The sequence below is a fragment of the Geminocystis sp. GBBB08 genome (assembly GCF_016743215.1).
GTDB lineage: Bacteria > Cyanobacteriota > Cyanobacteriia > Cyanobacteriales > Cyanobacteriaceae > Geminocystis.
Window position 1 is genome coordinate 1 of the sequence record NZ_VRZC01000014.1, and the last position, 41064, is coordinate 41064.

The following is a 41064-nucleotide window of genomic DNA, read 5'->3' on the forward strand; positions in this document are numbered from 1 at the left end:
AATTGTCAATTTTATAATTAAAACGGTAGAAATCTAAGCCTTTTTTAGTTAATGAAATGCGTATAACCTCTTGATTTAAATAGCTTTAGTATCCCAAACAGCAACCCTTATTAATTTTGCCAACGAAAAATAACGATTTTAATGATTGCTCCTTCAAAGTTACTGAAAATGATGTCAGCTTTAATCAGGTGAGTATTAATGAGTTGAGCATAACTAAAGTTACTTTTATATATTTTTGCTTCTCCTAGTTCTGTTTCATATAAAATACTGTTACTTAAGTCCGATTCGCTGATTAATACTTGATTTAAGTTCGCTTCGCTCAAATTTCCTCGATGTAGCTTCGTTTTAATTAACATTGCTTTTCTTAAATTAGCTAATCTTAAGTTAACACCGATTAAATTAGTATTGGTTAAATCTGCATAGTTCAAGTTAGCAAATCTGAGATTACTACCTATAAAATTCACTTCAGTTAAATTACAGTTACTTAAATTTATGGCTTCTAAGTTATAATTACTGAAATTCATCCCGGAAAGATCAATTTTGACATCATGATTAAATTGTCGCCATTGATTCCATTTTTCGACATTTTGAATTAATTTTTCCCAATATGCTTGATTATTCATCTTTTTTCTTTTCCTTACTCATTTACTTCTGAAAGACTGATTCTTCCACCAATATTGGCGATCGCCTCTAAAGCCGCTTGAGCACCTGCTTTTATATCCCTTTCAGCACCACCAAGATAAACTCTACCAAAACTACCAACTGCTTGTACGGAAAGAATATTAATTAAAGCGGATTTTTCTGCTTCATTAGCCGCTAATGCTGCGTAAGCTGCTGGTTTTACTTCTAAAACATATAAGGTTTCTCCCGCTAGTAACATTTGTCCTCGCCGATTACGATTAATAATTTGTGCTTGGTAAGGATCAATATTACGGATAATTTGACTAGAAACGACTTCCGGTTTAATGCAATCTTGTTCACTTACTCCTAAAGCATCTAAAATGGCTCTTCCTGCAGTTTTTGTTTCTCCTTGATTACTAGAGTGAATTTCTAATAACCCATAAAGACGTTCTACAAATTGAACTCCTGGACGTACCACCGCCGATTTTAACGCTATATCAGTTATTCTATTAATTTCAATACCGGGAGAAATCTCAATCCAGAGAGAAGCATCCCCGGGTAACGGTAAAAAACCTAATGCTACTGTACCAATATAGGAAGCGTGTTGAGGTTGTAATCGATCTAAGTAAACGTAGCTTCGGAGTTCAACACCCATGTTTTAAATTATTTAACTATTTGGTCAACAGTAATTAATTATCAATCATTAACCATCAATAGGCAATAGGCACTCTTGTAAGAGTTTTTAAAATTTTTTACTAATTTTAAGTGCAATAAATGGGTTTTAGCTTATATAGCAATCCTAAATGATTCGTGGCAAAATAAGGACTACAAATTTAAAGGCAAGGGGTTTAAACCCCTTGTTAAATAATAGGTAAAACATTATTTCCTATCTTTACATATTTCACAACTGATTTAGTATTGCTATAGCGCTTTTCAAATGAATAAACCACATTTTTGATTCCGCTTTTATCCCTAGGGCGTTTTCATTCTCCCATAAAAATTCTTTCATGTTGAGGTGTTAGGGTGTTGGAATGTTGGGGAATAATTTATAGTTCATACCCCAAATCACCAGTGCCAAAATAAATTATATATAAGGAATAAATTTAAACTATTGTGGTGCTAATTTTTAATGAATATAATTGAATAATCAATTTTGCTTATCGACTTAATACCTTTTGATGAAAACGAAATAATGTAGGGGTATTGGTATTAACGGGGGTAAGATTTTGATTTAAAGAAAATTGACGAAAATTGTTACCAAAACTATCTACCTGATACACCATAGACTCATTTAATTCTAACGCCGTTAACCATCCTTGTTCATGATGATAAACTCCCGTATCAATACCAATCCAACCTTCTCCTTTAGCTAATTGTCCGGGCTTAATTCCCTTAAAGGTAAAAGTAATAGTATGACCAATAATAATAATTTTATCCTGAAAATAAGGTTGATTACTTTGATGAAATTCCGTTCGAATCCAACAAAATTGATCTGAACATTGTTGCTCAATTGTAAGTTGTGGATCTACTCCAGCATGAACTAACCAATAATCTCCTAAATCATAGTATAGAGGTAGATTTTTCATCCATTCAATATGCTCAATATATGGCATTTTTTGCCCATAACTCATTACTGTGGCACTACCACCATTTTGTAACCATCCTTGTAACTTTTTGTGGTTTATTCTTTCTTCCCCTAAAGCATCGATTAACATAATTTCATGATTGCCCTGAATACAGTTATAGTTATTATTCTTAACAAATTCTACTACTTGAGCACTTTGAGGACCACGATCTATTAAATCTCCAAGAAAATATATGTCATCATCTTTATCTGGGGCAATTTTTTCAAATAATGCAGATAAAGCATCATAATGACCGTGAACATCTCCAATAACCAATCTTTTATTATTCATTCTTATATTATGCTGATTTCAGGTATAAATTAACAAATTTTATAAATTTTACAATAAGTGTAGCTTAAATTATTTTTTTTATGTCTAAGCTACATATAGCAATCCTAACTAAAAAATTAGTTTACATACTCAAATTTCAACAAGGGGCTCCCATCCCCTGCCAAACCATTAAAACTTTTGCCAAATCCGCTCTTCTCTCTTTTCTCTCTTCACTTATAATTTTATGTCGAACTGAGGTAATGTTAATTTTTGATAACAATTCTTAGAAAATAATTGAACATTTAGTATCATTATATACAGAAATCTTTTATCTTTGAGCAATTAGAGATGATCGTTTTTCGATATTTATTATATATATGTGAGATAAAGCTATGGTAACTCAATTAGCCTCAATGCCCTCTAACCTAGAATCAAAAGTACAAGACTCCATCTCTACTAACTGGAATCCTGTTTGTCATATTACCTATAATCGTGATTCTTGGGTGAAATTGTTTCAATCTCCTAGTGCCTATAGTGAAAAAGAAGCTTTATTATTGTGTGAAAAATCTGCTGGTATTTGGGTTAGTTGGGTTTCAGGTTATGGCGAAATTATTTTAGATAAAAGTGAATTTTACTGTTAAAAAGTTTTCTGATCAGTTTTATTTCTACAATTAGTTATTTGATAGAGTTCTGAGTATAATGGGAATTTGTGACTAAATATTGAAAATTAACCCCTATTTATGACAAGTATCTATACAGTAGAAATTATTAACGAAAATCAAACTTATACCATCAAAGTACCTGAAGATCAAAAAATCTTAGACGTAGCAGAAAAAGAAAATCTCAATTTACCTAATTCTTGTAATGCAGGAGTTTGTACAACTTGTGCTGCAAAAATTATTAGCGGTAAAGTCGAACAAAGTGAAGGCATGGGTTTATCTCCTGAGTTACAAGGTGAGGGTTATGCTTTGTTATGTGTTTCTTATCCTCGTTCTGATTTAAAATTAGAAACAGGAAAAGAAGATGAAGTTTACGATCGCCAATTTGGCAAAGCAAGTTAAAATTAAAGTCTGAAGTAATAAGTAATAAGTATTTTTGATTAAACTCAAGATTTATAGCTGTTTGATTCTTCTTGATTAATAATTCATGGCGATAAAACCAAGTATTCCTCCCCCTAAAACTAACCAAGCGGAATTGACTTGATAACGAAAAATTATTATTGTAGTTGCGATCGCCAAAATAAAAGTAAAAAGATCTATAAGGGATGTGCCAATTAACAGAAAAGTAACCCCTGCCATTAAGCCTAAAGAAGCGACATTAACTCCGTCTAAAAAACTACTAGCAAACTGAGAATTACGAATTTTATCTACCCAAGGATTAACCAATAACACAAAAACAAAAGAGGGCAAAAATATGCCAACAGTGGCACTAATCGCTCCTAAATTACCAGAAACAAGATAACCGACAAAAGTAGCTGTAGTAAAAATCGGTCCAGGAGTTAACTGCCCAATAGCGATGGCATCTAGCAGTTGTTGAGAAGTCAACCATTGATAATTTTCTACTAAATCCCGTTGTAAAAAAGCTAATAATACATAACCTCCACCATAAAGAACACTGCCAATTTTCAGGAAGGCAAAAAACACATTGACAGAAGAAGGGCTAAAAGTTGAAGTGATAGGCATTTGGGCAAATAATCCTGCAAAAGGCAATAATAAAGAACTTTGTATCTTATTTTTGGAAAAAGTTTTATAGATCATTACTCCTAATCCTATGATTAATAAAATAATTACCTCATCAACTCCAAAAAAGAAACCTAGGGTAGCTAAAATGCCTCCGATGATGGTGGGAGTATCTTTTATCGCTTTTTTGCCCAATTTCCACAAAGCCTGAATAATAATTGCTATAACTACGGGTTTGATGCCATATAATAACCATTCCGCCGAAGGGACATTTTGATAACGAACATATATAATCGCTAAAATCCAAACGATGGCCATAGCTGGAAAAATGAAGCAACTACCTGCTACAATTAAACCCTTCCAACCTGCCTTCTCATAACCGATATGTATAGCCAATTCCGTAGAATTAGGTCCAGGTATTAAATTTGTAACCCCTAGCAAACCTAAGAGTTTTTCACGACTAATCAACTTCCTTTTATTGACGATTTCTTCATCCATCATCGCAACATGGGCCGCAGGGCCACCAAAGGCGATCGCACCTAACTTCAAAAAGACTTTAGCAATTTCTGTTAATGATGGTTGTTGCTCATTATTCAACATATTTTTATAATTTGGTCAAGAAATATTATTTTCATAGTTTATTTTAATAAACGTTTTTTGTTAGCTTGGAAATAAATTTCCAAAAGAGATAATTACTTAAAATCCTTTAGACCAAATTGAGATCATAAATTGATCCAGTCCATGATAATGTTGAAAGTGGCAAATTTTATTATAAATTCACATTTACGAAAGTAAATTAACGATAAATCAGCATGGTTGCAGTACAAGAAAAAACAAACGTCGGTAAAATCATTCAAGTAATTGGGCCGGTGGTTGATGCTGAATTTCCTAGCGGCAGTCTTCCCCGTATTTATAACGCTATTCGTGTCGAAGGTATTAACGAAGCAGGACAAGAAGTTTCTGTTACCTGTGAAGTACAACAACTTTTAGGTGATAATCAAGTTCGTGCAGTATCCATGACTACTACTGATGGTTTAGTCAGAGGTATGGATATTGTTGATTTAGGTGTGCCTATTAGTGTACCTGTAGGCAAAGCAACTTTAGGACGTATTTTTAACGTTTTAGGTGAACCTGTTGATAATAAAGGGCCTGTCAATACAACTGAAACTTCTCCTATTCACCGTAAAGCTCCTGCTTTTACCGATTTAGATACCAAGCCTACCGTATTTGAAACCGGCATTAAAGTTGTTGACTTATTAACTCCTTATCGTCAAGGAGGTAAAATTGGTTTATTTGGTGGTGCTGGGGTTGGTAAAACCGTTATTATGATGGAATTGATCAACAACATCGCTATTCAACACGGTGGAGTATCTGTATTTGGTGGTGTAGGTGAGCGTACCCGTGAAGGTAATGACCTCTACAATGAAATGATTGAGTCGAAAGTAATCGATTCTGAAAACCCTGAAAACTCTAAAATTGCTCTTGTTTACGGGCAAATGAACGAGCCCCCCGGAGCGAGAATGCGTGTAGGTTTATCTGCATTAACGATGGCAGAATACTTCCGTGACGTAAATAAACAAGACGTATTGCTCTTTATTGACAACATTTTCCGTTTCGTTCAAGCGGGTTCTGAAGTATCTGCACTACTCGGTAGAATGCCCTCGGCGGTAGGTTATCAGCCCACCCTCGGTACTGATGTTGGAGACTTACAGGAACGTATTACCTCCACTAAAGACGGTTCTATCACCTCTATTCAAGCTGTATATGTACCTGCTGATGACTTAACCGATCCGGCTCCTGCTACTACCTTTGCTCACTTAGATGGTACTACAGTTTTATCTCGTGGTTTAGCTTCGAAAGGTATTTATCCTGCGGTTGATCCTCTTGATTCCACTAGCACTATGTTACAAGCTAACATTGTTGGTGCTGAACACTATAACACCGCTCGTGCTGTACAATCGACTTTACAACGCTATAAAGAATTACAAGATATTATTGCGATTCTTGGTTTAGATGAATTATCGGAAGAAGATCGTTTAGTAGTCGATCGCGCACGAAAAATTGAGCGTTTCTTATCTCAACCTTTCTTCGTAGCTGAAGTATTTACTGGTAGCCCGGGTAAATATGTAACTTTAGAAGACACCATTAAGGGATTCAAAAAAATTCTTTCTGGAGAATTAGACAGTTACCCAGAACAGGCTTTCTACATGGTTGGTAACATTGATGAAGCGATCGCTAAAGGCGAAAAACTTAAAGGTTAATCATTAATCAAGAATAGTTTGTAGTGAGAACTTTAGTTCTTTAATCCTATAGGGAAAACAACCCTAAAGGGTTTACTACGAACTTTTTTGAGACGAATAAAATTTTAATTATTAAACTTATACTTGAATTATGACTTTAACAGTAAGAATAATTACTCCTGATAAAACTGTGTGGGATCAAACTGCACAAGAGGTAATTTTACCTAGTGGTAGTGGACAATTGGGTATTTTAACAGATCATGCTCCTTTATTAACTAATCTTGAAATTGGTGTAGTTCGTGTACGTTCTGATAAAGAATGGAAATCTATCGCCGTTATGGGGGGTTTTGCGGAAGTAGAACAAAATGAGGTTAAAATTTTAGTTAATGGGGCACAATTAGGAGACTCCATTAATAAAGAATCCGCTCAAACTGATTTAGATGAAGCCGAAAAATCCCTCGCACAAGCAACTTTATCCGGCGATCGCCGTTTACAAATAAAAGCTACTCAAAGTGTCAAAAAAGCGAAAGCTAGATTACAAGCAGCAAGTTAGGAATGAGGAATGAGGAATGAGGAATGAGGAATTTAGCCATTGCCTATCGCCTATTGCCCAGTGCATCGTTGCCCATTCCCTGAAAAATTTAGAATTTAGAAATCAGGAATTAAAAATGAAAGGGAATAACAGCCAAAAGCGATTAAATACTTAATAAACCAGAAGGATTAACCGAAAGTAAATCACGCCTTTGTAAACCTTCTTGATGAAGAATAGCATTTGCACAGAGTAAACCACTACTAACTGCTCTTTCCATTAAACCACAAGGAAAAGGCATTTTTACCCAATCCCCAGCAAACATCAGGTTTTTAATGTCAGTTTCCGTTTCAGGGCGCATTTTAAAACTATTTGGTGGATAACCAGAAAAATTCTTCTGATTAACTAATTGTTGATGTAAAATGTTGGCATCAGCTAACTCTGGCACAATTTCGTATAATTCCTGCACAAAAGTAGCTAAAATTGCTTCTTGGGTGGGAAATTCCTTTTCTTTATAACAATAAGCGTGTAATTCGACAACGCTTCCTCCTGTTTTTTGTGCCCATGCCTTATATTCTCTTTGGATGCGATGATAAAGGGTGATACTATCGGTTAATTTATAGCCTGAAAGAGAAGCAAAATTACTATGTTGCCAATCAAAATCTTTGTCTAACCAAAAACGCCCGACGGCAAAAGGATCTGCTAATGCTAAACTGGCTACCTGAGTCTTAGTGTGAGCAAAATTTTCTCCTTCACCTTCCATCAAATTAAATAAATGTTTTAAGCCATTAACATCCGTTGCCACCACAAAGTAATCGCCTTCAATTTTCTTCGGTTTACTAACTATGTTGGTATTATCCGCCACTAATTTCACCCTATTGTCTTCAACGGCGATAACTTTGTAAGTATTAAGGTTTCTTTTTGCAGGAGGGTTGACAATTTTACCATCTTGATCATACATTGCTCCATGACAAGGACATAAAAATTTACCGTCTTCTTGCTTATTTACGATACATCCTTGATGGGTGCAACTCAAAGAAAAGGCTTTATCAGTATTTTTCACTACTGCAAATAATTCATCTCCTGCCCCATAATAGTCATAATGGTTATCTTTTAATAAAGGATTAACGTCAACCCAAAAAGGCACATTACTAATATTTTCACCTTCATAGTATTCTATTGAATTTATTTTATTACCGTCATAATGAATTTTACTAATATTAGCTTCCGTGATGACTTTTCCGCCATTATTTTTGATATTTTCAGCGATGGGATTAACTAAACTTGTACCCATATCATCTACCGTACCATTAAAAGCCAACCCTTCAGGATTACCGAAAAAATAGAAATGAAAAAACTGCATTAGTTCACCAGTACTTAATACATCAGGAGCGTTAAGAGAAGACTTAGCGAAGGGAAGAAAATATAAGTCAAATAAGCCTTGAGGAATACCTTTTTTTGCCCAATCAGAGACAGAAATTGCATCTAAATCATCATAACTATTGGGAATTTTAAAGCTAGTAATAGCATGAAAAACTCGCCAATGGGCAGGATTAGCTAGATTTATACCCCAATGAAGAGAATTTCGGGAGGATATAGCTAAATCGACTATATTCCAAGGAAAAGAAGAATGACTAGGGCGAAAATTTTCAGGTGCATATTTATCATCTTTAAACACCACCGAATAATAATCTAAAGATTGAAAATTATCCTTAATCTTAATTTCGTTAACAATGCTTTTGAGGTTATAGTATTGAGGGAAAAAACCATGAAAACCATGTTCCATTTTAAAGGAATCTTCTCCTATTTCAATATCCCAACTGGCGATTTTTCCTCCTAATTGTGGTGATTTTTCTAATAACGTCACCTCAAATCCTCGATTACTTAACTCATAAGCCGAAGCTAAACCTGCCAATCCTCCACCAATAACAACGACTTTTTTAGGTTTATTTAGTTTTCGAGGTAGGGTTAAAGTATCCCATTGATGAATTGTTGGTTGAGGTTTAACCACTCTTGAATAAACGAGAATACCGAGAATACCAGTAACGGTAAATAGTTTAAGAAGAGTGCGACGGGAGAGAAAACTATTCATGTATTGCTATTTTGGAATATATCTTGATAAATTAACATTTCTTAACTTAAATTATCATTAATTTCTCTCTTAGGATCAAGTTTATCAGGAATTAGGAATTAAGTAATAGGTAATAGGTAATAGGGAATGGGGAATAGGGAATGGGGAATAGGTAATAGGTAATAGGGAATGGGGAATGGGTAATAGGGTGATGGTGTTAAAGAAAGAAAAGTTTTATCAGCAATTATCCCACGAGAAAATAAATTTCAAAGTAATAGCTAACGTTATCTAAAGATAACTTAATTTCTGATTCCTCATTTCCTCATCTCCTCATCTTCTTCCTCCCTGTCTTGAATTAGTTTTCTTGGCATAAGATTAGATTTAAAATATTCAAGTTACAAGAAGAAAAAATTTGTTTATCCGTAAATAGTTTATGTCTCAATAAGTTGAAGCTGAAGCTATTAAATAATAAAAAAGGAAACTCATGATAATATGAGCCAATGGGTAAAACATTTTGTAAAGGAAATATGTATCTTAAATAAGATTGTAAAATTGTCCGAAAACTGTTTTCTTCTCCTAATTTTTCTTCAACTTCTGTCGCTAAATATTCTTTGATAATTTGCGGATTAATTAATAGTAGAAAAGGAAAGGCATAATATTGATCAAATTGTTGGCTATTTTGTTGAAACCATTTAGTCATTGTATCATTTTTCTTCATCTTTTCTAACAATTCGATCGCATGATAACAAGCCATAGTTAAATGATGATTATAACTATCACTTTGACTAATATATCTTAATTTTGAGAGTAAATATTGATTGATTTCTTGTTGTAAATTTAACTCATAAGTTTCTTTTAATTGACGATTTACTAAAGGAATAATTAACATATTTCCACTAATAAAACTAGGCTCAATCATGCCTATATTTAACAATTCTGCTACATTGTTATTGACAGATTTAATAAATTTATCGCTAAAAGATTCTCGAATATTAAGATAAGAAACAGGGTTATTTTGAGGATTTTTGTCTATCCACTTTAATAAAAAGTCTGTCTTACCTAAAAAAGATTTTAACTTGTCAGAAACCTCTCTTAAAACCTTCGATTTATAGTTAATTTTATACTCCTTATCTAACAGAGTAATTAAATTTTTCATTTTACCGCTAAAGGTTTCACCCACAGAAGATACTGATTTACCGCCGATAGGGATAATTAGATAACGATGATTGCCAATGTTACCGTAACCTTTAATTCTAGTCATGATAGCGGCTTTCAGCAGGAGGAGAAGATTGACTACATTTAAAATTTTTTCTTGTAGGGATAATTCGGCTTCTTTCTCATCATCAAAAATTACTTCTTCCCAAAGATAAAAAGTTAAGAATTTATCTTTATCATCATTAGTTATTTTTTCACCATTTTCAAAAAATTCACCTCTGCCACGATAAATAACTTGGATAATTTCCATCAAGTTTGCTTCAATATTAAAACGAGGTATATCTACTAAAATATGCCTAGCTTTTGGAAAAGATAAACCTCGACTTCCCGAAGCAGTCATAAAGATAATTTTGACATGATTTTGATATTCTTTAATTTTCTGTTTATCAGCTTCAGAATTGTTACTATGAATTTGTAAATAGTCTTTATTTTCAGTAAATTCTGTGTTAGTTTCTTCTAGTTGAGTGATTAAATCTTGAAGACGACTTTTATCTTGGATATAAACGATAACTTGTTGATTTTCAGGATAAGCAAAAATTCTATTTATATCACTGATAATGGCTTGTTGTAAACGGGAAGTTAGATTATTCGTTTTTTCCTTGTAAAGAGATTCCGTAAATTTTTTAGTTTCGAGAAAAATTTGGTAGTTAATGGTTAAATTTTTGGAGGGATAGGAGTTAGTGTTAATAATTTTAGCTGGTTTTTGATTAAATTCAAAATTAGTAGCGGATAGAGGTAAAATTTCTGAGTTAACTCCACGATAGTATATTTTATCAGGCTCAATCGAACTTTTTTCCAAATGTTGATTAATAACTTTTTTATCGACAATGGAAGCATCAGCAATGATAATTTTAGCATTGAAGCCATAGGGATTATGAAAAAGATTATATTGACGAAAAAAGTTAGTGACACCAGATAAAAATTCGACACCACTACTATCTCCCGTTATTTCATCAATCATGATAAAAAAGTGTTTAAAGCGACTAGCAATTGCTGACATTTTGGAAGGGATAACTTGATTTTCTCTTTGGTTGTAGGCAGAATCAAAAATTTTCTCAAGATGTTTAAGAGTATCATCTTTTTCATTTAACTTTTTCAAGGATTGAATAGAAATAGTGGCGACAAGATTCCTTGTTTTTTCTTCTTGGATAATAGCACAGATACCTTGACAAAGACTATTTAAAACTCCTACTGTTTTTTTCCCAGCATTTTCCCAAGTATCTTGATTTTTTTGTCTGATTTGTTGATTAACTTTAGCTTGACGAGGAGTCTTATTTTTCCCATCGATAAACTCAACATTTTTGAGACGGAAATCCCCTTGAAGAGAAGAAGAATCAGAAAAATATTGAATAGTTGGTTTCCCTTGGTTACTAGTTATCAAGTTGGCATTACTATTAATTGCTATTAATTCTTTTTGTTGAATGTCACTAAATTTATGAATAATATCCAGATTAACTTGAGTGCGTGGACTAATATATAAGAATAAGAAACCATCCTCAAAATATTCTTGTAAAAATTTAACAATGGCGGTAGTTTTACCGATACCAGGATTACCAGTCAGGAATAAGTAAGTTAAGTTATCTTCATTCAAGGCTTGACAAATAAGATAAGCATGGGCATCTCTTAAAGTAAGATTTGGAGGAAGATGAAGACTTGTTTGTAAATCAGGAGAAATTTCGTCAATGGAGTTAACAAAATTTGTTATTTTTTCCTCGTGAGAGATTGTTGTTAGTTGCGGTTTTTCCGAAGGAGTTATTTCAAGAAGGGAGTTAATAAATTTTCTGCCATTGGTAAAACTTTTAGCGGCATTATATTTAATCGTTTTAACAACTTTTCTCTTCGCCGAAAATATGTCTTGTTTTTCTTCCCGTTGATAAATATATTGACAAGTTTTCAGTAAATTAAGATTTTCAGCAGTAACAGCAATGGAGTTAACACTTCTATCGCTATAACCCATGACATTAATTTTTATCTCATCTTCGGTGGTAAGAATTTTGTGGTTTAATAAAAATTGATAAAAACTATAACCATAACTACCAGCTTGAATTAATTTAACTGTTTCTTTATCTTGACGTTTAAAAGCTTGGTAATAGTTAGTTAAATCTTTATCAAAATTCACTCCCAAAGAATTATCTTTTTCTCCCGTATCTATATTTAAACTTGAAAAGACACTTTTCGATCGCAAATAACTAATTTCGGTAAGAAGAATTTGTTTCCAATTTTCGACATTATCTAAATCTTTGACATCCTTAAGAGACTTAACAGAAAAAACCGATAAGTCAACCACCAAAAGATGAAACTTTCTTTTATCATGATGACGAATCAAGATTAAAGTATCAGCGCGTAAAAACTCTCCTTTTTGACTATATCTATCAATATTAACCTCAAATTCTCCTAACTGAGACAAAATTACGGGAAAATTTTCCTTCTCACTTTTATTACTAATAATACTAAAGCTACTTTCCTCAATAAAATTGCATTGACAGTAAACAATTTCTAGTCTTTCATATTTTTGACGAGTAACTATGGAGTCGAGATACTCCCGAAAAAGATTAAAGCCAGAAAGAAAACCCTTTTCCAAAAAAAACAAAATCCATTTCTCCAAAATCTTCTCGTCTTGAGGATTAATCAAAGAAGAATCCTTGACAATTTTTTTCTTGATTTGACTTAACTTGATTTTGCCTAAGTCTTCCTCATAGACATTAGAAAATTTATGTTTTAGTTTTTGTTGTTGAATAAAAGAAAGAATACCAACATTAAAACCAATTTCAAAAAGTCTGCCGAAATTTGCCGCTGTTTTATCTTTCATCTTTTTTATTTTTTACTGGTGTCTCATAAATTTTAGAGAGTTTTTCTCGCAAAGGCGCAAAGACGCTAAGAAGAAAATTGATTTTTAAATAAGTTAATCAAGGAAGAAGAGAAGAAGCAATCATCGGCTGAAAAGGAAGACAGGAATACAATAAGATAGGATGGCAAGGTAACTTTTTTTATTTTTTACCGCTGTCTCATAAATTTCAGGGGGTTTTTCTCGCTAAGGCGCTAAGGCGCTAAGAAGAAGAAAATTGATTTTTAACTAAGTTAATCAAGAAACTAAGGAAGAGGAGAAGGAATCATAGTTCGACAAGGTGACAGGTTGACTTTTTGCTTTCTCATTCTTAATTCTTAATTCTCAATTCTCAATTCACCATCGCCTCATTCCTCATTATTAATTAACACGCTTCTAACTTCCGTAAGAAAAGCTAGAGAATTAAAGTCAACTTTTTTATTGGCAAAGGAAAAAAGACAGTGTTTTCCTACAGAAGAATCATCGATGATATTTTCATAAGGATTCAGTTTTATATTAATGACATTTTTGTTGGCTTCAAAACGAGAAAAGTGAAAGAAAGTTAAGTATTGCAGAATATCATCTTTAAGATTGTTACTTTCTTTGTCATAAATTAAGCCTTGACTAATATCTTGGTTATCTAATATTTCGTCATAGGTATTCAGTAAAGTTGAGTAAGACATCACCCCCCGATAATTTCTTTCCTCCTTTTTTCCCACATATAAACCATTAAAGAGATTGAAGAAAACTACTGATTTTTGTGAGTCATCTTCAAACAATTTCCCTAAGTATTCCGTGTCTTGGATATAAAGGGAAGTTGTAGGTTGTTTTTCTCCTCCTAGTTTTCCTTCCAATTTAACAACAAAATATTTATCAAAAAAAATCGGATAGATTCTTATATCTTGCCTATCACCTTTCAATTTTTTTAACACCGCCTTTGACATGAAAAATAAATCCTTGTCTTCTTCGGTAATGTTTAAGCTACTCGAATAGCAATATAAAGAAAATGTTTAAAGCCTTCTCTATACAATCTATCTACTTGGTTAACTAATACGGTGGGATTTTTATACATCTCCTCTTTGTTATAGTTAGCTGAAAAAGTAAAATCATTTCTTACTGTTACTTTTCCATTTTCTTTTACTATTTTCACCACTTCTCCATATAAGTTAGCTATTCTTTTCCCCCCTTTATAATTAGCATCGGCTTCTCGACTCGAAACAATAATTAAGGCTAATTTTTCTAATTGCGGTTGATAAGATGATTCGGTAACGGTAATTTTTTTTGGCAGTAACGAATATAATGAGCTTAAACTGTTTTTGATTCTGAAATTTTTCCCTGATTCTGATTCATTTTCCCCTAAATAAAATCCCTGTGCATTGGCAAGATGTTTTTCTCTCAACAAATGTGCTAAAGTTTTAGAATACGATCTCATGAAAGTTTCTTCATTATAAGCTGAGTCTTTATCCTTAATATGCAGTCGCATAATGGGAATAAAAATCTTGTGAGATACTGACTCTAAGATTATTTGTATCGCCAGATAAACTAACAACGAAAAAACGAAGCGATAAAAAAAGGCTTTCGGTGAATCTGGATATTTAAAAATAATCTCTTTATCTTGTTTTTGAGTCTCTTTTTTTCCTTTATAATTAAGTTATGTTGTTGAAATTCTTTTTGATAAAATTCATTAACTTTCTCATCACTCAAAGGCAACATCATAATGGGTAAAGCTTTAATCCCCGTCAAATCATATCCCAAGTTTAAAGTATGAGTTTCCTGTGTGGGATAATAACGAATATCGTCAATGGTTAAAGTAACTCGAAGATGGCATAAATAATCATCGTTAATTCTCGCTTCACCAATGGCAAGAAATTTTAAACTGTCTTTCGTCTTAATTGTGGATTGAAAGAAATTACCATCTTCATTAATTTTATCCGCTGAAGTTTTCAAAATATTTTTTCTTATGCCAATTTGTAAAGGATATACCTTTGGCACAATTACAGACTTTTTTAGTAAAAAACTTTTTAATACTTTCTCCAACCTCGCAACTTTCGTCTCAATTTTATATTTTTCAATTCCTTGTTTTATTCCTCGCAAAATATTTTTTTTCTTCTCATTATCACTCGATTGCAAAATTGGTAAAACTTTTTCTTCCCATGATTCTATCGGATTATATGTCAATTCTGAATTAATATCGTATCCCTCACCATCAATATCTTGTCGGGAAGCAAAAATAAAGGTAAATAATAGGGCAATTTTTAAAATTTTACGTTTACCACTTTCTCCCTTCCCTAATTCTTCTTGATGTTGCTTACTTTCAGGATTAAGTAAATTCAAATAATAATTTAAACTAGAGGAAGATTCCCTTTTTTCCCCTTGATTTTTCACTCCCCCATTTAACTTCAATTTCAACCCAAAAATAAACCCTTTTTCCCCTTTACTTTCGTTAGTTTCTTCCCCTAAATATCCCTCCACTAAGGGAATTATTGGTAACATATCGTAGGCTTCTCCTCTAGAAAATAAATCTCGATAATTAACTTCTAATCCCTCATAATTAACTATATAATCTCCTTCTCCTTTATTTTTATCATTTAAATAATTTTCTAATAACCTTAACCGCCTAATTAAGTCTTGTAAATAGATAGCATCTGAATTTTTATTCACGTCAATCTGACTCAAAATATATTCTAAATAAATAATTTTTGCTTCTTTTTTTAGTCTTCCTACTGCCTCATTTTTAACTAAGTCAACTAAATTCTCTATTTCTGATTTTTGTTTATTTTTACGATAATCACTATAATTAATAAATTCATGTAAAGTTAACTCTAAATCTTCGTATATTTCTGAGTCAACATCACTAAAATTTGTCGATAAATTCTTCCTTAAACTATCTTTCAATTCTTGCTCAAATTCTTTTATATTCTTAACTTTTATCGTTAACTTATGTAACTTTAAACTAGAATTGTTAGGAATAATTTTTTCAGGATTTGAGATAGTTAATCTTTGCTTTTTAATGCCATTTATGTCACTAAAAGCATATTCAAAACCTTTATTTTTTTGATAGTTTTTCCATTTAGTTAAATCGATTAATAATTTGTTAATACTCTTTTCTAAAGACTGATTATTAGGAGTTATTTTAACTAAGAAATCTCTTAATTTATCTCTAATATTTCTAATTTCTTGAGGAAAACTGTCTTCACTCTCATCACTAAAATTAATACTAACACAGTGATCGCTTTTATTAATACTAGCTGGTAAAGATATTTCGTCAGATAAGGCAATATTTCTCGCTATAGTATCAACATTAATCTTTAATCTTTTGTTATCAGATGAAAATTGAAAAGGATTATATTGGTCAAGTTGCCGTAAAATTAATCTTAATAAAGAAGTATAATTAACGGTTGTTAATAAATCATCTTCTTCTCTTAATTTGTTAGCCATAATATTTAGAATTTAGATATCAGGTATTAGATATTAGGTATTAGGTATTAGGTATTAGGTATTAGGTATTAGGTATCAGGTATCAGGTATCAGGTATCAGGTATCAGGGGGAGAAAAAAGAAATTTAGTTATGTTTAGATAACGTCAGATATTAGCTTTGAAATTTATTTCCTCGTGGGATAATTATTAATAAAACTTTTCTTTCTTTAACACTATAGCAATCCTAAATGATTCGTGGCAAAATAAGGACTACAAATTTAAAGGCAAGGGGTTTAAACCTCTTGTTGAATAATAGGTAAAACATTATTTCCTATCTTTAAATATTTCACAACTGATTTAGTATTGCTATATCACCTATCACCCTACCTATCACCCTATCACCCTATCACCCTATCACCTATCAACTATTCGCTACATTATTGGCTAGGTTGCCAAAATATAATAGACTTATTTAAAGGCTCAAGTTTAGTACCTGGATAATAAAATTCTAATATTTTTTGCGCTGACCAACCTAAATAAGCTAAATTATAACTACCAAACTGGCTCAATCCTACTCCATGCCCAAATCCGCCACCTATAAAGGCATATCCGGCGAGTTTTTTATTTTTATCATAAAAAGGCTCTAAGTAAAATAAAGTACTTCTAGGAGGCGTAAAGGCACTTCTCACTTCATTTTTAGCAAGGGATACCACCCCTAAGTCTGTGGTTATATCTAGTTTAATCACTCTACCTGAAGGCGATCGCTCTATAATCTTCATTTCCTGAATGGTGTTAAAATCTTGAAGAGGGTGTTTTGTTCTTTTTAAATATTTTTGTAAATCTTTTGTTAAGTTTTCTAAGCTACTTTTACGATTCCAACGAAATAAGCTTCTTCCTGTCTCATTAAATCCTTTTTGTAAAGCAATAAAGTTGCGAAAATTTGCCTCCGATTCGAGAGTATTTTCTCCTAAATTCCACACCTGTTGCGGTGAATCAATCACGGATTTAAGATAAGGGCGATTTTCCCCATTCCAGACATCTTCAAAATAAGATGTTACCCCCCCCGTGGTAGAAGAATATAAGGCATCTACTAGCTCGTTATTATAGGTTAGCACTAATCCTTTCGTTTTGGCGATCGCTTGATCGGAAATAGGGGAAGTGCCTGTTAAACCATAATAAACTTGACAATGAGTTGTCGCACACATTTCATAATTATCAGCTTGAAATCGGCGAGTATTGCGAAGGGCATAAGTACGAGCAATGATAGTTTGTGCTTCAGCGGCGGCTAAGGGAACGTTACTACCAATTTCATGGGGTACGACACCCCGCAAATAAGTCTCAAGATCAACTTTATTCACAAGGGTATAATCACCATAAGAGTTTGGTTGCAGGGTGAAATTTCCCCCGTAACTACGCCATGTACCTTTGATACCGTCTTTTACTTGTATAATATCTCTATTACTGTCTATTTCTAAATAACTAGCTTGATAAGTATTCTCTCCAACTTTAAATGACACTACTGGTTTTTCTAACAATATCGTCGTTTCAATATAAACATCTTTATAGCCTTTTTCTTCAATTCCTTTCAGTAATAATCTCTTTAATAAAGGTGTAGAATAAGTACTACGTTTAGCCCACACTTGCCAACGCCCGGGTTGTGTAATTTCTACATCAATACCTAAAGATTGCCAACGTTGAGCATCATTTTCGGCAGTTTCAAATGTACCATGATCTCCTAAAATTAATCTTTCTTCAATAATTTTATTCGGTAATGGTTTAGGTGTCATCGATAATTTTAATTCATTGGTGGTTAAAGTTTTTTCTTCTTGGGTAGATAAATTAGTAAATTTAACGGTTAAAGAGTCACCCTGAGTACTTTTGAGGGTAATTTCATCTTCTAATTCGTCCCCAAATCTTTGTACAATACCTACTTTTAAATCTACTGCTAAAACTGGAAAAGTGTGATAAAAAAGAGAAAATACCAGTAATAGTGGTAAAGCAAACCAAACTTGAACAGATGTCAACGGTAGAATCTTAAAATGGTACTGATTATTAAACTTCATAACACCGATATTATTTTGATACACACCTAAATATTTAATAAAATTTATTTACTTCAAAATTATATAGTAACAAATCATAAAATCAAAAGTGAATCATCAATAGACTTCTTGCACCAAGTTGCGGCAACGATGCACTGGGCAATGGGTAATCCTAAATCATTCGTGAAGAATTAAAGATTAAAAAATAAATCTGTAAATACTACTATACCTTAAAGCTGACTGCTGAAAGCTGATAGCTAACACCTCTTTAAATCTTACTTAATTCTACATTTTTAATTCTTTAATTCCTCATTCCTAACATTTGTCAGATTCGATAAAATAGTAATATATTAAAACTTAGCCCCAATAAGGCTAAAGATAGTTTATGAAATTTATAGATCAAGTTGAGATAGAAGTAGAAGCCGGAAAAGGAGGCGATGGTATTGTCGCCTTTCGTCGAGAAAAATATGTTCCAGCAGGAGGGCCTTCCGGTGGTAATGGTGGTAGAGGTGGTTCAATTTTTTTTCGGGCAACAACAAGACTACAAACGTTATTAGATTTTAAATATGCAAGACGTTTTAAAGCTGATGATGGTACAAGAGGAGGACCAAATAACTGTACAGGTGCGGCGGGAAAAGATCTCATTTTAGAAATTCCTTGCGGTACAATGATCTATGATGCCCAAACAGATGAATTAATTGCCGATTTAGTTCCCCCTGATGAAACATTTTTGATTGTTAAAGGTGGTAAAGGTGGCTTGGGCAATCAGCACTTTTTGAGTAATAGTAATCGTGCTCCTGAATATGCGTTACCTGGTTTAGAAGGAGAGATTAAACAGTTACGTTTGGAATTAAAATTATTGGCTGAAGTGGGTATTATTGGGCTTCCTAATGCCGGAAAATCTACTCTTATCTCCTCTTTGTCTTCTGCTAAACCGAAAATTGCTGATTATCCTTTTACTACTCTTATACCCAATTTGGGCGTTGTGCGTAAACCCACCGGTGATGGTACAGTTTTGGCAGATATTCCAGGATTGATTGAAGGTGCTTCCGAAGGTGTTGGTTTAGGCCATGATTTTTTACGGCATATTGAGCGTACTCGTTTATTAATACATCTTGTAGATATTAATTCTGTTGATCCTTTTCATGATTACCAAATTATTCAAAGAGAATTATATGCCTATGGGAAAGGATTACACCATCGCCCTCAAATTATCGGTTTAAATAAGATAGACACGATAGATGAGGAAACTCAACAAGACATTCTTGCTCAATTTCAGGCTGTAACTAATGATCCTATTTTCTTAATTTCAGCTGTAGCGGGTTCAGGTTGCGATCGTCTTTTACAAGCAGTTTGGCATCAATTAGATTTAATGAAGGAAGAATCAACTAAAGAAATCAGCTTTTTAGAGAGTTTAAATGCCTAAAATTCGATAAATAGTGTGTTTAATTTCTTGTCCTTTTTTTTCTTTTAAATCAGGAGAAACAACTCCGGAAGGTTTAGTAATGACTACTTGTGCGCCTAACATTTTTGCCTGATTAATTTTTGGTGAATTATTTAAAGCACCGGTAATCACCATAATTTTTGCATTACTTTTAGCTTTCACATTTTGCAAAAAAGTAATCCCGTCCATATTCGGCATTTCTAAGTCTAAAATAATTAAATCAGGTTTAACGTTTGTTAACTTTAATAAAGCATCTTTCCCGTCATTAGCATATTCCACAATCATTAAATGAGGATCTCCACTGATAATATTACCAAGAATAACTCTCATAATAGGAGAGTCTTCTACTATCATAATTTGCTTAATATTCATAGGATTATTTATTATTAACAAATAAAATTTATTTACTTATTTTCTTTATAATCTATTTTGTATCTTAAAAATCATTGTAATCATAAAACTTAATCATTCCCTCTAAAAAAACAGATTTTTTGCGATGAATTTAGACTCTGCTATTGCTACTATTGGATTAACAAAACAATTTGAAAGACATATTGCCGTTAATGATGTTGATTTACAAGTTAAAAAAGGCGATGTTTATGGTTTAATTGGTCCTAATGGTGCTGGAAAAACTACTTTAATTCGGATGTTAGCTGCCGCCGAAAATCCTACTAAAGGCGAAATTTATCTTAATGGCGATCGATTACTAATGGATGACAGTAACCGTTATTTAAAGCAATATCTTGGTTATCTTCCCGATGATTTTCCTTTATATGATGACTTGACAGTAATTGATTATTTGGAATATTTTGCCCTACTATATAAATTAAAACAACCTCAACGCCGTCGCCGAATACAAGAAATCTTAGAATTAGTCAACCTCGAATCAAAAATTAATGCTTTGATTGCCACTCTTTCTAGAGGTATGAAACAACGATTAAGTTTAGCAAGGACAATTATCCATCAACCAATTATTTTACTATTAGATGAGCCAGTTTCAGGTTTAGATCCCATTGCGAGAATGGAGTTTAGAGAAACGATAAAGACGTTACAACAGGCACAAATGACAATTTTAATTTCCTCCCATGTGTTATCAGACTTAGCGGAATTATGCACATCCGTAGGTATTATGGAGTTAGGTTGTTTAGTAGAAAATACCTCTTTACAAAATTTATATAGTCGTCTTAGTCGTCAACAAATTATTATTAAAATATTAGGAGAATGGGATAAATTAGAGGTAGAATTGCGTAATTGTGACACTGTAAAAGCATGGGAAAAACTACCTGATGAAGAAACAATGAAAGTAGAATTTACCGGCAATAATCAAGATGCAGCTAATTTATTAAAAAGTTTAATTAACGCTAATATTCCTGTGAGTAATTTTCATTGTCAACAGGAAGATTTAGAGAGTATTTTCTTAAAATTAGGACATAAACAAGTATCCTAAATAGTAATTTGGTGAGGGTAGGCATTCTGGCAATGGGCAATGATGCACTGGGTAAGTTTCCTAATTCTAAATTCTAAATTCTTCTGGCAATGGGCAATGGCTAAATTTTAAATTCTAAATTCTAAATTACCCATTAATTGCTCATTATTCTTGGTGATTTGTATGGCGAGGTTGAATAACCCCAAAACCACCATGATTTCTCTGATAAATAACGTTTATATCCCCTGTTTCTTTATTGCTAAACATATAAAAGTCATGATCTACAAGTTGTAACTGTTCCCATGCTTCATCAATAGTCATTGGAGTCATGGCAAAATATTTCATTCTTATTACTTCTGCTGGTAATTCAGGTTGGCGATCGCCAATGAGACTAGCATCAACGGGTTTTTCTTCAACAGCTTCAACGGTTTTAATGGGAGAATGAGTTTTTTTGGTTAATTGTCTTTCTTTATATTTGCGTAATTGACGAGCAATTTTATCAGATACAAGATCAATACTGGCGTATAAACTTTCACTATCTTCTTGAGCTCGAATTACTGTACCATTAGCATAAACAGTTACTTCAGCTTTATGTTTATTACTGATCCGCGCGTTACGAGCTACAGATAAATGAACATCTACTTTGGTAGCTAAATTTTGAAAATGTTTGACAGCTTTGTCTAGTTTTTCCTCAACATAATCATGGATAGATTCAGTTACTTCAATATTGTTTCCTTGAATTAAAAATTTCATAATTAATACTCCATTTTTTAGGTAATTAATAACCCTTTTTTATTTTAAATTAACCAAAGTTTTAATGTTAATTCTCAAAATCGATTAGTTTATAGTATTTTTAACTATAAATCAATATTTTGTCTTGAAATAGGTTAAGCAAATATGCTTGAGAATTTAATTGACTAAAACAATTTATTCACCATCTAAATAACACAATATTTTAAGTGTAGTTTTATGTTATTTAGTTGCTCTTTCCTCCTAAAAACTTTCTCTATATTTTATAGATTAGCACTTTTTTGATTTAAAAAACACTGATTTTAATTTATTTTCATTTTTCTTTGATTTTTATAAAGTTTTGTAACTAAAAATTGGCTATGGGCTGGAGGAAAATATCAACAAAACTAATTCCTCAGCTATGAAGAATCTTTTATGGTAAAATCAGGCAACTTTTAACTAATCTTGATGTAAAAAGGAAAGTTAATATTTTGAGTTATAATCAATGAGCTACAAAAGATTTTTGATCAGGTGCAAGATCTAAATTATAAGTAAGTATTGTAAATTTTTGTAACCAACAAACTATGAAGCGAAAAAATTTTTGGCAAGGAGTGATTTTTTCTTTTTCATTCACTTTCATGACTCAACCTGCTTATAGTCAAGATTTTAAGGTTGTTTATCCTCCTGCTAACCATGAAACTACTGCTGACTCTATTTTTGTTATTGGTTCAGGTAATCCTAATATCCCTGTTACAATTAATAATCAACAAATTCAGCGATCGCCCCAAGGAAATTTTGCCCCTAGTTTTCCGTTACAAATGGGAAAAAATGAGTTAATAATTCGCTACGGGAAAGAAGAAATAAGAAAAATTGTTACAAAAGTTAGCAATCAACCAAATATTCAAGATATTTTAAATTTATCTCCCCGTTTGTTATCTCCCCAAGTTAATATAAGCAAGTTACCTCATGAATTGATTTGTTTTGAAGCGATTGCTCCATTAAATGGTCAAATTACGGTAAATTTAGGCAAAAAAACTGTCAATCTTACCCCTCAATTAACTATCACCGATTTACCATCTAATTCTGCCATTTTAATTGATCAAAATCAAGGTAAAAATATCACAGCAAAATCATGGGAAAGGGTAAAAGGATGTACCAATTTTACAGAAATAGGCAGTAAAATTCAACCTGTTTTTGTAATGAATCATGAGGGAAAAACTATCACTCAAGAAAGTCAAGGTAATATTAACATTTTAGATCCTGAAAATTTAACGGTTATTGAAGTTATAGCAGAACAAGGCGTGGCACGAACTGGGGCTAGTACGAATCATTCAAGATTAACTCCTTTACCAAAAGGCACAAGGGCAACGGTTACAGCTAAAGAAGGGGATTGGTTACGGTTAGATTATGGCGGTTGGATAAAAGCCGAAGAAACCCGAATTTTACCCACAAATGTGCCTCCTACCACCATTATTCGCAGTATTACTTCTCGTCAAATAGGTAATAGCACGGAAGTTATTTTTCCCTTAGAAAATCCAATACCTATTGCTATTCAACAAAGTGATCAAACTTTCACTTTATCTTTATATAATACGATCGCACAAACAGATACGATTCGTTTTGATGATAACCCTTGGATTAAACGTTTAGACTGGTATCAAACTCAGCCGACACAAGTTGACTATATTTTTACTTTCAAATCTTCTCAGCAATGGGGTTATGATGTGCGTTATGAGGGAAGTAACTTAATTCTCACTTTCAATCATCCACCTATTTTGAGTAATTCTGATAATCTTGAGGGTGTCACTATTTTAATAGATCCGGGTCATGGTGGTGATGAATTAGGATCATTAGGCTTAACGGGTTATCCTGAAAAGGATGTTAATTTAGTAGTATCCCTATTATTAGCTCAACATTTAAGAAATCTTGGCGCACAAGTTTATCTTACAAGAGAAAATGATACATTTGTTTCATTAAGTGATCGCCAAAAAATCATTGATAAACTAAAACCAACTTTAGCTTTTTCCATTCATTATAATGCTTTACCAGACGGGGGTAACGCCGAAAAAACTCAAGGAGTCAGCACATTTTGGTATCATCCTCAAGCCCATGATGTAGCAGTCTTTATGCACAATTATATAACAGAAAAATTAAATCGCCCTTCCTATGGAGTTTATTGGAATAATCTTGCCCTTACTCGCCCTTCTACTGCCCCTAGTGTCTTATTAGAGTTAGGCTTTATGATTAATCCTGATGAATTTGAATGGATTACTAATCCTCAAGCACAACAAAAATTAGCACTAACAATCGCTCAAGGTATAACTGAATGGATACACTTAAGTAAGTAGGGTTTACTTAAAAAGTCTATCGATTAGGGAGACTCTTATTACTCTGATGACTAGGAGAGAATTAACTGAAACATTATTAAAATTGATTTTCGATAATTATTTACTAAATTTAATTCTTTACTACTGTAGAATAACCAGATTTATTTTATTTATTTAATGTTTAATTTATTGGGTAAAATAGTATAAATTTGATTAGGATTTTGGATAATTTCCTTGAGATTTAATTCGGTATTTAAGTCCCAAATAATTGTAGCTAATTTTTCTTTATCACTTAAATTATTATTGATTTGACTACTACTTAATCTATTTAATAATTCTACCTCCCAAGTTCTTTGTTCAGGAAAAGAGACTATTTGATAATTATTATTTAATTGCAGTTTTTCGTTCAAATATTCAAGAGATTTATCTAACCCTCCTATTTCATCAACTAAACCAATTTTGAGAGCCGATTTTCCCGACCAAACTCTACCTTGGGCAATTTCTGCTACTTTAGAAATGGGCAAATTTCTTGCCTTAGAAACTCTTTCTAAAAATAACTCATAAATGTTTTCTACGTTTTGTTGAAAAATGTCTAATTCTGCTTCATTTTTAGCACTAAAACCGTTACCAATATTAGCAAATTTATTAGTTTTTATTACCCCATTATGAATACCATTATCTTTAGCAATTTTTTCCACATTAAATAATAACCCAAATACACCGATCGAACCAGTAATAGTGTTATTACTAGCAAAAATTCTTTCCCCCGCCGTTGCTATCCAATAACCTCCCGATGCGGTAACATCACCCATAGAAATAACTAAGGGTTTTTCTTTCGCCATTAATTGTAACTCCCTTAAGATTAATTCTGACGCTACAGCGCTTCCACCTGGGCTATTTATTCTAGCGATTACGCCTTTAATATTTTTGTCTTGGCGAATTTTCCGAATTTCTGTCACAAAACGCTGACTTCCCACTTCACCAATTTTACCTTCACCATCAACAATACTACCCTCAAGATAAAGAATTGCAATTTGATTATTATTCTCCTCAGCAGGATTTGCTACTAAATAATTTTGAATAGTAACTTGACGAAAAGAATCTTCATTTTTAGTATTGGTAATTTCTTGTAACTCAGTAATAATTTCATCTTGATAACTTAATTTATCAACTAATTTTAAATTTTGAGCTTCTTTAGCTTGTAAAATACCTTTATTATCGGCAATGTTATTAATTTCTCCTGTTTTTAAAGAACGGTTTTTACTTACATTTTCTACATAAGAATCCCATAAATCTGCTAATAATTCAAAAGTTTGGTCTTCACTTTCTCGACTATAATTATCAAGGGTAAAAGGTTCAACAGCTGACTTAAATTTACCGACTCTAATTACTTGTACACCGATGCCATATTTTTGTAAAGCTGAAGCAAAAAATAACTGTGAAGAGGCAAAACCATTCATCTCTAAAGCACCAATGGGGTTTAAATTAATTTCATCAGCAATAGAGGTTAAAAAGTAGTCTTGTTCACCTTGAGAGATATTATAAGCAATAATTTGTTTACCACTGGCTTTAAAATTTTCTAAGGCGTTTTTGATTTCTGTTAAAGTTGCATAACCAGCAGTAATATTTCCTCTACTTCCATCTAAATATAAAGCCGAAATACGATCATCTTTAGCCGCTTTATTAATGGCAGTGGTTACTTCTCTTAAAGTTAAACTATTATTCTCACTACTCAATAATGAAGATAAATTAGTCTCAGATTGATAATCATTGATTTGACTATTAAGATTAAAAACTAAAACAGATTGATTGTCAATTTTTGGGGTATTATTAGATAATAATAAAGCTAAAATAAATATTAATAACCCACCACCACTTAAAGCAAAAAACAAAAATATTCCTGCAAGACTACCGACAAAACTTGCGAAAGTTTGTTTGAAAAATTGTTTCATTATATTTAATATTTATTATTGATTGTTGCATTGCACAATTAGCTCTTACTTATGATTTAATTTTAATTCATAATGATCAAGATTTTGAAACTATTAAACAAGTTAGATCTTTACAATCTCTGATTTTTTCATTTCTCATTCTCTTTCCTCATTGCATCTGTTTCAGAGTTTCGATCGCCTGTTTGTAACTTTGTATATCTCCTTGTTCATAAAACAAATTAGCTGATTGAGTCGTATCATTAATGGCTTCAACTACCAAATCTAACTCATAATAGGCAATACCACGATTACCATAAGCCAAAGAAAATTTAGGATTATAACGAATAGCCTCTGTATAATCGGCGATCGCCTCTTCAAACTGACCTAAATCTGAATAAATATTGCCTCGATTGTAATAAGCATCCGCATAATCTGGTTGATACTTAATAGCTTGTTCGTAGTCTCGTAGAGCATAATCTGTATTACCTAACAAATATTGTAAAAACCCTCGATCATTATAAGCCTGACTAAAATCAGGTTTAAGTTTAATGGCTCGATCATAGTCTTTTCTTGCTCCTCGTTCATCTCCCTGACGAAACATCGCTAATCCTCGATCATGATAGGCAAGAGGATTTTGCGGATTCAATTTTAGTACTTGAGTTAAATCCTTAATGCCATTACGGTAATCACCTAATCTTACTAAAGTATGACCACGACCTTGAAAAGCTCTTTCAAATTTGGGATCAAGTTTAATCGCCATATTATAATCATTTAGAGCTTCGGAATCATTTCCTAGGGAGGAATAAACATCTCCTCTGTGACAAAAAAGTTCAGCAGAAGAAGGATTATTAAGAATCGCCTCATTTAAAGATTCGAGATCAGTTTTCGCCGTCATAACCCAGACATCTTCCATTAAAGAATGGTTTAAGATTTTTTCATCAATTTTTGTGATAATTTCAACAGAAATCGGCTCATTCTTAATGTCTTCTATGGGTGCATTTTGTTCTAAAATAGGTGTATCAACAGAAATCGGCTTATTCTTAATGTCTTCTACCGGTGTATTTTCTTCAAAGATAGGGGTATCAACGGAAATTGGCTCATTCTTAATGTCTTCTGCTTCTGTTTTGTGAACTTCCATTGTCGGTATAATTATTGATTGTTCCTCAATTACTGGATTGAGTTTTATACCTAAAATTTCATTCAATTTACTGATTATGCGAGGCAAGTTGTCAGGGTTGAGTTTCGGAAAAATTCCCGTCAATCCTTGATATTTAGCCCAACTTTGTTGAAAACTAGAAATTTGTTCATCTTGACCATTAAGAGCGAAAATATAGATAGAAATTTTATTATCTTTACACCAACGAGATAAAGAACTTGCTTGATAAAAATGGCCATCTGGAGTCTTAGCACTAACATCAATTAACACTAAATCAGGAAAAGTAAATTGATTTTCTTGGTGATTTTGGAATAACTCAGTAATATTTGTATTTGGAGACTCGACATTTAAAATAATTTCATCAGAATCAAGTAGTTTAAGCCACTCTTTTTCTTGTTCAGAAATGGTATAAAGGAATAGTATTTTTGGTTTATATTTGGACATTAATATACTATTAAGTTATATTTTAAGTTACAACTTTTTTTATTTATGTTATATGATTAACTGAGATTATAACCTAAACAGTTTAACTACAACAAGCAATCACTAATTAAGATTTTGATCAAGATCTTCAAATCAGCGATTATTTACAAGGAAAAATACTATTGCTTAAATTTTAAGTTTGATCTTTTTCAGTATGAATTTATCTCGCAAAGACGCAAAGACGCAAAAATACAAAGACGCAAAAATGTAAAGAAAATAAGATTAATAGATTTCTCAAGGTAATTATTAGATAATGTTAAGAAATTTATCATAAGTTATTTAAGAAGATTAATAAGTATTAAACTCAATAATTAATTCAATATTTATTTAGATCTTTTTAACAAAACTTATTAAACAAAAATGACACAAAGAAAATTAAAAAGTGTTGTCCGTTATGCCAGTATTGATGGAGATTATCTTCAACGGCGACAACTTAGAAAAGGTGCTAATTGGACTCTTCTTTGGGGTTTAGGTGTTGGTGCTGTAATCTCAGGAGAATTTTCCGGTTGGAATGTTGGTTTAGCTAGTGGTGGTTTTTGGGGTTTATTGATCGCCACAATTTTAATGGCTACTATGTACTTATGTTTGGTATATAGTATTGCTGAATTATCTGCCGCTTTACCTTACGCTGGAGGTTTTTATTCCTTTGCTAGATATGCTTATGGTCCTTTTATGGGATTTATTGCGGGTGTTGTCGAAGCGATTGAATATGTCTTAACTCCAGCAGTTATTGTTTATTTTATCGGTAGTTACTTAAGTACTATTTTACCTTTTATTCCCCAACCAATTTGGTGGATCGTTTTCTATGCTTTATTTGTATATATTAATACTTTAGGTGTTAAAACTACCCTCAAAGTTGGTTTAATCACTACGTTAATTGCCATTGCTGTTTTATTAATATTTTGTTTAGCTGTTTTATTTAGTGGTAAATTTGACCCTAATATGTTGTTTACCGCTTCAGCACCGGTAGGTAGCGGAATATTTAAGGCGTTACCCTATGCTATTTGGTTTTATTTGGCCATCGAACAAATACCCTTAGCAGCAGAAGAAGCTGAAAATGTTGTTAAAGATGTTCCTAAATCCTTAACTACAGGAATGTACACCCTATTAGCTCTTTCTATTGTGGTATTGATTTTTAATTCAGGAATTCCTTTAGAAATAACGACAAAATTAGGAGAAACACTTACAGGTGCTGCTGCGGTTGGTGTATCTGGCGCACCACTGGCGGATGGTTTTAAGCTAATTTTTGGAGAAGGAATTATCACTAATTTTTTCACTTTTTTATGTCTTTTTGGCTTAATTGCTAGTTTTCATTGTATTATTTATGCCTATGGACGTGTACTATTTGCTATGTCCAGGGCCGGATATTTGCCCACCAGAATTTCTGTCACCAATGACAATGGAAGCCCAGCCAGAGCCTTAATTTTAGGCGGTGCAATTGGTTTAGGATGTACTTTTTTAATTAGTATTCTTGCCAACAATGCCAATTTAGGTCCAGCGTTGTTAAACATGGCTGTAGCCAGTGCTGTTATTTCTTATGCCATTGTTTTATCTAGTTATATTCAACTCAAACTCAATCGTCGTAACCTTCCTCGCCCCTATAAAAGTCCTTTAGGATTATCTGGTGCTTTTATTGGTATTATTTTGGCCGTCATTGCTTTTTTAGCTTGTTTTGCTAATCCTGATTACCGTTTAGCCGTATTTTTAGTTATCGGATTTATTGCCTTGGCGATCGCTTATTTCTGGTTTTTCAGAAGAGAAGGTTTGATTGCGGAAGCACCCGAAGAACAAATTGCGTTAACCAGTGAAAGTTAAGTCGCCCTTATGAAAACTGATACTTACACTAAAACAATTTTAACAATTATCGCTTTATGTTTAGTTTTAATAGTAATAGAGTTAGCTAGTTTTTCCCCTGTTAAAGCTAATAATAATACTATGGACGTTAATATAAAATCGGTTAATAATCGAACTGTTTTTGACGGTGTACCTGTTATTATTCAAAGTAAATAATAAGATGATTTATCTTAATTTATTTTTATCTTAATCCATAGAAACAGCATCAACATCTACAGTTGTTTGTGGCTCATTTTCTGTAGATTTATCCTTTTTATTTTTGACGTTACTTACTATCATTTGAGAAACTTCTGTTAACATAATTGATAATAATAAAAAGTCGTCAATTTGTCCTGCTAAAGGGAAAAAATCTGGTGAAATATCCAACGGACTTAAAACATAAATTAATGTACCTAAAATAATCCAATTACGATATTTTGGGTTACGAATAGCGTTGCGATAGTAACCGTAAAGAGATTGAAGATTAAATTTCATTTGGTGTTTATCGGATGAGTAATATAAAGGCAAGAAAATTTCTATTGTTTCTATCATAACTTATTCTTCAGGGTACACAATAAATAATTAGTTCAGTTTTCCCCCCTTTTAATGACGGATATTCTTCCTTGATTTAATGATTTTTTAAATTATTTAATAATTCAATAGACTTCTTGTACCAAGTCGAGTAATGAGTAATAAGTAATCAGTAATGAGTTAAAAAATCAACATTTTTCACCTTAAAACAGATTTTACTTTGAATTTTGCCCTCGTGTCTAATACAAAAAGATTTAGCTTGAGTATATTATAAGAATATCTAATTACTTATTACTTATTACTTTATCTCAACCAAAAATTTAAGAATGAAATAACCCTGCCCTTAAAAGATAAGATGGTAACGGGGTGGGCATCTTGGCTTACCTCAAATTAACAATATTTATGAATTAAATTAATTAAAGTCTGTTTTTCAAAAGGTTTCGGTAGAAAATCTCTCGCCCCTGTAGATTCTAAAATGTCTGCTTGAATATTCGTTTCACCACTAATTAAAATAATCGGTACAGATTTAAAGATAGAACTACTTTTGAGAATTTGACATAATCGATTACCATTAATTCCGGGCATAGATATATCCATGATGATCAAATCAGGATTACTTTTAAACATATAAGAAAGAGATTTCATGGGATCGGCGATCGCAATTAAGTGATATTTATGAGAATCCAAATAAGAGCTAATTATTTCTAACATCGCCGGGCTATCATCAATACAGACAATATTATATTTTTTCTGAATAGGTTTATTTTCTTGAGTGATAATCTGATTTATCTGTGTTTCATTTATAGGTGACTTTTCAGTAATTAATGGAGGAATGTGAGGCAGTAAATTAAAAGGTGATTTTGGCGGATATAATTTTAAAATTCCACCTGTAATATAAGTAGATAATAATTGAGCCAATTTTAACTCATCTTGTTTAATCATAAAAGCCAATTCACGAATACTTAAACCGTTCATTAATTGAACTAATTGCTTTAAAACTTGAACGGAAAGATTCCCTGATGAAATAGATTTTTCTAGTAGAGATGGATTTGCACAAGAAGGACGTTGATGAGGTGAAACAATAAGAGGATAAAGTTTTTGCCATAGTTGCCATCGTTGATGAATATTTTTAATTAAAGGTTGAATTTCTAAAAGATGATGTTCGGAAATAGCTAAATTTTCTTCAAAAGTTAAAGAAGCACTTTGTTGAACGGGGATCAATTCATTTTCATCTTGAGTTAACCAAAAAAGAGGTTCTAAGGCATCTTCTGTGATTTTTTTAGTTAATATTAATCTTTGTTTGGAGTTGAGATACCCTAGTTTTTCTAAGCGATTAATTAAATTTTTAACTTGATGTTTACTCTTATGAGAAGTTTTCTCTTTTAGCAAATCAATTTCTTCAATATCATGATAACCTAGACTTCTTAAATAGTATTTAATTGTTTGTTCAGATTGTAAAGAATGATTAGCTGATTCTAGCTTTCCTTCCACTAAAAAAAGTTGCCAAACTACAGAATTATGAGTAATTTCTACCTTCCCATTTAACTTAGCAATATCATTAAATAAATTTACGGATTTTAGTTTCTTATTCATAATTTGTCCAGAGGGATTTATGAGGTTAAATAATAAGTAATAATTAATAAACAATGAGGAATTAGGAATTAAGAATTAGAAATTTATCTCCTCTTCTTTTCTTCTCATATCTTCCTTTTATTTTCAGCAATTGTGATAGGGTTGAGATAAGGTGATGGCTATTTAACAGAATTATAGCTATTAAACATAGACATTGACCATATGGAAAATTAAATATTAATTAAGGTTTCTTATATCGATCAAACTCAGGTAACTAGAGGCTTGTTAAGTATGACTGCCAAAGCAATTATTTGATAACTTGAAAATTATTACAAATGATTGGGGATTGGTATATCAATTAAATTGTTTAATTTATGCAATAATTCTTGTTCGTTATAAGGCTTAGAAAAGTAACCATTTGCTCCTAAATTAAAGGCTAATTTACGATGTTTATCATTGTTTCTTGAGGTTAACATAATAATAGGTAAATCTTTGAATTTTTCTTGACTTTTAACTTCTTTTAATAACCCATAACCATCAAGACGGGGCATTTCAATATCAGAAATTACAGCTTTTACTGATAAACCATTAAATAATTTATCTACTGCTTCTCGCCCATCTCTGGCTTCTTCCACCTGATAACCTGCTTTTTCGAGAGTTAAAGCTAAATAATTGCGTACATTAATGGAATCATCAACAATCAAAATACGATGGCTTATCACCACTTGGGACTTGATTTGTTCTTGAGGAGTTAAGATATTGAAAACATGATCAAAATTACTTTGTGAGGAAGAATTTTCTAAACATCCTTGCAACATTTCTGAAGGTTCAATCAAGGGAATTACTCTACCGTCACCAAGAATAATTGAATTATTAAAGCCACGAGGTAAAGGAATTGGAGATAGTATGGGATATACTGTTACTTCTTGTTCTCCCCAAACTCGATCCAAATAAATACCGCCAAGATTTGCACTTTCTCCTACAACCACAATAGTTGATTTATTAATGAGAGGATTTCCTTTAAGGGGAAAGGATTTATGCACTCGATGAAAGATGAATGTTTCCTCCATACGAACTACTGGAATATTTTTTCCGTTCCATTGTAGTTGATCTTGATCCTCAATAGCGATTATTTCGGCGGTGGTAAAAGATTTTAATTCTCGAATACTATTAAGTGGAATGGCAAAAACCAGCCCATTTCTTTCTAGTAACATAACTTTTAATACCGAGAGAGAAAAAGGAATGTTGATAATAAAAGTTGTACCCTTACCTTCTTTGGTTTTGACTTGAACATCTCCTCTCATTTCTCGCAAATTTGTTCGCACTACATCCATCCCTACTCCTCGCCCTGAAAGTTCAGTAACAACTTCTTTGGTGCTAAATCCTGGTTCAAAAATATAGTTAAGAATTTGGTTTTCGGACATTTTTTTGATGTCTTCTGGTGAAATACTTTGATTTAAAAGGCGATCGCTAATTTTTTTGAGAGAGATACCATTGCCATCATCTTCAATGGTGATAATAGTTTGATTTGCACGATTAACCGCAGAAATGGTAATTTTACCCTCTGGGGGTTTACCTTTAGAAATACGAATGTCTGGAGATTCGATACCATGATCAAAAGCGTTGCGCAATAAATGATTGAGAGGGGAGTGAAGTTTATCTAAAATTACTCTATCAATTAAAGTCCCTTCTCCTTCAATGATCAGTTTAACTTGCTTGTTAAATTGTACTGACAAATCTCTCATCATTCTGGGAAATCGTTTGACAACATCCGCAAAAGGAGTCATTTGGGTGCGTGTGACATTCTTTTGTAAAGCTGTAGTAGTTTGAGTTAATTCCCCCATAGTTTGGTTAATGTCTAACAAGCCTAATTGAATATCGGTACTAACTTCTTTTAGTTGTACAATGGTTTCAATTTGCTCTTGAGAAATGAGGTGTAAATCTGTATAACGATCCATTTCCAGAATATCAAAATCTTCGGTTTGAGACTCTTTAGTTAAGGTATTAGAAGAACCGTTTATTGTAGCTGTTAAGGTTTTTGTTTCTGGTACTGTATTTATTAATCCTTCAATAGAGGCTCTATCATACCATTTGATTAACTGTTCTTGAGATTCTTCTAATTTGAGCATTCTTTGTCGCATCAAAAAAGCAAAGTTTTTAAGTTGCTCTAATTGTTCATTAACGGAATTTCTTTCCAGAATTAATTTACCAAAAAGGGTGTTAAATTGAGCTAGTTGTTTAGCCGGAATCCTCACCATTTTTACGGCTTCATCTTTATCTTTTTTTACAGGAATATTTGGAGATAATGGATTTAAGTCTTGTGTTAAATTCGGAGTAATAGATTCCCCTTGTGGTTGCTCTAAAAATTGCTCTTCAAGATTAGTTAATTGTAGTTGTACTTGGCTTAAATCAAGATCAAAATTAGAAATGTCTGCCCAATTTGTTGGGGTAGTTTCTGTGTTAATATCGAAAGATTTTATGTTTAATTCGGTTGGTATTTGTTCGGAATTACCACCAAGAGCAAAATTATAGGATTGTCGCCAAGTATTTAAAGCCTGTTGTGCAAGATTAGGCAAATCATCTATATTAGTAACTAGAGTTTGCTGTTGAATAGATTGACATAGTTGCGTAAAAGCCTCAATGTTAGCCATTTGACTAAATACCATCAATTCTTCCGTAGTGATGATTAAAGTCTGAGATAATTCTTCTCCTGATAAGTGATTAAGTTGTTGTGACAATTCATCTAAGATGCGATCAACTTCTTCTTGAAATAGCTCTAATTCCGTTCCTGTACCGTGATTAAGAGCAAAAAGGTTATTTTCGTCATCTTGCTGTAAATCCCCTAAATATTGCCGTAAACTTTCAAAAATGGGGTTAATTTGATTTTCAATAAAACTCTCATCAATGACTATTCCTTGTTGATAGAAGTTGATAATATCCCTTAAACTATCTATTCCTTTTAGTAGCAGAGTTTGCACTTCAGGAGTAATAGACAAAGAAACAAAACGAACCCGTAAAATTTTCAAAAAATCTTCTAAACGGTGAGCAGTTTTACTTAAATGAGAAAATCCCATCATTCCTGCACTGCCTTTAAGAGAATGTGCCGCTCGTAAAGTAATATCAAGATCAAATAATTCATTAGTATTACTATTTAAAGTTAATAAAACTGATTCTATTTGATCTAAATAACCTTCCGCCTCTTCTAAAAAATTGAACTTAATTTGTGTTTCTCGATCCATGACATTAATTTAGAATTTAGAATTTAGAATTTAGAATTTAGAATGAGGAAACTTACTCATTGCCCATTGCCCCAACTTGTGCAACAAGTCTATTAGTTATTCAACATTAAACTGCTCTACCGCCGTTTGTAACTCTTGAGCTATTTGTGCTGTATTGCGCATGGATTGAGATACTTCCTCAGAAGACTTAAGTCTTTCTTGTGAATAACTAGCAATTTGCTGCATTAACTCTTTTACTAAAGATGATGTATCAGTTTGGGTAACAGTAGTTTGAGAAATCGACTGCATTAATTCATTAATCCGTTGAGATTTTTCTAACACTGCCTCCAGACGTTTTTTCGTTGCTTCCACTAAACGAGTACTATCAACTACCTGAGTTGTACCTACTTCCATCGCTTCTGTTACTTCCTGGGTTTCTAACTGAATATTGGCGACAATCTGGGCAATTTCTTGAGTTGCGATCGCCGATTGTTCTGCTAAGGCTCCTACTTGTTCGGCAACTACCGTAAAACCTTGTCCTTGTTCTCCGGCACGACTAGCTTCAACACTAGCGTTAATAGCTAATAAGTTTGTTTTCAGGGCAATTTCTTCAATTAAAGATACCACTTGAGAAATTTTTTGAGAAGATTCTCCCAAACGCTTTATTTTCTTAGCAGTTTCCCCTACGGTAGTTCTTAAACTAACAATACTATTAACAGTATCATCCATAACTTGTGTACCTTCTTGGGTTTCTTGAAAGGCATCGTTAGCAAGAATGGCGGCTTGGTTTGCATTTTGTGCTACTATTTCAATAGATTCAGACATTTCCTGTACTGATTCTAAGGTTTTATTTGTCGCTTCAGCTTCTTTAATAGCTTGTCCTGCTAATTCTTGAATAGATAGTTGATTTTCAATTAAAGATGATCCCACTTGAGTGGTAGATTGTTTTACCTGAATTGCAATATCTTTAAGGCTATCAATAATAGCGTTAAATAAATCAGCAACGGTACTCATTTCTATAGAGTCTAAATTAGCTCTAACGGTTAAATCCCCCTCTAAAGCTCCACTAACTTCATCTAATAGTTGATAAATTTCTTTCTCCAGTTTTTCTTTTTCTTTTTCCCTCTCTTGGGCAACATTAGTTTGCTCTGCAATTAAATTTTTTACTTCCTTAACTAAATTATTAAAACTATTTCCCAACGTAAAGGTTTCTAAAGTCCCCGTTTCTTCTAACACTACTTTTACATCCAAGTCTCCTTGGGCTACCTGTTGAGCTTTGGTTGTTAGGTTCGTTAAAGGTTTGGATAATTCTCTAGCTAAAGATGTCACCACCACAATAGAAATAATACCGAGAACAAAAGTAATTAAAATCAAAGTGTTAGTCAAATCACGTCCAGCAGTAGCAATCTCACTTTTTTTAATAGAAGAAGAAGCCATTAATCCCGTACCCGGAATTTTCTTTACATAAAAAATGCGATCGCCAATTTCTAAAGAAAGAATTGATTCTTTTCCATCAACTTTAATCAAATTAACCTTAGAAATTTCCTGAGAATTTTTCAATTTGTTAACATTAGATAGAAGATTTTGAGGAGAATGTAACAGAGTTTTAGCAAAAATATCCACCGCCTTTTGTAAAGGTTTACCACCGATAATTTCTGGTAAACTTTCCACCTTCTCAGGGGTAAACTGACTTATGGCTTTCCCAGACTGAGTACTAATGATCTGAACTACTTGAGAGCCCGAAAGATTAGATGCTAAATATCTGAATACTTGATGATTCAAAGTTTCGGTAGATGTGCGTATTCTAGTTACTCCCAAAAAACCACCAAGATCAGATTCATTGATAGACTTGAGAAATTCAAATGTTGCTGTTTTTGACGACTCATCTAATTCGGCTTCAACGATTTTTTTATCCTTCCCAAAGTGCCACCATGGTTTCGCGCTTTGGACAAAATAGGGGGTAATTGTACTGTATGCCACATTATAACCATGCTTTTCAGTAATTAGAATATCTTTCAATTGCTGTTCTTGAACAATAACTTTGAGATAGTTATTCAGTTGTGCCACTTTATCAGGTTCAAGCAATCTTTTTTGAGATTGATTATATATATTTTCCAACTGATTAAAAGGTTTTTGTTCTAAATCTTCTAATTGTGCTTTTTTTTGCCCTGAGTACACTGCATCAAGAACAAAGGGGCTACTATGAAGTAAAGAACTCACCTCAAAAACTTCATCAATCCAATTTTGAGTAGCTTCAGAAGTAATAGTAAGAGTTTGGAGGATCTTTTCCACAGCCCGTTCCCTAGCTTGGCGATAAGTAAAATTAATAGCAAAGCCACTAGCAACAACTAAAGGAATTAAAACGGAAGGTAAAACGGTGATTAGTAGTTGATTACGGAGAGTTCTTTTTTTTGGGGATCGAGAAGCCTGAAAGTTATATTTTATGGTATTATCCCTTACGGACTTCGGTCTATGATCAACAGAGGATTTTGTTGAGGAAGAATCAGACACAATAGTCTCTTGAGTCTCACTTTTAGTAGCTGAAAGCAACTGTTTTTCTGAGGTATTCATAATCAGTAATATAAGTACAATTTAGTGATGGGGTGATCAAAATATTTATTTCATAATTAGAGGAAAGATTTTTTGTAAATCTAAAATCATTAATTCCTCTCCTTTGCTTTCAAACTTAGTATAAAAATATTGTTTTGAATTATCAGTAAGATCTGTTGTTCTTAAATTATTATCAAGATCTTCCCTTATTTCTCTTTCTTGTAATACCACACGCTTAATCCCTTGAATTTGAGTAACAGCCAAACCGATTAATAAATTTTCGGAGGTTAATTCTGAGGGGGCAACTTGATTTGATAAGTCTAATACCATTACGTCATATTGCCTATTGTAAGTTGATAGTGGTGCTAAACCAATTAATTGGGCTAAATCCATTACCAAAAAAACCGAATCTCGTGAACTCATTAAACCCATGACAAAACTTGGTACCCCCGGTATAGGAGTAATTTTTTCAGCAGATACTGACAAGGATTCCTTGATATTTTCCATAGTAATCAAGGCTGAAAGTTGAGTATTTAGACGAATGCGTAAATAAGCATCACCTTGAAATTCAGGTTCTTGAAATAGCTGAGGTAGTAATTCTTGAAGTCTAGTAAAAGACGAAGACGTTGACATTCACCAGTAATGCTCCTACGAAAAGTTTGTTTAGCAAAAGAAAAAAGAAATCCTAAATTGTTTATACAATGAGAAAAACTATCTTTTCTGTTACAAATTTGCCATAACAAAAAAAATATCAACAAACAACAAGCTAAACAGTCAAGCAATAATACTTAAAAATATGCCTAGTAATTTCAATAACGAATTTTATTTGTAATCGTATAAACTAAATTTTGCATTGCAATTTAAACTCCACTTTTTCAATAGACATCTCCAGAAATAAAAAATGTGGCTTATTCATGTGAAAAGTGCTGTAAAGATTTGATAATTAGACACGAGTGCAAAATAAAAATTAAAATCTATTTAAGGCGAGGAATCATCAATTTTAATAACCATTGCAAGAGTGCCCATTGCCGCGACTTCCGCAAGAAGTTTATTGAAATAATCACATAAAAAAAGAGAGGGCAATTTTTTCCCCCCCCTATGTTAGTTTGAAATTTATAGAGTATAAAAACTCACAAACTTTAATTAACCGACAAACTCTTTACGAGGTGCTGAAACACCTGCTGGAGCAACACCTTTGAGATAAGCTAACATGGTATCAGCGTCTGACACTTGAAAAGGATCGGTAGGACAATTATCAGCAAATCCGGGTTCAACAAAGATTTTCTCGATAGTACCATCATTGACTAACATGGAATAGCGCCAAGAACGAGTACCAAATCCGATATTAGATTTATCAACTAACATCCCCATTTTACGAGTAAATTCACCGTTGCCATCGGGTAATAAAAATACATTTTTAGCACCAATTTCTCTACCCCATTTGAACATAACGAAAGCATCATTAACAGAAATACAGATAATTTCATCTACTCCTAGGGCTTTAAATTCGTCGTAAAGTTCTTCATAACGAGGAAGATGATTAGAAGAGCAAGTAGGGGTAAAAGCTCCGGGTAAAGAGAATACAACTACTTTTTTGCCTCCAAAAATTTGTTCGGTGGTTTTGTCTTCCCAACGGTAAGGATTAGGGCCTTCTACGGATTCGTCACGAACACGAGTTTTAAATACAACACTAGGTACTTTTTCAATAACAGTCATATTTGCCTCTACAGTAATGATTAATAAAACTTTAAACTTTGTTTTTCCATGGTGAAGTTTTTACTTCTATCTCAGAATAACTCTTATTTAAGAATTTGTCAATAACAAGAATTATTTTATTTTGTTATCTTAGAAGATATAGATCTTATTTTTTTGATACTTAAACCTAAAGTTATTTATAATGAATAACCTTTTATAGCTGAAGACAAAAGAGCTAAGGGAAATTCCCTTATGATTACATAGAAACAAGAGAAGAAAATGCTAAAACCAGCCGATAAAATCATTCAAACCCTCAAATCAAAAAGATTAAGAATCACTCCTCAACGTTTTGCTGTATATTCTAATTTACTGAATCGAAGTGATCATCCTACGGCCGAACAAATTTTAAAAGATCTTAATCAGGATACACCAACATTATCTCAAGCAACTATTTATCTTTCTTTGCAAACTCTTCGAGATGTAGGTTTAGTTCGTGAAGTTTTATTAGAAGAAGGTGTGTGTCGTTATGATGCTAATACTGAGCCTCATCATCATTTTCGTTGTCACTGTTGTGGAAAAATTGAGGATATTCCCTGGGAATCTTTTTCTAATCTTAGTTTAGATAAATTGAGATCGGGCTTAAAAGTTGATCAATATGAAGTCATTATACAAGGGCAATGCGATCGCTGTTAAAGTAAAAATAAAAATAGGGCAGACAATTAAGCCCACCCTATAATTAATTTAAGATTGAAAGATTAATCCTAGAAACGAGTTGCATTAGGTTTATGAACAATAAAACTTACAGTTTGGCACTGTCTGAGGTTATCAAAACCAATAACTCTGATGTAAGAATCGGAATATTGACCTTTACATTCACGAACTTCGTTTAATACTTCTTGAGCAGAATAAGCATTAAATAAGGGTAATTTCCATAAAGTCCAGTGGTGATCAGTAGGTTTAGGATCTTTTTCAAATTCTACCGCCGGAATAAATCCTTGATCTAATAAGTATTGAACTTGTTTAACGATTTGTTGATCGGTTAAAGGGGGTAAATAAGATAGAGTTTCGTAACGACGCTCTTTGGGTAAAGTTTGCATATTTATTCTTCCTTGTTTTCTGATTGATTAGATTCTAATTTGGGTTCATCTACAGATGATGACATTAATGAAGAAGATTGAGTTTGGGTTAAACGCTCTAAAAGATGACGACGGTGTTCCATATTAGATTGATCTATATTTGTTTTCACCATTTCCGGTAAAAATTCTAATATTTGCTCGGCTAAATCTTGTCTAACGGTAAGAATTCTTAAAACTAACTCTTTATTTTCCTTAATCAAATCATTAATATAGGTATCACTATCTTGGATTTTTTGGCGATCGCTATAATCACTAAGCCAAATAGCTTGTCCGGGGTTAGTTTCCGAGAGTTGTTCAATAATAATTCTGACAGCTTGATAAGTAAGATAACTTTGCAGAACTTTTGCCGTATCCTTAACGATTTGTTTATAAGCCATAAATTTCAGTTATGATCAGAATTTTTTTATAAGTATTATTGCCTAAATGACTTAAATTATTCTGTTTTGACACAGATTTTTTGTTCATTGGTGACTATTTAGCCTAAAATCTAACCCGTAGGG

At 32.6% G+C, this 41064-nt stretch carries 32 protein-coding genes; 10 read left to right on the forward strand and 22 right to left on the reverse strand.

The window, feature by feature from the left end; genetic code table 11:
• Positions 1-110: 110 nt before the first annotated feature.
• The 3 genes from FWJ34_RS03415 to FWJ34_RS03425 form a co-directional block, all read right to left on the reverse strand.
• Positions 111-623, reverse strand: coding sequence for a pentapeptide repeat-containing protein (locus FWJ34_RS03415; protein WP_308253928.1), 513 nt, complete (start codon positions 621-623; stop codon positions 111-113).
• Positions 624-637: 14 nt separating this feature from the next.
• Entirely contained in the window at positions 638-1276 is a 639-nt protein-coding gene (locus FWJ34_RS03420) for a hypothetical protein (protein ID WP_308253929.1), read from the reverse strand.
• Between the two features lie 502 nt (positions 1277-1778).
• The gene (locus FWJ34_RS03425) at positions 1779-2537 is read right to left on the reverse strand and encodes a metallophosphoesterase family protein (protein WP_308253930.1); all 759 of its coding nucleotides are present in this window, start codon (positions 2535-2537) and stop codon (positions 1779-1781) included.
• A 371-nt stretch (positions 2538-2908) separates the two neighbouring features.
• Here FWJ34_RS03425 and FWJ34_RS03430 point away from each other — a divergent pair, with 371 nt between their 5' ends.
• Together FWJ34_RS03430 and FWJ34_RS03435 are read left to right on the forward strand one after the other, a co-directional pair.
• Complete coding sequence (locus FWJ34_RS03430; RefSeq protein WP_308253931.1) at positions 2909-3157, forward strand: hypothetical protein; 249 nt, start codon at positions 2909-2911, stop codon at positions 3155-3157.
• A gap of 99 nt (positions 3158-3256) precedes the next feature.
• On the forward strand, positions 3257-3577 hold the full coding sequence (locus FWJ34_RS03435) for a 2Fe-2S iron-sulfur cluster-binding protein (protein ID WP_308253932.1): 321 nt from the start codon (positions 3257-3259) through the stop codon (positions 3575-3577).
• 75 nt (positions 3578-3652) lie between these two features.
• Here FWJ34_RS03435 and FWJ34_RS03440 read toward each other — a convergent pair whose 3' ends face one another.
• Entirely contained in the window at positions 3653-4795 is a 1143-nt protein-coding gene (locus FWJ34_RS03440) for a chromate transporter (protein ID WP_308253933.1), read from the reverse strand.
• 212 nt (positions 4796-5007) lie between these two features.
• On the opposite strand from FWJ34_RS03440, the gene atpD reads away from it, so the two are divergent.
• Positions 5008-6456: a F0F1 ATP synthase subunit beta gene (gene atpD, locus FWJ34_RS03445; protein ID WP_308253934.1), complete on the forward strand. Its 1449-nt coding sequence runs from the start codon at positions 5008-5010 to the stop codon at positions 6454-6456.
• 130 nt (positions 6457-6586) lie between these two features.
• Positions 6587-6988, forward strand: coding sequence for an ATP synthase F1 subunit epsilon (gene atpC, locus FWJ34_RS03450; RefSeq protein WP_308253935.1), 402 nt, complete (start codon positions 6587-6589; stop codon positions 6986-6988).
• 142 nt (positions 6989-7130) lie between these two features.
• On the opposite strand, the gene FWJ34_RS03455 is transcribed toward atpC, so the two are convergent.
• The 6 genes from FWJ34_RS03455 to FWJ34_RS03480 all read right to left on the reverse strand — a co-directional run bounded on the left by FWJ34_RS03455 (position 7131) and on the right by FWJ34_RS03480 (position 18554).
• Positions 7131-9056: an FAD-dependent oxidoreductase gene (locus FWJ34_RS03455; protein WP_308253936.1), complete on the reverse strand. Its 1926-nt coding sequence runs from the start codon at positions 9054-9056 to the stop codon at positions 7131-7133.
• A gap of 334 nt (positions 9057-9390) precedes the next feature.
• A complete protein-coding gene (locus FWJ34_RS03460) occupies positions 9391-13059 on the reverse strand; it encodes a helicase-related protein (RefSeq protein ID WP_308253937.1) in 3669 nt (1222 codons plus the stop codon).
• 383 nt (positions 13060-13442) lie between these two features.
• Positions 13443-14018 (reverse strand): hypothetical protein, encoded by a 576-nt coding sequence (locus FWJ34_RS03465; RefSeq protein ID WP_308253938.1) that lies wholly within the window; start codon positions 14016-14018, stop codon positions 13443-13445.
• Positions 14019-14050: 32 nt separating this feature from the next.
• Positions 14051-14557 carry a hypothetical protein gene (locus FWJ34_RS03470; protein ID WP_308253939.1) on the reverse strand — a complete coding sequence of 169 codons (507 nt, stop codon included), beginning with the start codon at positions 14555-14557 and terminating at the stop codon, positions 14051-14053.
• 59 nt (positions 14558-14616) lie between these two features.
• Positions 14617-16512: a hypothetical protein gene (locus FWJ34_RS03475; protein ID WP_308253940.1), complete on the reverse strand. Its 1896-nt coding sequence runs from the start codon at positions 16510-16512 to the stop codon at positions 14617-14619.
• 416 nt (positions 16513-16928) lie between these two features.
• Positions 16929-18554 carry a SpoIID/LytB domain-containing protein gene (locus tag FWJ34_RS03480; RefSeq protein WP_308253941.1) on the reverse strand — a complete coding sequence of 542 codons (1626 nt, stop codon included), beginning with the start codon at positions 18552-18554 and terminating at the stop codon, positions 16929-16931.
• Positions 18555-18918: 364 nt separating this feature from the next.
• On the opposite strand from FWJ34_RS03480, the gene obgE reads away from it, so the two are divergent.
• Positions 18919-19959 carry a GTPase ObgE gene (obgE, locus tag FWJ34_RS03485; protein WP_308253942.1) on the forward strand — a complete coding sequence of 347 codons (1041 nt, stop codon included), beginning with the start codon at positions 18919-18921 and terminating at the stop codon, positions 19957-19959.
• Here the strand turns inward: obgE and FWJ34_RS03490 are convergent.
• Complete coding sequence (locus FWJ34_RS03490) at positions 19948-20349, reverse strand: response regulator (protein WP_308253943.1); 402 nt, start codon at positions 20347-20349, stop codon at positions 19948-19950. The two genes, obgE and FWJ34_RS03490, sit on opposite strands and share 12 nt — an antisense overlap.
• A 124-nt stretch (positions 20350-20473) precedes the next feature.
• Here FWJ34_RS03490 and FWJ34_RS03495 point away from each other — a divergent pair, with 124 nt between their 5' ends.
• Positions 20474-21424 carry an ABC transporter ATP-binding protein gene (locus FWJ34_RS03495; RefSeq protein WP_308253944.1) on the forward strand — a complete coding sequence of 317 codons (951 nt, stop codon included), beginning with the start codon at positions 20474-20476 and terminating at the stop codon, positions 21422-21424.
• Positions 21425-21568: 144 nt separating this feature from the next.
• Here FWJ34_RS03495 and hpf read toward each other — a convergent pair whose 3' ends face one another.
• Positions 21569-22156 (reverse strand): ribosome hibernation-promoting factor, HPF/YfiA family, encoded by a 588-nt coding sequence (gene hpf / locus FWJ34_RS03500; RefSeq protein ID WP_308253945.1) that lies wholly within the window; start codon positions 22154-22156, stop codon positions 21569-21571.
• Between the two features lie 560 nt (positions 22157-22716).
• Between hpf and FWJ34_RS03505 the strand changes: the two genes are divergently transcribed.
• A complete protein-coding gene (locus FWJ34_RS03505) occupies positions 22717-24480 on the forward strand; it encodes an N-acetylmuramoyl-L-alanine amidase (protein ID WP_308253946.1) in 1764 nt (587 codons plus the stop codon).
• Between the two features lie 149 nt (positions 24481-24629).
• Here FWJ34_RS03505 and sppA read toward each other — a convergent pair whose 3' ends face one another.
• A complete protein-coding gene (gene sppA / locus FWJ34_RS03510) occupies positions 24630-26411 on the reverse strand; it encodes a signal peptide peptidase SppA (protein WP_308253947.1) in 1782 nt (593 codons plus the stop codon).
• A 148-nt stretch (positions 26412-26559) separates the two neighbouring features.
• Positions 26560-27990, reverse strand: coding sequence for a tetratricopeptide repeat protein (locus FWJ34_RS03515; RefSeq protein WP_308253948.1), 1431 nt, complete (start codon positions 27988-27990; stop codon positions 26560-26562).
• Between the two features lie 399 nt (positions 27991-28389).
• Here FWJ34_RS03515 and FWJ34_RS03520 point away from each other — a divergent pair, with 399 nt between their 5' ends.
• Both FWJ34_RS03520 and FWJ34_RS03525 read left to right on the forward strand, forming a co-directional pair.
• Entirely contained in the window at positions 28390-29844 is a 1455-nt protein-coding gene (locus FWJ34_RS03520; RefSeq protein ID WP_308253949.1) for an amino acid permease, read from the forward strand.
• A gap of 9 nt (positions 29845-29853) precedes the next feature.
• Positions 29854-30039 (forward strand): hypothetical protein, encoded by a 186-nt coding sequence (locus FWJ34_RS03525; protein WP_308253950.1) that lies wholly within the window; start codon positions 29854-29856, stop codon positions 30037-30039.
• A 30-nt stretch (positions 30040-30069) separates the two neighbouring features.
• Here FWJ34_RS03525 and FWJ34_RS03530 read toward each other — a convergent pair whose 3' ends face one another.
• From FWJ34_RS03530 to FWJ34_RS03555, 6 genes are all read right to left on the reverse strand, one after another.
• Positions 30070-30357 (reverse strand): YkvA family protein, encoded by a 288-nt coding sequence (locus FWJ34_RS03530; RefSeq protein WP_308253951.1) that lies wholly within the window; start codon positions 30355-30357, stop codon positions 30070-30072.
• A 426-nt stretch (positions 30358-30783) separates the two neighbouring features.
• On the reverse strand, positions 30784-31986 hold the full coding sequence (locus tag FWJ34_RS03535; protein WP_308253952.1) for a response regulator: 1203 nt from the start codon (positions 31984-31986) through the stop codon (positions 30784-30786).
• A gap of 308 nt (positions 31987-32294) precedes the next feature.
• The gene (locus FWJ34_RS03540; RefSeq protein WP_308253953.1) at positions 32295-35204 is read right to left on the reverse strand and encodes a hybrid sensor histidine kinase/response regulator; all 2910 of its coding nucleotides are present in this window, start codon (positions 35202-35204) and stop codon (positions 32295-32297) included.
• A gap of 96 nt (positions 35205-35300) precedes the next feature.
• The gene (locus FWJ34_RS03545) at positions 35301-37754 is read right to left on the reverse strand and encodes a methyl-accepting chemotaxis protein (protein WP_308253954.1); all 2454 of its coding nucleotides are present in this window, start codon (positions 37752-37754) and stop codon (positions 35301-35303) included.
• A 45-nt stretch (positions 37755-37799) separates the two neighbouring features.
• Positions 37800-38366, reverse strand: a complete 567-nt coding sequence (locus FWJ34_RS03550) for a chemotaxis protein CheW (RefSeq protein ID WP_308253955.1) — start codon at positions 38364-38366, stop codon at positions 37800-37802.
• A 510-nt stretch (positions 38367-38876) separates the two neighbouring features.
• Positions 38877-39449: a peroxiredoxin gene (locus FWJ34_RS03555; RefSeq protein WP_308253956.1), complete on the reverse strand. Its 573-nt coding sequence runs from the start codon at positions 39447-39449 to the stop codon at positions 38877-38879.
• A 258-nt stretch (positions 39450-39707) separates the two neighbouring features.
• Between FWJ34_RS03555 and FWJ34_RS03560 the strand changes: the two genes are divergently transcribed.
• Complete coding sequence (locus FWJ34_RS03560; RefSeq protein WP_308253957.1) at positions 39708-40121, forward strand: Fur family transcriptional regulator; 414 nt, start codon at positions 39708-39710, stop codon at positions 40119-40121.
• A 68-nt stretch (positions 40122-40189) separates the two neighbouring features.
• Here FWJ34_RS03560 and FWJ34_RS03565 read toward each other — a convergent pair whose 3' ends face one another.
• Positions 40190-40525: a ribulose bisphosphate carboxylase small subunit gene (locus tag FWJ34_RS03565; protein ID WP_308253958.1), complete on the reverse strand. Its 336-nt coding sequence runs from the start codon at positions 40523-40525 to the stop codon at positions 40190-40192.
• A 2-nt stretch (positions 40526-40527) separates the two neighbouring features.
• Positions 40528-40941, reverse strand: a complete 414-nt coding sequence (gene rcbX / locus FWJ34_RS03570; RefSeq protein WP_308253959.1) for a RuBisCO chaperone RbcX — start codon at positions 40939-40941, stop codon at positions 40528-40530.
• Between the last annotated feature and the right edge of the window lie 123 nt (positions 40942-41064).

What these genes read in the sequence shown, in the direction of transcription:
- FWJ34_RS03415 (WP_308253928.1), bottom strand. Translation starts at nt 623, where the DNA reads ATGAATAATCAAGCATATTGGGAAAAATTAATTCAAAATGTCGAAAAA.
- FWJ34_RS03420 (WP_308253929.1), bottom strand. Translation starts at nt 1,276, where the DNA reads ATGGGTGTTGAACTCCGAAGCTACGTTTACTTAGATCGATTACAACCT.
- FWJ34_RS03425 (WP_308253930.1), bottom strand. Translation starts at nt 2,537, where the DNA reads ATGAATAATAAAAGATTGGTTATTGGAGATGTTCACGGTCATTATGAT.
- FWJ34_RS03430 (WP_308253931.1), top strand. Translation starts at nt 2,909, where the DNA reads ATGGTAACTCAATTAGCCTCAATGCCCTCTAACCTAGAATCAAAAGTA.
- FWJ34_RS03435 (WP_308253932.1), top strand. Translation starts at nt 3,257, where the DNA reads ATGACAAGTATCTATACAGTAGAAATTATTAACGAAAATCAAACTTAT.
- FWJ34_RS03440 (WP_308253933.1), bottom strand. Translation starts at nt 4,795, where the DNA reads ATGTTGAATAATGAGCAACAACCATCATTAACAGAAATTGCTAAAGTC.
- atpD (WP_308253934.1), top strand. Translation starts at nt 5,008, where the DNA reads ATGGTTGCAGTACAAGAAAAAACAAACGTCGGTAAAATCATTCAAGTA.
- atpC (WP_308253935.1), top strand. Translation starts at nt 6,587, where the DNA reads ATGACTTTAACAGTAAGAATAATTACTCCTGATAAAACTGTGTGGGAT.
- FWJ34_RS03455 (WP_308253936.1), bottom strand. Translation starts at nt 9,056, where the DNA reads ATGAATAGTTTTCTCTCCCGTCGCACTCTTCTTAAACTATTTACCGTT.
- FWJ34_RS03460 (WP_308253937.1), bottom strand. Translation starts at nt 13,059, where the DNA reads ATGAAAGATAAAACAGCGGCAAATTTCGGCAGACTTTTTGAAATTGGT.
- FWJ34_RS03465 (WP_308253938.1), bottom strand. Translation starts at nt 14,018, where the DNA reads ATGTCAAAGGCGGTGTTAAAAAAATTGAAAGGTGATAGGCAAGATATA.
- FWJ34_RS03470 (WP_308253939.1), bottom strand. Translation starts at nt 14,557, where the DNA reads ATGCGACTGCATATTAAGGATAAAGACTCAGCTTATAATGAAGAAACT.
- FWJ34_RS03475 (WP_308253940.1), bottom strand. Translation starts at nt 16,512, where the DNA reads ATGGCTAACAAATTAAGAGAAGAAGATGATTTATTAACAACCGTTAAT.
- FWJ34_RS03480 (WP_308253941.1), bottom strand. Translation starts at nt 18,554, where the DNA reads ATGAAGTTTAATAATCAGTACCATTTTAAGATTCTACCGTTGACATCT.
- obgE (WP_308253942.1), top strand. Translation starts at nt 18,919, where the DNA reads ATGAAATTTATAGATCAAGTTGAGATAGAAGTAGAAGCCGGAAAAGGA.
- FWJ34_RS03490 (WP_308253943.1), bottom strand. Translation starts at nt 20,349, where the DNA reads ATGAATATTAAGCAAATTATGATAGTAGAAGACTCTCCTATTATGAGA.
- FWJ34_RS03495 (WP_308253944.1), top strand. Translation starts at nt 20,474, where the DNA reads ATGAATTTAGACTCTGCTATTGCTACTATTGGATTAACAAAACAATTT.
- hpf (WP_308253945.1), bottom strand. Translation starts at nt 22,156, where the DNA reads ATGAAATTTTTAATTCAAGGAAACAATATTGAAGTAACTGAATCTATC.
- FWJ34_RS03505 (WP_308253946.1), top strand. Translation starts at nt 22,717, where the DNA reads ATGAAGCGAAAAAATTTTTGGCAAGGAGTGATTTTTTCTTTTTCATTC.
- sppA (WP_308253947.1), bottom strand. Translation starts at nt 26,411, where the DNA reads ATGAAACAATTTTTCAAACAAACTTTCGCAAGTTTTGTCGGTAGTCTT.
- FWJ34_RS03515 (WP_308253948.1), bottom strand. Translation starts at nt 27,990, where the DNA reads ATGTCCAAATATAAACCAAAAATACTATTCCTTTATACCATTTCTGAA.
- FWJ34_RS03520 (WP_308253949.1), top strand. Translation starts at nt 28,390, where the DNA reads ATGACACAAAGAAAATTAAAAAGTGTTGTCCGTTATGCCAGTATTGAT.
- FWJ34_RS03525 (WP_308253950.1), top strand. Translation starts at nt 29,854, where the DNA reads ATGAAAACTGATACTTACACTAAAACAATTTTAACAATTATCGCTTTA.
- FWJ34_RS03530 (WP_308253951.1), bottom strand. Translation starts at nt 30,357, where the DNA reads ATGAAATTTAATCTTCAATCTCTTTACGGTTACTATCGCAACGCTATT.
- FWJ34_RS03535 (WP_308253952.1), bottom strand. Translation starts at nt 31,986, where the DNA reads ATGAATAAGAAACTAAAATCCGTAAATTTATTTAATGATATTGCTAAG.
- FWJ34_RS03540 (WP_308253953.1), bottom strand. Translation starts at nt 35,204, where the DNA reads ATGGATCGAGAAACACAAATTAAGTTCAATTTTTTAGAAGAGGCGGAA.
- FWJ34_RS03545 (WP_308253954.1), bottom strand. Translation starts at nt 37,754, where the DNA reads ATGAATACCTCAGAAAAACAGTTGCTTTCAGCTACTAAAAGTGAGACT.
- FWJ34_RS03550 (WP_308253955.1), bottom strand. Translation starts at nt 38,366, where the DNA reads ATGTCAACGTCTTCGTCTTTTACTAGACTTCAAGAATTACTACCTCAG.
- FWJ34_RS03555 (WP_308253956.1), bottom strand. Translation starts at nt 39,449, where the DNA reads ATGACTGTTATTGAAAAAGTACCTAGTGTTGTATTTAAAACTCGTGTT.
- FWJ34_RS03560 (WP_308253957.1), top strand. Translation starts at nt 39,708, where the DNA reads ATGCTAAAACCAGCCGATAAAATCATTCAAACCCTCAAATCAAAAAGA.
- FWJ34_RS03565 (WP_308253958.1), bottom strand. Translation starts at nt 40,525, where the DNA reads ATGCAAACTTTACCCAAAGAGCGTCGTTACGAAACTCTATCTTATTTA.
- rcbX (WP_308253959.1), bottom strand. Translation starts at nt 40,941, where the DNA reads ATGGCTTATAAACAAATCGTTAAGGATACGGCAAAAGTTCTGCAAAGT.